The sequence below is a fragment of the Micromonospora sp. NPDC048830 genome (genome assembly GCF_043198215.1).
In the GTDB taxonomy this organism is placed as follows: domain Bacteria; phylum Actinomycetota; class Actinomycetes; order Mycobacteriales; family Micromonosporaceae; genus Micromonospora.
Genome location: NZ_JBICUP010000005.1, coordinates 204,936 through 253,752, shown reverse-complemented (window position 1 = coordinate 253,752; position 48,817 = coordinate 204,936). Strand labels below are relative to the sequence as shown.

At 75.7% G+C, this 48,817-nt stretch carries 42 protein-coding genes and 1 pseudogene (1 of these 43 running past the window's edge); 20 read left to right on the top strand and 23 right to left on the bottom strand.

The features are described from left to right. The first annotated feature begins 152 nt into the window (after window positions 1-152). A complete protein-coding gene (locus ACGFIZ_RS07675; RefSeq protein WP_393416839.1) occupies window positions 153-350 on the top strand; it encodes a GNAT family N-acetyltransferase in 198 nt (65 codons plus the stop codon). Between the two features lie 378 nt (window positions 351-728). Further along, the gene (locus ACGFIZ_RS07670; protein WP_393416837.1) at window positions 729-1,532 is read left to right on the top strand and encodes an SGNH/GDSL hydrolase family protein; all 804 of its coding nucleotides are present in this window, start codon (window positions 729-731) and stop codon (window positions 1,530-1,532) included. Window positions 1,533-1,643: 111 nt separating this feature from the next. On the opposite strand, the gene ACGFIZ_RS07665 is transcribed toward ACGFIZ_RS07670, so the two are convergent. Beyond that, window positions 1,644-2,132 carry a glutathione peroxidase gene (locus ACGFIZ_RS07665; RefSeq protein ID WP_393416836.1) on the bottom strand — a complete coding sequence of 163 codons (489 nt, stop codon included), beginning with the start codon at window positions 2,130-2,132 and terminating at the stop codon, window positions 1,644-1,646. 150 nt (window positions 2,133-2,282) lie between these two features. Here ACGFIZ_RS07665 and ACGFIZ_RS07660 point away from each other — a divergent pair, with 150 nt between their 5' ends. The 4 genes from ACGFIZ_RS07660 (at window position 2,283) to ACGFIZ_RS07645 (ending at window position 7,128) form a co-directional block, all read left to right on the top strand. Further along, a complete protein-coding gene (locus ACGFIZ_RS07660; RefSeq protein ID WP_393416834.1) occupies window positions 2,283-3,866 on the top strand; it encodes a glycosyl hydrolase family 18 protein in 1,584 nt (527 codons plus the stop codon). A 183-nt stretch (window positions 3,867-4,049) separates the two neighbouring features. Next, window positions 4,050-4,535: a hypothetical protein gene (locus tag ACGFIZ_RS07655; protein WP_393416832.1), complete on the top strand. Its 486-nt coding sequence runs from the start codon at window positions 4,050-4,052 to the stop codon at window positions 4,533-4,535. A gap of 107 nt (window positions 4,536-4,642) precedes the next feature. Continuing rightward, window positions 4,643-6,049 (top strand): class II 3-deoxy-7-phosphoheptulonate synthase, encoded by a 1,407-nt coding sequence (locus tag ACGFIZ_RS07650; protein WP_393416830.1) that lies wholly within the window; start codon window positions 4,643-4,645, stop codon window positions 6,047-6,049. Window positions 6,050-6,153: 104 nt separating this feature from the next. Continuing rightward, window positions 6,154-7,128: a threonine aldolase family protein gene (locus ACGFIZ_RS07645; RefSeq protein WP_393416876.1), complete on the top strand. Its 975-nt coding sequence runs from the start codon at window positions 6,154-6,156 to the stop codon at window positions 7,126-7,128. Window positions 7,129-7,278: 150 nt separating this feature from the next. Here the strand turns inward: ACGFIZ_RS07645 and ACGFIZ_RS07640 are convergent, their stop codons facing one another. Both ACGFIZ_RS07640 and pknB read right to left on the bottom strand, forming a co-directional pair. After that, a complete protein-coding gene (locus ACGFIZ_RS07640; protein WP_393416828.1) occupies window positions 7,279-8,151 on the bottom strand; it encodes a deoxyribonuclease IV in 873 nt (290 codons plus the stop codon). A 1-nt stretch (window position 8,152) separates the two neighbouring features. Continuing rightward, window positions 8,153-10,135 carry a Stk1 family PASTA domain-containing Ser/Thr kinase gene (gene pknB, locus ACGFIZ_RS07635; protein WP_393416826.1) on the bottom strand — a complete coding sequence of 661 codons (1,983 nt, stop codon included), beginning with the start codon at window positions 10,133-10,135 and terminating at the stop codon, window positions 8,153-8,155. A gap of 364 nt (window positions 10,136-10,499) precedes the next feature. Between pknB and ACGFIZ_RS07630 the strand changes: the two genes are divergently transcribed. Further along, complete coding sequence (locus tag ACGFIZ_RS07630) at window positions 10,500-10,844, top strand: Rv2175c family DNA-binding protein (protein WP_393416874.1); 345 nt, start codon at window positions 10,500-10,502, stop codon at window positions 10,842-10,844. Between the two features lie 253 nt (window positions 10,845-11,097). Here ACGFIZ_RS07630 and ACGFIZ_RS07625 read toward each other — a convergent pair whose 3' ends face one another. Both ACGFIZ_RS07625 and ACGFIZ_RS07620 read right to left on the bottom strand, forming a co-directional pair. After that, window positions 11,098-12,180 carry a polyprenyl synthetase family protein gene (locus ACGFIZ_RS07625; protein WP_393416824.1) on the bottom strand — a complete coding sequence of 361 codons (1,083 nt, stop codon included), beginning with the start codon at window positions 12,178-12,180 and terminating at the stop codon, window positions 11,098-11,100. A gap of 97 nt (window positions 12,181-12,277) precedes the next feature. Beyond that, window positions 12,278-13,630 (bottom strand): transcriptional regulator, encoded by a 1,353-nt coding sequence (locus tag ACGFIZ_RS07620; RefSeq protein WP_393416822.1) that lies wholly within the window; start codon window positions 13,628-13,630, stop codon window positions 12,278-12,280. A 595-nt stretch (window positions 13,631-14,225) separates the two neighbouring features. Here ACGFIZ_RS07620 and ACGFIZ_RS07615 point away from each other — a divergent pair. The 3 genes from ACGFIZ_RS07615 to ACGFIZ_RS07605 all read left to right on the top strand — a co-directional run bounded on the left by ACGFIZ_RS07615 (window position 14,226) and on the right by ACGFIZ_RS07605 (window position 16,819). Next, complete coding sequence (locus ACGFIZ_RS07615; RefSeq protein ID WP_393416820.1) at window positions 14,226-15,047, top strand: GntR family transcriptional regulator; 822 nt, start codon at window positions 14,226-14,228, stop codon at window positions 15,045-15,047. 122 nt (window positions 15,048-15,169) lie between these two features. Beyond that, window positions 15,170-16,087, top strand: a complete 918-nt coding sequence (gene metF / locus ACGFIZ_RS07610; RefSeq protein WP_393416818.1) for a methylenetetrahydrofolate reductase [NAD(P)H] — start codon at window positions 15,170-15,172, stop codon at window positions 16,085-16,087. Between the two features lie 42 nt (window positions 16,088-16,129). After that, entirely contained in the window at window positions 16,130-16,819 is a 690-nt protein-coding gene (locus ACGFIZ_RS07605) for a CDP-alcohol phosphatidyltransferase family protein (protein ID WP_393416816.1), read from the top strand. Window positions 16,820-16,965: 146 nt separating this feature from the next. Here the strand turns inward: ACGFIZ_RS07605 and ACGFIZ_RS07600 are convergent, their stop codons facing one another. From ACGFIZ_RS07600 to ACGFIZ_RS07550, 11 genes and pseudogenes are all read right to left on the bottom strand, one after another. Then, window positions 16,966-18,456 carry a phytoene desaturase family protein gene (locus tag ACGFIZ_RS07600; protein ID WP_393416814.1) on the bottom strand — a complete coding sequence of 497 codons (1,491 nt, stop codon included), beginning with the start codon at window positions 18,454-18,456 and terminating at the stop codon, window positions 16,966-16,968. A 12-nt stretch (window positions 18,457-18,468) separates the two neighbouring features. Beyond that, window positions 18,469-19,596 carry a glycosyltransferase gene (locus ACGFIZ_RS07595; protein WP_393416812.1) on the bottom strand — a complete coding sequence of 376 codons (1,128 nt, stop codon included), beginning with the start codon at window positions 19,594-19,596 and terminating at the stop codon, window positions 18,469-18,471. After that, window positions 19,593-20,378 (bottom strand): carotenoid biosynthesis protein, encoded by a 786-nt coding sequence (locus ACGFIZ_RS07590; RefSeq protein WP_393416810.1) that lies wholly within the window; start codon window positions 20,376-20,378, stop codon window positions 19,593-19,595. The genes ACGFIZ_RS07595 and ACGFIZ_RS07590 overlap by 4 nt, the downstream gene beginning before the upstream one ends. After that, a complete protein-coding gene (locus ACGFIZ_RS07585) occupies window positions 20,375-20,986 on the bottom strand; it encodes a GNAT family N-acetyltransferase (protein WP_393416808.1) in 612 nt (203 codons plus the stop codon). The genes ACGFIZ_RS07590 and ACGFIZ_RS07585 overlap by 4 nt, the downstream gene beginning before the upstream one ends. Before the next feature lie 89 nt (window positions 20,987-21,075). Then, window positions 21,076-21,780 (bottom strand): annotated as a pseudogene (locus ACGFIZ_RS07580) (monooxygenase); the annotation flags it as partial. Next, window positions 21,777-22,265 (bottom strand): YbaK/EbsC family protein, encoded by a 489-nt coding sequence (locus tag ACGFIZ_RS07575; protein ID WP_393416806.1) that lies wholly within the window; start codon window positions 22,263-22,265, stop codon window positions 21,777-21,779. The gene ACGFIZ_RS07575 and the pseudogene ACGFIZ_RS07580, both read right to left, overlap by 4 nt. 24 nt (window positions 22,266-22,289) lie before the next feature. Continuing rightward, on the bottom strand, window positions 22,290-22,811 hold the full coding sequence (locus ACGFIZ_RS07570; RefSeq protein WP_393416804.1) for an FAD:protein FMN transferase: 522 nt from the start codon (window positions 22,809-22,811) through the stop codon (window positions 22,290-22,292). A gap of 15 nt (window positions 22,812-22,826) precedes the next feature. Beyond that, window positions 22,827-23,159, bottom strand: a complete 333-nt coding sequence (locus tag ACGFIZ_RS07565) for an FMN-binding protein (RefSeq protein WP_393416802.1) — start codon at window positions 23,157-23,159, stop codon at window positions 22,827-22,829. A gap of 21 nt (window positions 23,160-23,180) precedes the next feature. Beyond that, window positions 23,181-24,305 carry a ferric reductase-like transmembrane domain-containing protein gene (locus tag ACGFIZ_RS07560; protein WP_393416800.1) on the bottom strand — a complete coding sequence of 375 codons (1,125 nt, stop codon included), beginning with the start codon at window positions 24,303-24,305 and terminating at the stop codon, window positions 23,181-23,183. A 453-nt stretch (window positions 24,306-24,758) separates the two neighbouring features. After that, on the bottom strand, window positions 24,759-25,193 hold the full coding sequence (locus tag ACGFIZ_RS07555) for an EamA family transporter (RefSeq protein ID WP_393416798.1): 435 nt from the start codon (window positions 25,191-25,193) through the stop codon (window positions 24,759-24,761). Window positions 25,194-25,213: 20 nt separating this feature from the next. Then, window positions 25,214-25,423 (bottom strand): hypothetical protein, encoded by a 210-nt coding sequence (locus ACGFIZ_RS07550; RefSeq protein WP_393416796.1) that lies wholly within the window; start codon window positions 25,421-25,423, stop codon window positions 25,214-25,216. Window positions 25,424-25,950: 527 nt separating this feature from the next. On the opposite strand from ACGFIZ_RS07550, the gene ACGFIZ_RS07545 reads away from it, so the two are divergent. The 9 genes from ACGFIZ_RS07545 (at window position 25,951) to ACGFIZ_RS07505 (ending at window position 36,798) form a co-directional block, all read left to right on the top strand. Continuing rightward, a complete protein-coding gene (locus tag ACGFIZ_RS07545; RefSeq protein WP_347666227.1) occupies window positions 25,951-26,400 on the top strand; it encodes an SAV_6107 family HEPN domain-containing protein in 450 nt (149 codons plus the stop codon). A gap of 141 nt (window positions 26,401-26,541) precedes the next feature. Next, window positions 26,542-27,342 carry a hypothetical protein gene (locus ACGFIZ_RS07540; protein WP_393416794.1) on the top strand — a complete coding sequence of 267 codons (801 nt, stop codon included), beginning with the start codon at window positions 26,542-26,544 and terminating at the stop codon, window positions 27,340-27,342. An 85-nt stretch (window positions 27,343-27,427) separates the two neighbouring features. Further along, window positions 27,428-29,176 carry a DNA polymerase Y family protein gene (locus tag ACGFIZ_RS07535; protein ID WP_393416792.1) on the top strand — a complete coding sequence of 583 codons (1,749 nt, stop codon included), beginning with the start codon at window positions 27,428-27,430 and terminating at the stop codon, window positions 29,174-29,176. Between the two features lie 96 nt (window positions 29,177-29,272). After that, a complete protein-coding gene (locus tag ACGFIZ_RS07530) occupies window positions 29,273-32,689 on the top strand; it encodes an error-prone DNA polymerase (RefSeq protein WP_393416790.1) in 3,417 nt (1,138 codons plus the stop codon). 91 nt (window positions 32,690-32,780) lie between these two features. Then, entirely contained in the window at window positions 32,781-32,951 is a 171-nt protein-coding gene (locus ACGFIZ_RS07525) for a hypothetical protein (RefSeq protein WP_393416788.1), read from the top strand. Window positions 32,952-33,010: 59 nt separating this feature from the next. After that, a complete protein-coding gene (locus tag ACGFIZ_RS07520; protein WP_393416786.1) occupies window positions 33,011-33,778 on the top strand; it encodes a class I SAM-dependent methyltransferase in 768 nt (255 codons plus the stop codon). Next, window positions 33,775-34,965, top strand: a complete 1,191-nt coding sequence (locus ACGFIZ_RS07515; protein WP_393416784.1) for an alkaline phosphatase family protein — start codon at window positions 33,775-33,777, stop codon at window positions 34,963-34,965. The genes ACGFIZ_RS07520 and ACGFIZ_RS07515 overlap by 4 nt, the downstream gene beginning before the upstream one ends. A gap of 64 nt (window positions 34,966-35,029) precedes the next feature. Then, window positions 35,030-36,289, top strand: coding sequence for a DNA polymerase IV (locus ACGFIZ_RS07510; protein WP_393416782.1), 1,260 nt, complete (start codon window positions 35,030-35,032; stop codon window positions 36,287-36,289). A 116-nt stretch (window positions 36,290-36,405) separates the two neighbouring features. After that, complete coding sequence (locus tag ACGFIZ_RS07505) at window positions 36,406-36,798, top strand: DUF3040 domain-containing protein (protein WP_347666235.1); 393 nt, start codon at window positions 36,406-36,408, stop codon at window positions 36,796-36,798. A gap of 562 nt (window positions 36,799-37,360) precedes the next feature. Here the strand turns inward: ACGFIZ_RS07505 and ACGFIZ_RS07500 are convergent. From ACGFIZ_RS07500 to ACGFIZ_RS07490, 3 genes are read right to left on the bottom strand one after another with little or no spacing between them, the layout of a single operon-like run. Beyond that, entirely contained in the window at window positions 37,361-39,823 is a 2,463-nt protein-coding gene (locus ACGFIZ_RS07500; RefSeq protein ID WP_393416780.1) for a transglutaminaseTgpA domain-containing protein, read from the bottom strand. A 40-nt stretch (window positions 39,824-39,863) separates the two neighbouring features. Continuing rightward, window positions 39,864-41,162 carry a DUF58 domain-containing protein gene (locus ACGFIZ_RS07495; RefSeq protein WP_393416872.1) on the bottom strand — a complete coding sequence of 433 codons (1,299 nt, stop codon included), beginning with the start codon at window positions 41,160-41,162 and terminating at the stop codon, window positions 39,864-39,866. Window positions 41,163-41,164: 2 nt separating this feature from the next. Continuing rightward, window positions 41,165-42,214 carry an AAA family ATPase gene (locus tag ACGFIZ_RS07490; protein ID WP_393416778.1) on the bottom strand — a complete coding sequence of 350 codons (1,050 nt, stop codon included), beginning with the start codon at window positions 42,212-42,214 and terminating at the stop codon, window positions 41,165-41,167. Window positions 42,215-42,849: 635 nt separating this feature from the next. Between ACGFIZ_RS07490 and leuS the strand changes: the two genes are divergently transcribed. Beyond that, window positions 42,850-45,687, top strand: a complete 2,838-nt coding sequence (leuS, locus tag ACGFIZ_RS07485) for a leucine--tRNA ligase (RefSeq protein ID WP_393416776.1) — start codon at window positions 42,850-42,852, stop codon at window positions 45,685-45,687. 270 nt (window positions 45,688-45,957) lie between these two features. On the opposite strand, the gene ACGFIZ_RS07480 is transcribed toward leuS, so the two are convergent. The 4 genes from ACGFIZ_RS07480 to ACGFIZ_RS07465 all read right to left on the bottom strand — a co-directional run. Then, window positions 45,958-46,701: a phosphotransferase gene (locus ACGFIZ_RS07480; RefSeq protein WP_393416774.1), complete on the bottom strand. Its 744-nt coding sequence runs from the start codon at window positions 46,699-46,701 to the stop codon at window positions 45,958-45,960. Between the two features lie 114 nt (window positions 46,702-46,815). Beyond that, a complete protein-coding gene (locus tag ACGFIZ_RS07475; RefSeq protein WP_393416772.1) occupies window positions 46,816-47,502 on the bottom strand; it encodes a TVP38/TMEM64 family protein in 687 nt (228 codons plus the stop codon). Further along, window positions 47,499-48,218, bottom strand: coding sequence for a type 1 glutamine amidotransferase (locus ACGFIZ_RS07470; protein ID WP_393416770.1), 720 nt, complete (start codon window positions 48,216-48,218; stop codon window positions 47,499-47,501). Before ACGFIZ_RS07470 ends, ACGFIZ_RS07475 begins: the two co-directional genes overlap by 4 nt. Beyond that, window positions 48,208-48,817, bottom strand: partial view of a MurT ligase domain-containing protein gene (locus ACGFIZ_RS07465; protein WP_393416870.1) — the final stretch only. Its footprint extends 638 nt past the window's final position; the window shows 610 of its 1,248 coding nt (coding positions 639-1,248); the start codon falls outside the window, past its right edge — the gene reads right to left on this strand; its stop codon occupies window positions 48,208-48,210. The genes ACGFIZ_RS07470 and ACGFIZ_RS07465 overlap by 11 nt, the downstream gene beginning before the upstream one ends.

The following is a 48,817-nucleotide window of genomic DNA, read 5'->3' as shown; positions in this document are numbered from 1 at the left end:
AACGCGGCCCTGAACATTCTCAACGCGGCCGGGCTTGGTCGTGTACGGACGTGGAGCCCGGCACCTGTGGGCTGCGAAGCGTCAACCACCCGGCGCGCCGCATGAGCGCCGCCAGGAACCTGCCCTCTTCAGGGGGCAGAGGAAGTCAAAACGTGGTCACCGAGGCGGGGTACCGGCGGCGGGGATACTCGCGGGCGTGCCTGGAGGCGCTGCTGGGCTGGTTCGCCGCGCGCGGGGTGCGGAAGATCGACCTGCGGGCGTCGGCGGAGGGGGAGCCGCTGTACCGGTCGCTCGGCTTCGTGGCCACCTCCGGCCCGACGATGCGCCTGACCCTTCCGCCGGCCGACTGACTCCGGCTCCAACGCGGCGGCGACCATCTCGACCGGTGTCACCCGTCGAACCTGACGAGCGACCCCCTGAAGGGCCACCACGGCCTGCGCTCCCCGTGCTACCGCCGGGACGGCGACGGGAAGCAGGTCGGCGCACTGGCGCACAGCCGCCGTCGCGTCGTACGTGGCGAGCTCCGCCGGCAGTGGGCGCGCATCCGGGGCAGCTCCACAGTGTCCCGTCACCACCCCCTCCTCAGGCGCCGTTCGCCTTCGTGACTCTGGACGGATAGGCGCCGATGCACCCGTATCCGCCCCTACCGAATATCGGTGATCTTCCATGGGGGACGTATGTAGTGATATCTATCTCGCACCAACACTTCCCACCCCCAGGAGTGCGACGTGCGGAAATCCCGTCTCGTTACCCTCGCCGTGAGCCTCGCGGCCTCCATCGGCGCCACGTTCACGCTGGCCGTTCCCGCCCAGGCGGCCGCCACCGACCGCTACGTCGCGCTTGGCGACTCGTACGCCTCCGGCGTCGGCGCCGACAACTACACCTCCGAGAGCGGCGCCTGTCAGCGCAGCAACAACGCGTACCCGGCGCTGTACAACACCAACATCAGGCCCGCCTCGTACCGCTCGGTCGCCTGCTCCGGCGCGACCACCACGGACGTGATCAACAACCAGCTCTCCGCCCTGTCGTCGACCACCACGCTGGTCAGCGTCACCGTCGGCGGCAACGACGTCGGCTTCGCCAACATCATGACCACCTGCGTCCTGTACGGCGAGACCGAGTGCGTCGCCGCGGTGCAGGCCGCGGAGAACAAGGCCCGCGCCGAGCTGCCCGGCAAGCTCGCCAACGTCTACAACGGAATCAAGAGCCGGGCCCCGTCCGCGCGCGTCGTCGTCGTCGGCTACCCGGTCTTCTACCAGCTCGGCACCTTCTGCGTCGGGCTCAGCGCCACCTCCCGCGCGAAGATCAACGAGGGCATCAACCTGGTGGACGACATCATCCGGACCGCCGCCACCTCGGCCGGCTTCACGTTCGCCGACGTCCGGTCGATCTTCGTCGGCCACCAGCTGTGCAGCTACGGCGAGAAGTGGCTGCACGCCCTGAACTACCTGAACATCGGCATCTCGTACCACCCGACCGCGGCCGGTCAGGCCGGCGGGTACTACCCGGTCTTCCGCTCCGTCGCGGGCTGACCGGGCCGGCCTCGCGCCGGTGACCTCCGGGGTCGCGCGCCCACCCGCCGGGTGGACGCGCGACCCCGTCGCGCGTGTTCCCAGGGCGCGGCCGGGGGCGCGCCGCCGGGCTCAGGCCGGCAGGGCCTTCTCGACCGCCGCGCGCAGCTCCGGGTCCTCCGGCGGTACGGGCGGGGCGAACCGGGCCGCCACCGTGCCGTCCGGGGCGACCAGGAACTTCTCGAAGTTCCACCGCACGTTGCCGGTGTGGCCCTCGGCGTCCGGGGTGGACACCAGCTCCACGTAGAGCGGGTGCCGGTTCGGGCCGTTGACGTCGACCTTCTCCGTCAGCGGGAAGGTCACACCGTAGTTGACCTGGCAGAACTCGCCGATCTCGGCGGGGGTGCCCGGCTCCTGGCCGGCGAACTGGTTGCACGGCACGCCGAGCACCACCAGGCCCCGGTCGGCGTACGCGTCGTGCAGGGCCTGGAGGCCGGCGTACTGCCGGGTGAGGACGCACCGGGAGGCCACGTTCACCACCAGCAGTGCCCTGCCCCGGTACGCGCCGAGGTCCGCCGGACCACCGGTCAGGGCGTCGATCTCGATGTCGAAGACGGTCATGGGCCGAGGCTACCCACCGGCGCCGGCCAGCGGCCGGATCCGAGCGTTCACAAAGATCGACGCATGTACATCTTGACGAAGTGGTGACGACGTGAGTAGCGTCTCAGCAATCCTTTTGGAAAGTTTCCTAACTATTGGGGGAGGTGCCACATGAAGAGATCGCTCCGCCGGGCCCTCTGGGCCGGCGCCGTGGTCGCCGTGACCGTCGCGGCGGTCCCGATGGCCTCGGCGTTCGGCGCCGGAAGTGTGACCGCCGCGTTCACCAAGGTGCAGGACTGGGGGACCGGCCACGAGACGCGGGTGACCGTCGCCAACGGCTCCAGCGCCAGCGTCGACACCTGGCGCATCGAGTTCGACCTGCCGGCCGGCACCACCATCGCCAGTTTCTGGGATGCCGACGTCACCAGCAGCGGCAACCACTACGTCGCGGTCAAGAAGAGCTGGGCCGGCCCGCTCGCCCCCGGGGCGACGTTCAGCTGGGGCTACAACGGCACCGGGGCGTACAAGGCGCCGCTGAACTGCACGATCAACGGCGCGCCGTGCGGCGGCGGCACCCCGCCGCCCACCACGACCCCGCCGCCCACGACCACCCCGCCCCCCACGAGCCCGCCGCCCAGCGGCGACAAGAAGGTCGTCGGCTACTTCGCCGAGTGGGGCGTCTACGCCCGCAACTACCACGTCAAGAACATCCACACCAGCGGCTCGGCGGCCAAGCTGACCCACATCATGTACGCCTTCGGCAACACCACGGGCGGCCGGTGCGCCATCGGCGACAGCTACGCGGACTACGAGAAGGCGTACACGGCGGCGGACAGCGTCGACGGCGTCGCGGACACCTGGGACCAGCCGCTGCGCGGCAGCTTCAACCAGCTGCGCAAGCTCAAGCGGATGTACCCGCACCTGAAGGTCGTCTGGTCCTTCGGCGGCTGGACCTGGTCCAGCGGCTTCACCCAGGCCGCGCAGAACCCGGCCGCGTTCGCCGACAGCTGCTACCGGCTGGTCGAGGACCCGCGCTGGGCGGACGTCTTCGACGGCATCGACATCGACTGGGAGTACCCCAACGCCTGCGGCCTGCAGTGCGACGGCAGCGGCCCGAACGCGTTCAAGAACGTTGTCAGCGCGCTGCGCTCCCGGTTCGGCTCCTCGGCGCTGGTCACCGCGGCGATCACCGCCGACGGCAGCAGCGGCGGCAAGATCGACGCCACCGACTACGCCGGCGCCGCGGCGAACCTGAACTGGTTCATGGTCATGGCGTACGACTACTTCGGCGCCTTCAACCCGCAGGGCCCGACCGCCCCGCACTCGCCGCTCACCTCGTACGCCGGCATCCCGCAGCAGGGCTTCTGGGCGGACGCGGCGATCCAGAAGCTCAAGGGCAAGGGCATCCCGGCGAGCAAGCTGCTGCTCGGCATCGGCTTCTACGGCCGGGGCTGGACCGGCGTGACCCAGACCGCACCGGGTGGCACCGCCACCGGCCCGGCCCCGGGCACCTACGAGGCCGGGATCGAGGACTACAAGGTGCTCAAGAACACGTGCCCGGCCACCGGCACCGTCGCCGGTACCGCGTACGCCAAGTGCGGCAGCAACTGGTGGAGCTACGACACCCCCGCCACCATCGGCGGCAAGATGACGTACGCGAAGAACCAGGGCCTCGGCGGCGCGTTCTTCTGGGAACTCTCCGGTGACACGAGCAACGGCGAGCTCATCGGCGCCATCAAGGGCGGCCTCGGCTGAGTCCTCGGGGCGCGGGGAGGGACCGGGGCGTGGTCCCTCCCCGCACCCTCGTGCGAGGAGGCCCTGTTGGCGCCGCCCCGACCCGCGCGGCGCACGGCCGGCCCGGGTGCGCGGCCCGGCCGGGGCGATGTGACAGACTCGCGGATCGGCACGTGATGCTGCCGGAGTCGAGGGGAGGGACCGATGGGCGTGACGCACTCCAGGACGGCGCTCGCCGCGACGCTCGCGATCCTGCCGTTCGCCCTGTTCGGCTGCGGGATCGTCGGCGGCGGCGAGGAGGAGATCCCGCCGGGACGGGCGCCCGCCGAGGAGGCCGCCGCGAAGTCCCGGGAGCGGGTGCAGGCGTACCTCGACGCGATGATCGCCAAGGACGTCGCCGCGGGGCGGAGCCAGCTCTGCGCCCCGCTGCAGGAGGCGTTCGACGCCGCCGCCACCGGCCCGAACGGCGACTTCGCCGACCACTTCACCGTGTCGGGCGCCACGATCACCGACGTCCGCCCCGGGCAGCGGGGGCAGGAGGTCAGCACCTCGATCACCGTCACCGCCGGCTCGCGCGAGGCAACCCGACCGCTGCTGTTCACCGTCACCCGCAGCGGCGCCGACTGGTGCGTCTCCGCGGAGGCGCCGGGCGGCCACACCCCCACCCCGGAGCCGTCGGTCACCCCCTGACGCGGGGTGGCCCGCCCGTGGCCGTGGTCACACCAGGTATCTCCCAACTGCCGGAACCGTCCCCCTCGCCGGTCGGGTCGGTCCGCTGTCGCCGTACGCTTTCTGTCATGCGCCAAGAGTGGCACCAGCTGAGCCATCCGGCGGTGGGCAGCCGCACGCTGCAGACCAGCCGGCCGACCGTCGACTCCGCCGAGGACGCCGCCCTCGGCCTGGACCGCTGGCGGGAGCTGCCCCGCGCGCAGACCCCGCCGTGGCCGGACCCGGCCGTCGTCGCCGAGGTCTGCAAGGTGCTCGACACCGTGCCGTCGGTGGTGGCCCCCTACGAGGTCGACCAGCTCCGCGAGCGGCTCGCGCTGGTCTGCGAGGGCAAGGCGTTCCTGCTCCAGGGCGGCGACTGCGCGGAGACCTTCGCCGACAACACCGAGAGTCACCTGCTCGCCAACGCCCGCACCCTGCTCCAGATGGCCATCGTGCTGACGTACGGCGCGTCCCTGCCGGTGGTCAAGGTCGCCCGGGTGGCCGGGCAGTACACCAAGCCCCGGTCGCTGCCGACCGACGCGCGCGGGCTGCCGGCCTACCGCGGCGACATGATCAATTCGCTGGAGGCCACGCCGGAGGCCCGGCTCGCCGACCCGCAGCGCATGATCCGCGCGTACGCCAACTCGGCCGCCGCGATGAACATGCTCCGGGCGTACCTGGCCGGTGGACTCGCCGACCTGCACGCGGTGCACGACTGGAACAAGGGCTTCGTCAAGAACTCCCCGGCCGGCGAGCGGTACGAGGCCATTGCTCGGGAGATCGACCGGGCGATGGCGTTCATCCGGGCCTGCGGCATGACCCAGGACGAGGCGCTGCGCACCGTCACCCTCTACTGCTCCCACGAGGCCCTCGCCCTGGAGTACGACCGGGCGCTCACCCGGGTCTCCGCCAACCGGGCGTACGGGCTGTCCGGGCACTTCCTCTGGATCGGCGAGCGGACCCGGCAGATCGACGGGGCGCACATCGACTTCATCTCCCGCATCGCCAACCCGATCGGGGTGAAGCTCGGCCCGACCACCACCCCGGACGAGGCGATCGAGCTGTGCGAGAAGCTCAACCCGGACAACGTCCCCGGCCGGCTCACCCTGATCAGCCGGATGGGCAACCACCGGGTCCGCGACACGTTGCCGCCGATCGTGGCCAAGGTCACCGCCGCCGGGGCGAAGGTGGTGTGGCAGTGCGACCCGATGCACGGCAACACCCACGAGTCCTCCAACGGCTACAAGACCCGGCACTTCGACCGGATCGTCGACGAGGTGCTCGGCTACTTCGAGGTGCACCGCGCGCTGGAGACCCACCCGGGCGGCCTGCACGTCGAGCTGACCGGTGAGGACGTCACCGAGTGCCTCGGCGGCGCCCAGGGCATCGAGGACCTGGACCTGCCCGACCGGTACGAGACCGCCTGCGACCCGCGGCTGAACACCCAGCAGTCGCTGGAGCTGGCCTTCCTGGTGGCGGAGATGCTCCGTGGCTGACGCGAGGAGTGAGCTTGCGAGCCCCGCAGTCGGCGGCCGAAGGGACAACTGTGGCTGAGTTCGTCGATCTTCGTTCGGACACCGTGACCAGGCCCACGGCCGGGATGCGCGAGGCGATGGCCACGGCCGAGGTCGGCGACGACGTCTACGGCGAGGACCCGACGGTCAACGCCCTCGAGGCCGAGGTCGCCGCGCTGTTCGGGCACGAGGCGGCGCTGTTCGCCCCGACCGGCTCGATGGCCAACCAGATCGCCCTGCAGCTGGTGGTGCCGCCCGGCGACGAGCTGCTCTGCGACGCCGACGCGCACGTCGTCACGTACGAGATCGGCGCGGCGGCGGCGTACGGCGGCATCTCGTCGCGGACGTGGCCGGCGGTCGGCGCGGACATCGACCCCGACGTGGTCGCCGGGATGATCCGCCCGGACGGCTACTTCGCGGTGCCCACCCGGGCGATCGCCGTCGAGCAGACCCACAACCGGGGCGGCGGCGGGGTGATCCCCCTGTCCACCCTCCGCGAGCTGCGGCGCGTCGCCGACGACGCCGGGCTGGCGGTGCACTGCGACGGCGCCCGGATCTGGCACGCGCACGTCGCCGACGGGGTGCCGCTGGCCGAGTACGGCCGGCTGTTCGACACCCTGTCGGTCTGCCTGTCCAAGGGTCTGGGCGCGCCGGTCGGGTCGCTCGTGGTGGGCAGCACGGAGAAGGTCGCCCGCGCGCGCATGATCCGCAAGCGGTTGGGCGGCGGGATGCGCCAGGCCGGTGTCCTCGCCGCCGCCGGCCGGTACGCCCTCGCGCACCACGTCGAGCGGCTCGCCGAGGACCACGCGAAGGCGGCCCGGCTGGCCGAGGCGGTCGCCCCGTACGGGGTGCTCGCCACCGTCGTGCGCACGAACGTGGTGCCGCTGGACCTGACCAAGTGCCCGCTGGACGCACGTGCCCTGGCCGCCGCCGCGCGGGAGGAGGGGGTGCTGATCTCGGTGCTCGGCCCGCGTACCGCCCGCCTGGTCACGCACATGGACGTCGAGGACGCGGCCGTGGACCGCGCGGCGACCGCCCTGGCCCGCATCCTGCGCGGCTGACCCCACCCGCCCGTTGGCGGCTGACCCCGCCCGCCCCCAGCTGCCGTTGACCAAGAGGTTTGCGTCACGATTCGCCGGCCGCGACGACGCAACTCTCTTGATCACCGGGGCTGGCCCGGCCCGGGGGCGCGGGGCAGGTGGGCAGCGGGGTCAGGGGCGCAGGCGGCGGAGGGTGGCGATGTCCTCGGCGTGACCCTCGTGCTTCTCCGTCGGCGTCTCCACGACGACCGGGACGCCCGCCGTGGCCGGGTGGGCCATCAGCTCGGCGAACGCGGGCTCCCCGATCAGGCCCTTGCCGATGTTCTCGTGCCGGTCCCGGGTCGAGCCGCACAGGTCCTTCGAGTCGTTGGCGTGCACCAGCCGCAGCCGGCCCTCGCCCACGGTGGCGACCAACGCGTCCAGGCAGGCCGTCATGCCGCCCTCGGCGGCGAGGTCGTGCCCGGCGGCCCAGGCGTGGCAGGTGTCGAAGCACACCCCGAGCCCCGGGTGGCGGTCCACGGCGTCCAGGTACGGGCCGAGGTGCTCCACCCTGGAGGCCAGCGACCGGCCGCCGCCCGCGCTCGGCTCCACCAGCAGCATCGGGCCGTCCGTCGCCGCGGCGCTGTCCAGCAGCGGCAGCAGGGTCTCGCGTACCTGACGCATGGCCGCCTCGGCGTGGCCGGCGTCGACGGCGCTGCCGGCGTGGAACACCACCCCCTGCGCGCCGATCGCCGCGCCCCGGCGCAGCGCGTGCGCCAGCGTCTGCGCCGACCGCTCGACCGTGGCGGGAGTGGGGGAGCCGAGGTTCACCAGCAGCGACGCGTGGATGAACACGGGCACCCCGCGCTCGGCGCAGCCGTCGCGGAACAGCAGGTCCTGCGCCGGGTCGCCGGGCGGCAGCGCCCAGCCGCGCGAGTTGGAGACGTAGACCTGGACCACCTCGGAGGCGGCGGCGTCGACGTACGGCAGGGCGGCCTTCGCCAGCCCACCCGAGGTGGGGGTGTGCGACCCGACGGGCCGGTGCTGCGGTGCGGAAACCGGCATGTCAGAGGCACCCGATGGTGACGGCGGTGCCCGGCGGCACCGAGGTGTTCTCCCCGGGGCTCTGGAACCGGACGATGCCGTTGGGGTTGAACTGCACGGTCACCGGGAAGCCCTGCGCCTCCAGTTGCTGCTTGGCCTGCGGGCACGGCAGGTCCACCACCCGGGGCACGACCACCTGCGGCGGGCCCTTGCTGACGTCCAGCTTGACCTGGGCGCCCTTCTCCACGCCGGCCCCGTCCGCCGGGCTCTGCGCGAGCACCTCGTCCTTCGGCTTGTCGGAGTCCTTGTACGTCTCCACCGGCACCAGGCCGAGTTGGCCCAGGATCGCCCGCGCCTCGTTGACGTTCCTGCCGACCAGGCTCGGCACGGTGATCGGGGCCTTGCCCTTGCTGAGGATGACCGTGACCTTCGTGCCCGGCCGTACCTCGGCCCCGGCCTTCGGGTCGGTGTCCACCACCACGCCCTCGGGCAGGTTGTCGTCGTAGCGCGGGCTGCCCTTGGCCACCACCAGCTTGAGGTCGACCAGATCGGCCTCGGCCAGCGCGAACTCCTTGCCGACCACGTCGGGCAGCGGGAACCGCTCGGGGCCGAGCGAGAGGGTGAGGGTGATCTCGCCGCCCTTGAGGATCCGGCCGGCGGGCTTCGGGTCCTGCGCCACCACGCCGTCGCGGGAGATCTTCTCGTCGTAGCGGGGCTCGGCGTACCGGAGGGTGAACCCGCCCCGGGTGGCCTGCGCCTGCGCCTCCGCCTTGGTCAGGGTGACCAGCTCCGGGGCGACGGTGTACCGGCCCACCCCGAACCACCAGCCGGCGAGCGCGACGACCAGGGCGAGGACCACCCCGGCGGCGATCACGCCCGTGCGGCCCTGCGTGCCCGCCGTGATCAGCGTACGCAGCGCGGCGAGCCGTTCGACGAGGTCGGCGCCCCGCGGCGCGGCCCGGCGGCGGTGCGGCTGCTGGCCCTGCTCGGGCAGCCGGGCCCAGGCGGGCCGCTCGGCCGGGCGGACCGCGGCGACCACCATGGTCGGCTGCGCCATCGGGGCGACCTCGTCGGCCACGGGGCGCAGCACGGCGGTGTGGGTGTTCTGGTTGCCCAGGTCGTCCCGGGCCACCTGCACCTCGGCCAGCAGGGCGCCGGCGTCGGTGGGCCGGGCGCCCGCGTCGCGCCGGGTGGCCCGGGCGACGAGGTCGTCGAGCATCCGGGGCAGCCCGGGCACCAGCGTCGAGGGGGCCGGCACGTCCCGGTCGACGTGCTGCCAGGCGATGTCCACCGGCCGGCCCTCGTCGTACGGGACCCGGCCCGTGAGCATCTCGAACAGCACGATGCCGGCCGAGTAGACGTCGCTGCGCGGGTCGGCGTGCCCGTCGGTGACCAGCTCCGGCGCGACGTACGCCACGGTGGCCATGAGCTGGTTGCCCGACTCGTCCTCGGCGCTCGCCTCCACCGCCCGGGCCAGCCCGAAGTCGGCCACCTTGACCACGCTGTCGACCAGGTTGGCGACGCCGCCGGTGGGCGCCTCGGCGACCAGCACGTTCTCCGGCTTGACATCCCGGTGCACCAGGCCGGACCGGTGCGCGGCGGCGATCGCGGCGAGCATCTGCTCGGCGATGGCCAGCGCCTCGTCCGGGTTCAGCCGGCGCCGCTCGGTCAGCACGTCGCGCAGCGTCCGGCCGCGCACGTACTCCATCACCAGGTACGGCAGGCCCGCGTGCGTGCCCTGGTCGTAGACCGTTACCACGTTCGGGTGGGTCAGCCGGGCGATCGTCTTCGCCTCGTCGGTGAACCGCTCCAGGAACCCGGCCGTCCGGGCCTGCGCCTCCGGCGCCTGGGTCGGATGAATGATCTTGACCGCGACGGTGCGCTCCAGGCGCTCGTCGGTGGCGGTGTACACGGTCGCCATGCCGCCGCGGGCCACGCGACCGCGAATGCGGTAGCGCCCGTCGATCAGCGAGCCCAGCAACGTGTCGGCGACCTGTGTGTCCATCGGCAGGCAGTCTATGTGTCGGTAGGGTGAGGGTTGAACAGGATGCTACAGGCGCGGCTCCGGCAGCCCTGACACCGCGCTCCGCCGGGGTCCCGGCGTGCCGACGCCGAGCCGGGACGGGGCGCCGCCGGGCGGGCGTGCCGGCGCCGAGTCGGGGGCGCCGCCGGGCGGGCGTACGGGGCGAGCAGGGACGCCGCGCCGGCGCTCACCGCCGGGGGTGCGGTCGCCGTTCCCGTCGGCGGCGTGGCAGGGTGATCGGGTGACCGAATCCGTACCCGATCAGGCCGCCTCCGGCGCCGAGTCACCCTCCCAGGCCGCCTCCGGCGCCGAGACACCCTCCGACCCGGCCGCCTCCGGCCCCGCGCTGCCCGGTCCGGCCGACCCCGCCGGTTGGCTGACCCTGCCGGACGTCGCCGAGCGCCTCGACCTGTCGATCAGCAAGGTCCACCAGATGATCCGGGACCGCGAGCTGCTCGCCGTCCGGCGCGACGGCGTCCGCCGGATCCCCGCCGACCTGGTGGCCAACCGCACCGTGCTCAAGCACCTGCCCGGCGTGCTCAACCTGCTCGCCGACGCCGGCTACGACGACGAGGCCGCGCTGCGCTGGCTCTACGAGCCGGACGACACCCTGCCGGGCACCCCGGCCGCCGCGCTCGGCGGCGACCAGGCCCGCGAGGTCAAGCGCCGCGCCCAGGCCCTCGGCTTCTGACACCCACCCCTCCACCCCCTCCACCCCACCCACCCGCCCACTCCACCAACCCGCGCGCCCGCCCCGCCGGCCTGACCCGCGCCCCCGCCAGGCCGCGGTGATCATGGAGTTGGCGGTGCGACATGCCGTGGCGGGCGCCGCCAACCCCATGATCACTGCGGCAGAGCGGGGAGGCGCCCGGTGCGGCAGAGCGGGGAGGCGCCCGGGGAGGCGGGGCAGGGTGGGGAGGCGCCCGGTGGGGTGCGCCTGGGGGTCAGTCCGTGCGGCGGGTGGCGGCGATGGCGAGGTCGACCAGGGCTTGGCGGGCCTCGGTCTCCAGGTCCACGGCGGCCAGGGCGGCCAGCGCCGTGTCGGTCAGCGTGGCGATCCGCTCCTCGGTACGGGCCAGCGCCCCGGTCGAGGCGATCAGCTCCCGCAGCCGGGTCACCCCGTCCTCGTCCAGCCCCTGGTCGCCGAGCCGCCCCAGCAGCAGTTCCCGGCCCGCGTCGTCGCTCGCCTCCACGGCCGCCGCGACCAGGTACGTCCGCTTCCCCTCGCGCAGGTCGTCACCGGCCGGCTTGCCGGTCTGGGCCGGGTCGCCGAACACCCCCAGCACGTCGTCCCGCAGCTGGAACGCCTCGCCCAGCGGCAGCCCGTACGCCGAGTAGGCGGCCCGGATCTCCAGGGGCGCGTCGGCCAGCGCCGCGCCGAGCAGCAGCGGGCGCTCGACGGTGTACTTGGCCGACTTGTAGCGGGCCACCTTGCCGGCGCGCTCGACCGAGGTGTCGCCGGTGACCTGGGTGAGCACGTCGAGGTACTGCCCGACGGTGACCTCGGTGCGCATCTCGTCGAAGACCGGCCGGGCCCGCGCCACGGTGCGCGGGTCCAGCCCGGTCGAGTGCAGCAGCTCGTCGGACCAGACCAGGCAGAGGTCGCCGAGCAGGATCGCCGCCGCGTCCCCGAACCCGTCGGCGTCACCGCACCAGCCGGCCCCCCGGTGCCGGGCGGCGAACCGCCGGTGCACCGCCGGCGCGCCCCGCCGGGTGTCCGAGCGGTCCATCAGGTCGTCGTGCATCAGCGCGCTGGCCTGCACGAACTCCAGCGCGGCGAGGGCGCTGACCACCTGGTCCGAGTCGATCCCGCCCGCGCCCCGGTATCCCCAGTACGCGAAGGCCGGCCGCAGCCGCTTGCCGCCCCGCAGCACGAACGCCTCGATGGCCTCCGCCACGGGCACCAGCGCGTCGTCGACGTCCGCCATCCAGGTTCGCTGGCCGGCCAGGAAGTCGGTGAGGGCCTTGTCGACCCGCTGCCGGAGGCCGGCACGGTCGACGGGGGATACGGGAGCAGCGTGGGTCACGCCACGACGCTAGCGAATCGCCGGTGGGGGCGGCAGCAGCGGTCCCGGGCGTGCCGTCGCCCCGCCCGCCCGAGGGGGCCCTGGGCGCGACCGCTGGTCAGTGCGTGGCCGGGGGCGGTGAACGGCGGGTCGTCCGGTGGCGGGCGGGACGCGTCGGGCGGGGCGTTCCGGCGGGCCGGGGCAGGTAGCGGGCCGCGGCGGCGGCCAGGGCGGCGTGCCGGCGTACCGCGGGCTCGTCGGCGTGCCGGGCCAGCCGGCGGCGTACCTCGGCGAGCTGGCCGGCGGCCCGGGGCGAGCCGGCGCGGACCGCGTCCAGCAGCGCGGCCTCGGCCACCGCGCACGCCTGTTCCACGTCCCCGAGCTGAAGGTGGCCGCGGGCCAGCCAGGCGCCGTAGAGCGCGGCGCCGCGCGGCCGGCCGGGCCGGCGGGCGGCGGCCAGCAGCGGCTCGGCCGCCCGGGGTCGGCCCAGCGCGACCAGCGTCCGCCCGGTCATCGCGGCCAGCTCCGGCCTGTCGAGCCAGTACAGCCAGGACGGCTCCCGGGCCGGCTCGACGGCCTCGGCGACCCGGTCGGCCGCGGCCAGCGCCCGCCCGGCCGCCTCGGCGCGGCCGTCGAGGGCCGCCGCCAGCGCCACCCGGTGCAGCAGCAGCGCCCGCAGGCCGGGGCTGGCCGTCCGGCGGGCGCCGGCGTAGCCGGTCCGGGCCAGCACCAGGGCGCCGTACGGGTCGCCCGCGCCGGCCAGCAGATGACTCGCCGTGCCGAGGACGTGCGCGCCGAACGCCGGGTCGCCCGCCGCCGCCGCGGCCCGCAACCCCAGCCGGTACGCGTCGAGGCCGCCTGCCGGGTGACCGGCGTCGGCGGCCAGCCAGCCCGCCAGCTGGGCCGACTCGGCCAGCACCGGCAGCAGCCGGCGGCGGGCGGACGGGCCGGCCCCGGACAGCTCCCGCACCGCCCGCCCCAGCCGGTACGCCCCGTACCCGACCAGGTCGGCGCCCCCGGTCAGGTCGTCGAGCCGGCGCAGCTCCGCCAGCGTGGGCGCGGCCCCGGTCGGGCCGGCCGACTCATCCGGCGGCTGTCCGTCCGACGGCGGGACGATCAGCAGCGACCCGCGCGGGTCGGCCAGCCAGCGCCGCGCCAGGGCGAGCAGCGCCGAGCGGGATCGCGAGCCGGGACGGACGACCGGCGGGGACTCCCGGCGGCCGCGCGCGGCGGCCCCGGACAGCAGCTCGGCCGGCACGTCGAGGACGACGGCCAGCCAGCCCAGCCAGAAGTCGCCGGGCACCCGGAGCTGCCGCTCCCAGCGGGAGACCTCGTGCCGGGTGAGGGTGGGCACGCCGGACGCGGCGCACAGCCGCGCGGCGAGGCGCTGCTGGCTCCAGCCGAGCGCCAGCCGGAGCCGGGCCAGCAACGGCCCGAGCGGCTGCGGGCCGGGTGGCGGGGACGGGGTCATCGCTCCTCCGACGGGATTCGGGCGGTGGCGGCGCCGCCCGCCCGACGGGCGGACCGGTGCGCCGCCGGTCGGTGCTGACCCCCGCGCGTGCCCCCGGGGACCGGCTCGGCCGGCCCCACCCGCGCTGACACCTGTCTACCCCGGGGGTACGACGTCATCGGTAGGGTGAAATGGCAATCTCCGTTCGGCCGATCTTGTCTGCGGAATTCCTACCTCGCAGCCGAACACTTGCGACCAGAAGTTCACGAGGGTTCTGACGCTGCCTGAATGGATCACGCTGCGCGCGTCCGCCTTCACGATCCAGGCGGACCCGTCTGGGAATACGAACGCCCATCCGACCAACTCGGGGCCGTTCGCCAAGACCAGGGCGACGGGAACCTCATCGACTGGAATCACCGGCAGGTCTGCTATCTCTGAGATCATCGGTAGCGCTCCGGTCGCGGGTTGAGGCACTTCATCGCCCGGCTTGACCGCCACAGCCCGGCCCGGGTCATCAGTGGTCGGTCCTGCGGTAGAGGCCGCGTAGGCGCGTTCCATTCCGGCTGACCATCCCTGTTGTGGTAGCGGGTGGCCGGCCCTACCCGGTCGAGCGTGCATGGGAATCAGGAGCATCAGGAAGATCGGGAGTAGCGTGGCCGACGTGCCTACCCCGCACTCAGGAGCAGTCCGCTACAGGCAGGTTGCAGAAGAGCTACGTCGTCGGATCATGTCCGGCGTGATTCCAGCTGGTTCCCTGCTGCCCAGCGAATCGGCGCTGATGGCCGAGTTCTCCGTCGCCAGGGGCACCGTGCGCGAAGCCCTGGCACTGCTGCGGGCAGAGGGCCTGATCGCCTCCGAGAAGGGAAGGGGCAGCTACGTCCGTCCGGTGATGCCCGTACGGCGGCTTGCTTCGGACCGGTACCGGGCAGAGCTTGAGCAGGTCCGCAGCGGTGAGCTGAGTACGTCGTTCACCACCGATCAGCAGGTGCCGTGGAGCGCCTACAGCCTCGACAAGGAATTCAGGGAAGCTCCGGCCGTGGACGCACTGGCCGAGTTGTTCGGTGTAACGCCGGGCACGATGCTGCTGGAACGGCGGTTCGTCTTCCGCACACACAACGTGCCGCAGCAGATGTCCGTCTCATACCTGCTGCTGGACATGGTCGCTGGCACGCCGGTGGCCGACCCTGCCAACGAGCCCTGGCCCGGAGGTAACACCTCGCAGCTGCACTCGCTCGGCTACACCATCACCGGCGTACGCGAGCAGGTGCGGGCACGGATGCCGGTACCCGAGGAGGTGACGACTCTGCATGTGCCCGGCGGCGTTCCCGTTGTGGTCATCACCCGGCAGACGTTCGTCGGAGATCGGGTGGTGGAGGTAGCCGACATCGTCATTCCGGCCGACAGGGTGAGTCTGGACTACATGATCGACCTGACCTGAACTTCAACCCGCGGTTGGGCGACCTATGGGAATCCACGACCAACCGTGGGGGCGGTGGAGAGGCGGTCGCGACAGGTGGGAAGGTTCTGGGTATGGGGCCCGCCGGCCGCTAGAGTTCTTCCGTGGCGCTCGGTCTTCCCTCGGTCCTCCCCAACTCGCAGCCCGCGATCGGGGAGCTGGTGCGCGACCGCCAGCCGACCTTCTCGTTCGAGTTCTTCCCCCCGAAGACGCCCCAGGGCGAGCGGCTGCTCTGGCAGTCGATCCGCGAGTTGGAGCCGCTGCGCCCGTCGTTCGTCTCGATCACCTACGGCGCCGGCGGGTCGACCCGGGACACCACGGTCGCGGTGACCGAGCGGGTCGCCACCGAGACGACGCTGCTGCCCATGGCGCACCTCACCGCGGTCAACCACTCCGTCGCCGAGCTGCGCAACGTCATCGGCCGGCTGGCCGGCGTCGGGGTGCGCAACGTGCTGGCGGTGCGCGGCGACCCTCCGGGCGACCCGGGCGGGGAGTGGGTCCGCCATCCCGAGGGCGTGCTCCACGCCGACGAGTTGGTCCGGCTGGTCCGCGAGGCCGGTGACTTCAGCGTCGGGGTGGCCGCCTTCCCGTACAAGCACCCGCGTTCGCCCGACGTGGCCAGCGACACGGCGCACTTCGTCCGCAAGTGCCGGGCGGGCGCCGACTTCGCGATCACCCAGATGTTCTTCGACGCCGACGACTACCTGCGGCTGCGGGACCGGGTGGCGGCCGCCGGCTGCGACACCCCGATCCTGGCCGGCGTCATGCCGGTGACGCAGCTGGGCACCATCGAGCGGTCCGTGCAGCTGTCCGGGGCGCCCTTCCCGCCGGCCCTGGCCGCGCGGTTCGAGGCGGTCGCCGACGACCCGGAGGCCGTCCGCCGGCTCGGCATCGAGCAGGCCGCCCAGATGTGCCGACGGCTGCTGGACGAGGGCGTGCCCGGGATCCACTTCATCACCCTCAACCGGTCCACCGCCACCCGCGAGGTCTGGCAGCAGCTGGAGGTCGGCGTGCGGGTGTGACCCCCCGGCGCGACACCTGCCGGCCGGTGCGACGGTTGATCCGTGGTGGGCACTCAGCTGAACTGGGACCAGTACGCGGCGGTGTGGGCGCGACTGCACGGGGGCTTCGATCCCCGGGCGGCGGCCCCCGTGGTGCGCGCCTGGCTGCGCTTCGCCTACCACGTCGGGTACGTGCTGGGCCGGCTGCGGGTCACCCCCACGGCGGTCACCGTGGCGGGCGTGCTGCTCTGCCTCTGCGTGCCGCTGTTCGCCGTGCGGCCGGGAAACGGGCCGGTGATCGCGGCGCTGTTCGTGCTGGTCGCCGCGGTGGCCGACAGCGTCGACGGGGCGCTGGCGGTGGCCACCAACCGCACCACGCGGCTCGGCTACGTCTACGACTCCCTGGCGGACCGGCTCGGCGAGGCCGCCTGGCTGGTCGCGTTCTGGCTGGTGGGCGCGCCGGGCGCGCTGGTCGCCGCCGCGGGCGGGCTGTCCTGGCTGCACGAGTACGTCCGGGCCCGGGCGGTGTCGGCGGGGATGCGGGAGATCGGGGCGGTGACCGTGGGGGAGCGCCCGACCCGGGTCTGCGTGGCCCTGGTCGGGCTGCTGCTGGCGGGGCTGACCGGGCTGATCAACCCGGACCTGGCCGCCGGCACCATCACCATGGCCACCGCCGTGTGGGTGCTGCTGGCCGGCTTCGGCCTGGGGCAGCTCCTCTCCGCCGTCCGCCGCGCCCTGCTCGCCGCCGGCTGACCCCGTCGCCAACGCGTCGCTGCCGGCTGGCCCGCCGCCAAGGCACCGCTGCCGGCTGGCCCCGCCGCCAACGCGCCGCCGTCGGCTGGCCCCGCCGCCAACGCGCCGCCGCCAGATGCGCCCGACGGCCCGGGCCCTGACTGCCCTTACTCCCAGGCCGGGCCGATCTCGTCGGCGACGATCTGGGCCGACAGGGCGACCATCGGCAGGCCGCCGCCCGGGTGGGTGGACCCGCCGACCAGCCACAGCCCCGCCGCCGGCCCCCGGTTGGCGGGGCGGAGCAGGCCGCCCGCCGTGCCGTGGATCGCCCCGCCGGGCGCGCCGGCGTCGGCGTGCAGGTCGGCCGGCGTACGGACCTCGCGGAACAGCAGCCGGTCCCGCACGTCCACGCCCCGCTCGGCGAGCACGTCGAGGATCCGGTCGGCGTACGCCTCCGCCAGCCCCGGCCGGCGCCAGTCCACCGCCCCGGCGGCGGTGCCGTGGCGGGCGGCGTTGACCAGCACGAACCACGCCTCGTGCCCGTCGGGGCGGACCGCCGGGTCGTCGGCGACGGTGACGAACACGGTCGGGTCGGCCGCCGGGCGGGCCCGCACCCCGCGCCCCGGGTCGCCGAAGACCGCGTCGAACTCGGCGTCGGTGCCGCCCGGGAAGAACACGTTGTGGTGGGCCAGCCCGGAGTCGCCGGACACGCCGAGCAGCAGCACGAAGCCGGCGAGGCTGCGGTCGGTGAGCGCGGCCAGCCGGCGCGGGCTGGGCAGCAGGTCCCGGTAGACGGTCAGCGCGTCCGCGTTGGCCACCACCACGTCGGCGGGGACGGGCGCGGCGGCGCCGGCGAGGCGTACCCCGTGGACCCGGCCGCCCGCGGCGTCGATCCGCGTCACCTCGGCGCCGGTCCGCACGACCACGCCCAGGTCGAGGCAGCGGGTCAGCAACGCGTCGGCGAGGGTGCCCAGCCCGCCGCGCAGGTACCAGCCGCCGAAGGCCAGCTCGGCGTACGGGACGGCGACCAGCGCGGCGGGGGCGCGGCGCGGATCGGCGCCGGTGTACGTGGCGTACCGGTCCAGCAGCATCCGCAGCCGGGGGTCGGACAGGTGCCGGCGGCCCACCCCGCGCAGCGTCCGGCCGGGGGCGATCGCGGCCAGGTCGCCCAGCCGCCAGGCCAGCGCGGCCAGGTCCAGCGGGGAGCCGACGGGGCGGCGCAGCACGTCGGAGTGGGAGGCGTCCCAGACCCGGGCGGCGCGGCGCCACAGCCGCTGCCAGTCCGCCGCCGCGCGGTCGCCGAACGCGGCGCCGATCCGGGCGGCGAACTCGGCCGGATCGGCGCAGGAGTCCAGGGCGGGGCCGCCGCCGGGGAAGACGTGCCGGACGATCGGGTCCAGCGGCGCCAGGTCGAGGTACTCGTCGAGCTTCGCCCCGGTGGCCTCGAACAGCTCGTGGAAGACCTCGGGCAGGGTGAGCAGGCTCGGCCCGGTGTCGAACCGGAACGTCCCGGCGGGGGTGTCGCGTTCGTACCGGCCGAGCTTGCCGCCGACGGTGTCGGCCCGCTCGAAGACGGTCACCTCGTGCCCGGTGGCGGCCAACCGGGCGGCGGCGGCCAGGCCACCCACCCCGGCGCCGACGACCACGATCCGCGCCATTGCCCGCCCCTCCTAGCCGACCGGACGGCCCCGCCAGGACAGGCGGTGCCGCTTCCGCAGATGGTACGACCGCAGGGTCAACCAGCCGAGGACCGCGACCGACACGGGGTGGGCGAGCGCGTCGGGCCACCACCGGCCGCCGGTCGCCCGGGCGGTGACGACCCGCCCGGCCACCCCGAGCAGGTAGCCGCCGCACGCCGTCGCGGCCACCGCCGGGGCGCCGGCCAGCAGGGCGACCGTGGCCAGCAGCGGGGGAGCGGCGTACAGCAGGAGCAGCAGCGCCACCACGGCCGCCGCCGCGCCCGGGTGGCCGAAGGTCGCCCACAGCGACTTCGCGTAGCCGTCGCGCAGCGCCGGCCAGTCCGCGTACATCCGGCAGGCGGCCAGCCGCGAGGCGTCGGCCAGGGCGATCCGGCCGCCCGCTCGCTTGACGGCCCGGGCCAGCTCGACGTCCTCCAGGATCCTCCCGCGCACGGCCGCGTGCCCGCCCGCCGCGGCGTAGCCGGCCCGGTCCGCCACCAGGAACTGCCCGCCCGCCGCGGCCAGCGACGGCCGCCGCGAGCGCTCCATCGCCCGCAGCGGGAGGAAGGTCAGCCACAGCCACTGCAGCAGCGGCTGCACCAGCCGCTCGGCCGCCGTCGCCACCACGATCCTGGGGTACGGCGACAGCAGCGCCACCCGCGCGGCGCGCAGCTCGGCCACCGCCGCCGCCACCGCGTACGGGGCGAGCACCACGTCGGCGTCGACGAACACCAGCGCGGTCGCCGCCGGGTCGGCCCGGGCGGCGAGCTGGTGGCAGGCGTACGGCTTGCCCAGCCAGCCCGGCGGCGGGGCGGCCCCGGTGAACAGGGTGACCCGGGGGTCGTCGCCGGCCACCGCGCGGACCACGGCGGCGGTGCCGTCGGTCGAGCCGTCGTCGAGCACCACGATCCGCAGCCGCCGCACGCCCCGCTGGGCGAGCAGCGCCCGCAGGCACGGGGTGACCCGGGCGGCCTCGTCGCGCAGCGGCAGCAGCACCGCGACGGCCTCGGCGACCTCGACCGGGCCGGCGGCCGGCCGGCGCAGCCACCGGGTGGCGTTGACCCAGGTGTGGGCGGTGAGCGCGGCGACCGCCGCCAGCAGGAACAGGACCCCGGTCATGCCGTGGCGTCGGCCGGGCGCCGCCGCTGCCGCCCGCGGCCCAGGGACAGGGCCAGCGGCACGGCGGCCACGGCCATGCCGGCCGCGCCCCAGGCCGCCGAGGCGGGCAGGTCGAGGAAGACCGCGTGGGCCAGCACGCTGGAGGCGTACGTCCACAGGTAGAGCGCGAACATCGGGGCGTCCCGCCCGTCGGCGCGGTCGACGGCCGGCCCCGCGAGGGGGCGCAGCGCCGCCGCCAGCAGCACCGCGAACAGCAGCCAGCCCAGGTAGTTGCTGACCGGGACGCCGGGCAGCCCGGGCAGCGCCGGGGTGGCGTCCCGCCAGGCCCAGTAGCCCTCGGCGACCATCTGCGGGTCGAGGAAGAGGTCCCAGGCGGCCAGCCCGACCGCGGCCAGCGCCACCCGGTGCGGCCCGGGCGGGGCGAGCCGGGCCGCGACGAGCCACGCCGGCCAGGCCATCCACGTCCAGGCCAGGGGGATGGCCAGCGGTACCCCGGCGAGCTTCGGTCCCAGCTCGCCGGAGTAGTCGTAGCCGCCGAACGGGAAGCCGCTGGCCACCCCGAGCGCCTCGATCGCGAAGCCGCCGCCGGTGGCCACCGCGACCAGCGCCCCGGCCGGCCGTACGCCCCGGGTCAGCAGCGCGTGGCCCACCGACAGCACGTACCCCAGCAGCACGGTGGCCACGGTCAGCCGGGCCCGGGTGGCGCCGGCGGTGAGCGGGTAGCAGATCTGGGCGAGGACCAGCACGCCCAGCAGCGCCCAGGGCAGCCCGCGCCGGATCACGGCGCCCCCGGCGGCCCGCCCGGTGCCAGGCCGGGCCGGTGCCCCGCAGCGGACGCCGCCGGGGTGGCCGGGGCGAGCGGCAGGTCCCGGCCGAGGATGCCGAAGGGGCGCTCGTCGCCGGGGAAGTGGAAGTGGCGCAGCACGTCGACGAAGCCGAACCGGCGGTACAGCCGCCAGGCGCGGGACCGCTGCTCGTCGGCCTCGGGCGTGGACAGCAGGGTGGTGCTGCCCGGCGCCATGGTGAGCAGGGCGGTGAGCTGCCGGGTGCCCAGGCCGTGCCCCTGCGCGGGCGGCCGGACGTGCAGCTCGACCACCTCGAAGCAGTCGGTCAGCCAGCGCCGCCGGGCCTCGCCGTCCAGCGCCCGGTGCACCTGGTCGTGCCACCACTGCCCCGGGGTGCCCAGGTAGCCGTACCCGAAGCCGGCCAGGTGGCCCTCGGTGGTGAGGGCGGCGACGGCGCGGAAGCCGGGGCGGCGGACGTGGGTGGCGATGTAGCCGCGGCGGGCGTCCAGCAGGTCCGTGCGGTAGTTCATCGCCTCGCCGTAGACGGCCACCACGTCATCCAGCCGCCGGACCAGGTCGTCCGGCGTCCAGCGCACCAACCTCATCCCCGTCCACCCTTCGCCGTTCCCGCGTCGCCGTCGGCGACCGAATCGAGCCCCGCGTCGCCGTCGGCGACCGAATCGAGCCCCGCGTCGCCGTCGGCGACCCAGTCGAGCACCGACCGGTCGCCGGCCACCCCGCGCACCTCGAACCGTGCGAAGAGTTCCTCCGCGTACCACCGCTCGGTGGGGGTGCGCGCGATCGCGGCCCGGTGCTCGGGGTGACGGTACGCGAACGCGACGAGGTCCGCGGGGTCCCGCCACACGCTGACCGTGCCCTGCCAGCCCAGCGGGGCCTCCCCGACGCCGAACCGGGCGAGCAGGCCGGGTGCGGTGGGCAGGGCGGCGGCCACCGGCGGGACGGCCCGCCAGAAGGTCACCGCCCGGCGGGCGCGCAGCCGGGCCCGGGTCAGCGCCAGCACCGGCCCGGCGACCCGGCCGCCGGACGGCTCGCCGAACGGGCGCCGCCCGGACCACTCGCCCCGGCTGGCCAGCGGCCGCAGGTCCATGCGGACGGACGAGCGGGCGATCCGGGCCCAGGAGCGGCCCACCGGCGACGCGGCGAAGCCGGCGGCGGCGGCCGGGGACTCCCAGACGACCAGCGCCGCCCAGCGGGTCAGGTCGGCGTCGCCGGGGCCGAAGCCGGTCCCCGTCCCGGTGCCGAGCAGCTTGCCGAACCGGACCCCGGGCGTGCGGCGCAGCCGCGCCGGGTGCGTCGCCATCCGGGCCAGCGCCCGGGGCAGGGCGGCCCGGGGGATCCGCCAGGCGTGCAGGGTGACCAGCTCGGGTACGCCGGTCACGCCACGTCGGCCGGGGCGCCGGCGGTGATCCGGAGCAGCTCCGCGTACGTGCTGGGGAAGACCGCCTGCGGCACCCCGCCGGCCGCCCACACCTCGTCGTACTCGTCGAGGGCGGTGTCGACGACGGTGCGCAGCGGCCGCGGGTGGCCCAGCGGGGCGACCCCGCCGATCACCTGACCGGTGTGCGCGCGGACGAACTCCGGGGTGGCCCGGCGCAGCCGGGTGACCCCGAGGGACGCGGCCAGGCCGGCGGTGTCCACCCGGTGCGCGCCGGAGGTGAGCACCAGCAGCGGCGCGTCGTCGGCGGCGAAGACGAGCGAGTTCGCGATGGCGCCGACGGGCACGCCGAGCGCCGCGGCCGCCGCGGCGGCGGTGTGCACCGCCTCGGGCAGCAGGCGGACCTCGGCGGGCCGGCCGGAGCCGTCCCGCGCGCCCGCGGCGGCGAGGGCCTCCTGCACCGCCCGTACGTTCGGGTGTGGCTGCATGCCGCCATTCTGGCCGCTCCCGAATCACCGGCCGGCGCCGACCCGCCCGCGGTGGCGGGTTCCGGGCCAGCCCGCGGTGGCCCGGACCCGGCCGGCGGCGTCCACCAGCAGGGCGGCGTACCCGTCGAGGGCGGCCAGCCAGTCGAGCGCGTCCGCGCCCCGGGCGACCGCCGCGGTGGCGTACACGTCGGCCCAGAGCAGCTCGGGGCCGACCACGGTGACCGACCGGACGGCCTCGGCGGGCCGCCGGGCGTACGGGTCCACGATGTGCGCGCCGCGCCGGGCGGTGCCCGAGGTGGCCACCGCGCCGTCGACGCGCTCCAGCACGTCGAGCAACTCGCCCGGGCGGCCCGGGTTTTCCACCCCGACCCGCCAGGCGGGCCGGCCCGGGGCGGCCCGCAGCAGCACGTCCCCGCCGGCGTTGAGGCAGACGTCGTGCTCGGCCAGGCCGGTCAGCCGCCGCGCGGCCCGCTCGACCGCCCAGCCCATCACCTGCACCACCCAGGCCCGCCGGTCCAGCTCGCCGGTCGGCGTCGTCATGCTCATCGTGCCCACCTCCGCTCAGCCCAGGTGCGCCGCGTCGATGGCGGCCTGGAGGGACTCCCGGTAGCCGTCGCTGGTGACGGTGGCCCCGGAGACGGTGTCGATCCGGGCGCTCTGCGCCGCGAGGGCCTGCTGCCGCAGGATCGGCACCGCGTACCCGTTGATCTGCTGGTCCCGGACGTTGCCGTCCGGCACCTGGACGGCGGTGACCTCGGTGATTCCGCCGCCGGAGCCCGTCCCGGCGGCGAACGTGCCGGCCCCGCCGCCCGCCCCCATCGTGCTGGTCCGGTAGCCGAACAGCAGCACCAGCGCCGCCACGGTGGACAGCAGCCAGAGCGTGATGCGTCGCATCCGTACTCCTCCTCGCACCTGTTACCAGGCGAAACGTTCGTGGTGGATGTGCTCGTCGGGCACCCCGGCGGCCCGGGTCGCGGCCTGCGCCGCGTCGACCCAGCCGTCCGGGCCGCAGAGGAAGACGTCGTGCCCGGCGATGTCGGGCGAGAGCCGGCGCAGGGCCTCGACGTCGGTCAGCCCGGCGGCGTGCCGGGGCAGCCAGGACGACCGGTCGGCCCGGGGGCCGACCAGGTGGTGCACGACCACCCCGCGCTCGGCCGCGAGCCGGTCCAGTTCCGCGCGGAAGGCCAGCTCCTGCGGGGTACGCGCGCGGTAGAGCAGCACCGCCCGGCCCGGGGCGTACGGCAGCTCCCAGAGCAGGGCCAGCAGCGGGGTGATCCCGACCCCGCAGGCGAGCATGGTCACCCCGCCGCCGCGCCAGTGCTCCCCGGTCAGCCGCCCGTACGGCCCCTCGATCAGGACCCGGGTGCCGGGGCGCAGGGCGGCCACCCGCGCGCTGCCGTCCCCGAGGTCCTTCACGGTGATCCGCATCAGGTCCTCCGACGGCGGCGCGGACAGCGAGTACGGGTGGGCCCGGGACCAGCCGGGGCCGTCCAGGAACCGCCAGAGGAAGAACTGTCCCGCCCGCGCCGGCAGCCGGTGCAGGTGCCGGCCGCGCAGCCAGACGGAGGTCACCCCGGGCGCCTCGGGCACCACCGCGGCCACCTCGACCCGGTGCCGCAGGCTGCGCCAGGCCGGCAGCCCCAGCCGGAACGCCAGCACGCTGCCCAGCGCCAGCAGGTACACGGTCCACCAGTACGCCCGGGCGGCGGGCGAGGAGACGAAGTCGATGCCCGTCCAGAGCTGGTGCGGCAGCGCGAGCCCGACGCCCAGGTACGCGTACAGGTGCAGCAGGTGCCACGACTCGTAGCGCAGCCGGCGGCGGGCCGCCCGGATCGAGGTGACCACCACCAGCGTCAGCAGCGCCAGCGCGGCGGTGGCCAGCAGCATCCCCGGGTACCCGCTGACCAGCAGCCAGAACTGGGCGACGACGCCCTCCCGGGCCGTGCCGGCGTACCCGAGGGTGGTCAGCGTGACGTGGGCGAGCAGCAGGTGGAACGAGGCGAAGCCGACCAGCCGGTGCCAGCGGCCGCGTCGGCCCACCAGCCGGGGGCCACGGGAAGGGCGCGCGGGGCGGGCCGTCGCCCGGCGGCGACGGCGGTCATCCGACGGTCCTGTCGGTACGGCTCTCGGTCATGCCCCTCACCCTCCGGCGGGGACCTCTGCGGCGCCTATTGCGAAGCTGTGACCGTGCTGAGAATCCCGTCGGAGGGCTGGCGCGGCGGGTCGGTGGCCCGGTGACCAGGGCGTGGGCACCGGTAGATCGGCCAGGTGCTCGCCTTCGCCGGTGGGCTTGCCGCCGGTCCCCTGCACGCGGTGCGGTGCGGCTCCTGTGGAGCTGCCCCGCCCACGCTACCGGCCGCCCGGGGCCGGGGCCGGGCCCGGACGCGGGGTGGGAGCGACAGCAGGGACGGGGCAGCTCCACAGCGGCGGCGGAGACACTCGCCTGCCGGGCCGGACCCGGACGAACCGGCGTCACGCCGGGGTGCCGCCGGGTCAGCGCGGGGCGGCCACCGGCGCGGGCGCGGTGTCGGGCGCGGGCGGCGCGGTCGTACCGGGGGTGGCCACCCGGGCCGTCTCGGCCAGCGCCACGCCGAGCAGCACCAGCGCCCCGCCGCCGAACTGGGCCGGGTTGAGCGCCTCCCCGTCGCCGATGACCAGCCAGGCGACCGCCGCGGCGAGCACCGGCTCCACCATGCCGACGATCCCGACGCTGGTCGCCGGGAGGTGCCGCATCGCGGCCGCCACCAGCAGGTACGGCACGATCGAGCCCAGCCCGGCCAGGCTCAGCGCCAGGCCCGCCCAGAGCCGGGGGCGCACCCGGTGCCGCTGGCCGAACCGCGCCCAGAGGGCGACCAGCAGCGGGGCGGAGTACTCGAACAGCAGGCCGATCCCGACCGGCAGCCGGGAGATGGCCACGAAGTAGAGCACCGGCACCAGGAAGAAGCCGGTCAGGCCGTACGCGACCAGCAGCGGCAGCTGCCGGGGGTGACCCGCAGCCGGCGGACGCCCGGGCGCAGCACCAGGCTCAGCAGGAGCAGGCCGGCGACGGCGCCGAGCGCGCGTAGCAGGGTCAGCTGCTGGGCGTTCAGGCCGGCCCGGAGCACCAGCTTGGAGACCGTGCCGTTGACGGCGAAGAGGACCCCCGAGCCGAGCACCATGGCGACACCGAGGGCGGGGCGGGGGTCGTCACGAGCAGAGATCAGTGCCGCCGTCGTCAGGGGCGCCGGGCGGGGCGCTCGTTACCCACCGGTGTCGCCGCACCACGCCGTACGCCACACGTTGCGTTTTCGTCGGTGGGAGGGTGTACTGTCAGGGGCGTTAGAACGGATGTTCGATTCTATCGAACGTCCGTTCCAACCAACCCGGGCCGGTGTTTCGCGGCTCCGGTCCCGGGTGGTGCGGCTCCGCGGGCCGCACCTGGGTGCCGGGCAGTCGCGAGCCCGGGTCCCGTCAGGCAGGAGCGCCGCCCGCCGCCCACGACCCCCGGGCGGCGGGCGGCGAACCCGCCGGTACGCCGGCCGGGTGTGGTGTGGGGAAGCGTCCACACCCGGCCGGCCCCACCCGGTGCGCCTTCCTCCGCACCACCCGACCGGCCTGCGCCGGCGACACCCCACGGCTCGGCCCCGCCGGCCGAGCCGCACCGGTCGCCGCGCCCGGCCCCCGGCCACGTGGAGGAGACAGCCCCATGCCGACCAACCCGGCCCAGGCACCGACGGTGCCGGCGCACGTGCTGCCGCACCGCACCCCGGCCCAGCTCCTCACGGTGGCCCGTCGCGGGCTGGTCGAGGCCGCCCAGACCCGCCCCGACGGCCTGCGCTACGCCGCCGCCCACCTGGCCGCGCTCCGCGCCGCCGCCGCCCTGCTCGCCGCCCGCGCGCGCCCCGCCCCGGCCCGGCGCAACCGGGTCACCAGCGCCTGGGTCCTGCTCCGCGCCGTGGCCCCCGAGTTCGACGAGTGGGCGGCGTTCTTCGCGGCCGCCGCCGGCAAGCGCGCCGCAGCCGAGGCCGGCATCCCCCGGGTGGTCACCGCCCGCGAGGCCGACGACCTGCTCCGGGCCGCCGAGCAGTTCGTGACGGTGGTGGAGACCACCCTCGGGCTGGCCCACCAGCCGACGCTCGACGGCCGCGCCGCCTGAGCCCCTGCGGCGCCACGAACGGGCCCGCGCCGGCCGCCCCGGCGACGCGCCCGTCCCATACGCACTGCATTCACTGCACGCACTGCATTCACTGCACGCACGATCCCAGCACGACACGAGGCGCGACGGGGGGTAGGTCCGATGGCGGGCCGCATGGTGGTCGGTTCCGCCGCGCTGGCCGGTCTGGTGCGCCCGGCCAGCGCACCGGACCCGGCCGGCGGTCACCGGGTGCTGCCGGTCGCCCCCGAGCTGACCGGCCTGCTGCCCAACCGGGGGCTGCGCCGGGGCAGCACGATCGCCGTCGCCACCGGCCAGCCCCGGCGCAGCGGCGGCACCTCCCTGGTGCTGGCGCTGCTCGCGGAGGCGTCCCGGGCCGGCTCGTGGTGCGCCGTGGTGGGGTTGCCCACCTTCGGCGCGGGCGCGGCCGCCGAGGCCGGGATCGCCCTGGACCGGCTCGCCCTGGTGCCGCAGCCCGGGCCGGACTGGCCCACCGTCGTCGCCGCGCTGATCGACGGGGTGGACGTGGTGGTCGCCGCCGTGCCGGCCACCGTCTCCGCCTCGGTCGCCAACCGGCTGGCCGCCCGCGCCCGCCAGCGCGGGAGCGTGCTCGTCCCGTACGGCCGCTGGGACGGCGCGGACGTCACGTTGCAGGTGATCAAGGGCGTCTGGGAGGGGCTGGGGCAGGGTCGGGGTCGGCTGCGGCGCCGCGAGGTCACCGTCTCCGCCCGGGGCCGGGGCGCGGCCGCCCGTCCCAAGGAGATCAAGGTCTGGCTCCCCGGCGACGGGCTCACCCGGGTCATTCCCCGCCCGGCCGCCGTCCCCGTCGCCTCCGTCACCGGCCGTGCCGCCGCCGGCCGGCTCCGGCCGGTGCCCCCGGCCGGCCTGCCCGCCCTCGCCGCCGTGCCCCGCCGCAGCGGGCTCGCCCTGTCGGGGCCGGTGTGACCGGCACGGGAGGGGCCTGCCCGGGCCGGCGCGCTCGCCCCGGCCGGTCCGGCCCGATCGGCGGGCTCGCCCGGGTCGGTCCCGCGTGACCGGGGCACCGGTGCGCACGCTGCTGCTCTGGTGCCCGGACTGGCCGGTGCTCGCCGCCGAGATCGTCGAGGGGGTGCCCGCCACCGGTCCGGTGGCCGTGCTGCACGCCAACCGGGTGGTCGCCTGCTCCGAGCGGGCCCGCGCTGAGGGGGTCCGCCGGGGCCTGCGCAAGCGGGAGGCGCAGGGGCGCTGCCCGCGGCTGACCGTCGTCGACCACGATCCGGGGCGGGACGCCCGGGCGTTCGAGCCGGTGGTCGCCGCCGTCGAGGAACTGGCCGCCGGGGTCGAGGTGGTCCGTCCCGGCGCCTGCGCGCTGGCCGCCCGGGGCCCGAGCCGCTACTTCGGCGGGGAGGAGGCCGCCGCCGAGCGGATCATCGAGCACGTCGCCCAGAACTGCGCGGTGGAGAGCCAGGCCGGCATCGCCGACGGGGTGTTCGCCGCCGGTCTGGCCGCCCGCGCGGGACGGGTGGTGCCCCCCGGCGGCACGCCGGCGTTCCTGGCGGCCCTGCCGGTGGAGGCGCTGGGCCGCCCGGCCCTGACCGACCTGCTGCGCCGGCTCGGCGTACGCACCCTGGGGGACTTCGCCGCGCTGCCGGCCGGGGACGTACTGGCCCGGTTCGGCTTCGACGGGGCACTGGCCCACCGGCTCGCCGCCGGCCGGGACCACCGGGCGCTGGCCGTCCGCCGGCCCCCGGCCGACCTGGCGGTGACCGCCGAGCACGACGAGCCGATCGACCGGGTCGACGCCGCCGCGTTCGCCGCCCGCGCGCTGGCCGAACGACTGCACGAGCGGCTGGCCGCGCACGGGCTGGCCTGCACCCGGCTCGGCATCGAGGCGGTCACCGCGCACGGCCAGGAGCTGCACCGGGTCTGGCGGCACGACGGGCTGCTCACCGCCGCGGCCATCGCCGACCGGGTGCGCTGGCAGTTGGACGGCTGGCTCTCCGGCGGCACCGGCCGCTCCGACGCCCGCCCGGCCCGCCCGACGTCCGGGATCATCCGGCTGCGGCTCGTACCCGACGGGGTGCTCGCCCGGGCCGGCCTGCAACCCGGGCTGTGGGGGGAGACGGGCGAGGAACGGGAGCGGGCGCACCGGGCGTTGAGCCGGGTCCAGGGCATCCTCGGCCCCGAGGCGGTGGTCACCGCGGTACTCGGCGGCGGGCGGTCCCCGGCCGACCAGGTGCGGCTGGTGCCCTGGGGCGACGAGCGGCTGCCGGCGCGACCCGGCGGGCCACCTCTGCCGGCGCGTCCCGGCGAGCCACCTCTGCCGGCGCGTCCCGGCGAGCCACCTCTGCCGGCGCGTCCCGGCGAGCCACCCCTGCCGGCGCGTCCCGGCGAGCCAACCCTGTCGGCCGGCCCGGCCGGCGGGCCGGTGCGGTCGGGCCGGGCGGCGCGGTCGGGCCGGGCGGCGCCGATGCCACCGTGGCCGGGGCGGCTGCCGCCGCCCGCCCCTGCCGTGGTGCTACCCAGCCCGCTCGCCGCGGCCGTGCACGACGCCGCCGGCGAGCCGGTCGTGGTCAGCGCGCGGCTTCAGGTGAGCGCCCCACCCGTCCGGCTGGCCGTCGGTACGGCCCGACCCGTGGAGATCGTCGGCTGGGCCGGCCCGTGGCCGGTCGACGAACGCTGGTGGGCGCCGGCCGAGGCGCGCCGTCGGGCGCGGTTCCAGGTCTGCCTCGCCGACGGCGCCGCCCTGCTGCTGGCGGTCGAGGCCGGTCAGTGGCTGGTGGAGGCCATCTATGACTGACCACGCGGTCCGGGCCTGCGCGGATCTTGGTAGGTTTCGACCCCTCCAGGGGCCGAAACCTACCAAGATCTCCAGCGGAGCGGGAGTCGGTGCCCGGTGAGCTTCCACAATCCGAGGCTGCCGTGGGGGGAGCTGGAACGGGTGCTCTCCGGGCGGGCCGACGGCCGCCCCGGCTCGACCGGGGACGGCGGGGACGGCTTCGGCGGCGGGCGGCACCTGCACGTGGTGGACCCGCTCGCCGTCGACGGCGACGGGGGCGACGCCCCGGCCTGGGCGCACCGGCGGGAGCCGTACCGGCCGCCCGAGCTGTCCCGCCCCGACGACGCGGTGCCCTACGCGGAACTGCACACGCACAGCAACTTCAGCTTCCTCGACGGGGCCAGCCACCCGGAGGAGTTGGCCGAGGAGGCCGCCCGGCTGGGGCTCACCGCGCTCGCCGTCACCGACCACGACGGTTTCTACGGCGTGGTGCGCTTCGCCGAGGCGGCCCGTGGGCTGGGGCTGCCCACCGTGGTCGGCGCGGAGCTGTCGCTGGGCCTGCCCGGGCCCCCGGGGAAACGCGGAGCACTTCCCCGGGGCGGCGAGCCCGACCCGCGCGGCGCCCACCTGCTCGCCCTGGCCCACGGCCCCGAGGGGTACGCCCGGCTGGCCCGGACCATCGCCCGCGCCCAGCTGCGCGGCGGCGAGAAGGGCCGCCCGGACTACGGCGGGCTGGAGGAGGTCGCGGAGGAACTGCGCGACCACGTGCTGATCCTCACCGGCTGCCGCAAGGGCCACGTGCCGGCCGCGCTGCTCACCGAGGGGGTGGACGCGGCGGCCCGGGAGCTGGACCGGCTGACCGACCTGTTCGGCGCCGAGACGGTGGCGGTGGAGCTGACCGACCACGGGCACCCGGTCGACGCCGACCGCAACGACGCCCTCGCCGAGCTGGCCGCCGCCGCCGGGCTGCCCACGGTGGCCACCAACAACGTGCACTACGCCACCCCGGGGCGGCGCCGGCTGGCCACCACGCTGGCCGCGGTCCGGGCCCGGCGCAGCCTCGACGAGATCGACGGCTGGCTGCCCGCCGCCGCCACCGCCCACCTGCGCGGCGGCGCGGAGATGGCCGCCCGGTTCGCCGCGTACCCGGGAGCGGTGGCCCGGGCCGCCGAGTTCGGCGCGGAGCTGGCGTTCGACCTGCAACTGGTGGCGCCGAAGCTGCCGGCGTACCCGGTGCCGCCGGGGCACACCGAGATGAGCTGGCTGCGCGAGCTCACCATGGACGGCGCGCGGGAGCGCTACGGGCCGCCCGAGGCGCACCCGGAGGCGTACGCGCAGCTCGACCACGAGCTGCGGATGATCGAGGAGCTGGGCTTCCCCGGCTACTTCCTGGTGGTGTACGACATCGTCGCGTTCTGCCGGCAGCAGGACATCTACTGCCAGGGGCGGGGCTCGGCGGCGAACTCGGCGGTCTGCTACGCGCTGCGGATCACCAACGTGGACGCCGTCCGGCACCGGCTGCTGTTCGAGCGCTTCCTCGCCCCCGAACGCGACGGCCCGCCGGACATCGACGTCGACATCGAGTCCGACCGCCGGGAGGAGGTCATCCAGCACGTCTACGCCCGGTACGGCCGGGAGCACACCGCTCAGGTCGCCAACGTCATCTCGTACCGGCCCCGGTCGGCGGTGCGGGACGTGGCCCGGGCGTTCGGCTTCTCGCCGGGGCAGCAGGACGCCTGGAGCAAGCAGATCGACCGCTGGGGTGCGGTCGCGGCCGTGGACGTCGAGGACATCCCCGAGCAGGTGGTCGCGTACGCCAACGAGCTGCAGACGTTCCCCCGGCACCTGGGCATCCACTCCGGCGGCATGGTGATCTGCGACCGCCCGGTGATCGAGGTCTGCCCGGTGGAGTGGGGGCGGATGCCCGGGCGCAGCGTGCTCCAGTGGGACAAGGACGACTGCGCCGCCGTCGGCCTGGTCAAGTTCGACCTGCTCGGCCTCGGCATGCTCTCCGCCCTGCACTACGGCTACGACATGATCGGCATGAGCCTGGACCTGGGCGACATGGGCCTGGACGACCCCGAGGTCTACGACATGCTCTGCCGGGCCGACTCGGTCGGGGTGTTCCAGGTGGAGAGCCGCGCCCAGATGGCCACCCTGCCCCGGCTCAAGCCCGACTGCTTCTACGACCTGGTGGTCGAGGTGGCGCTGATCCGGCCCGGCCCGATCCAGGGCGGCTCGGTGCACCCGTACATCCGGCGCAAGAGCGGCCAGGAGCCGGTGACCTTCCCGCACCCGTTGATGCGCAACGCGCTGGAGAAGACCCTCGGGGTGCCGCTGTTCCAGGAGCAGCTGATGCAGCTCGCCATCGACCTGGCCGGCTTCGACGCGGCCGGCGCCGACCAGCTGCGCCGGGCGATGGGGTCGAAGCGGTCGGCGGAGCGGATGGCGCAGATCGCCGACCGGCTCTACGCGGGGATGGCCGAGCGGGGCATCACCGGCGAGCTGGCCGACGACGTCTACCGCAAGCTCTCCGCGTTCGCCAGCTACGGCTTCCCGGAGAGCCACGCGATGAGCTTCGCGTACCTGGTGTACGCCAGCTCCTGGCTCAAGCGCTACCACCCGGGCCCGTTCCTGGCGGCCCTGCTCAACGCCCAGCCGATGGGCTTCTACTCGCCGCAGACCCTGGTCGACGACGCCCGCCGGCACGGCGTCGAGGTGCGCCGGCCGGACGTCAACGCCAGCGGCGCCAGGGCGGTGCTGGAGTCGACCCCGGCCACCCGGTGGGGCAGCGAGCCGGGCGAGCCGCCGCACGCCTGGGGGCTGGGCGGGCCGGCGGTCCGGCTCGGGCTGGGCGGCGTGCGTACCCTCGGCGAGGGCGTGGCCGAGCGGATCGAGGCCGAGCGGGCGGCGTACGGGCCGTACCGGGACATGCCGGACCTGGCCCGGCGGGTCGGCCTCACCGCCGCGCAGCTGGAGGCGCTGGCCACCGCGGACGCCTTCGCCTGCTTCGGGCTGACCCGGCGGCAGGCCCTCTGGGCCGCCGGGGCGGCGGCCCAGGACCGGCCGGACCGGTTGCCCGGGACGGTGACCGGCGCGACCGCGCCGATGCTGCCCGGCATGGAGGCGGTGGACCGCCTCGTCGCCGACGTCTGGGCCACCGGCCTGTCCCCGGAGAGCCACCCGGTGCGGTTCCTCCGCGACCGGCTCGACGCGCTCGGGGCGGTGCCGATCGCCCGGCTCGGCGCGGTGGAGCCGGGTCGGCGGATCCGGGTCGGCGGGCTCGTCACCCACCGGCAGCGGCCGGGCACCGCCGGCGGCGTCACCTTCCTCAACCTGGAGGACGAGACCGGCATGCTCAACGTCACCTGTTCGCCGGGGCTGTGGCAGCGGTACCGGCGGGTGGCCCGGACCAGCGCCGCCCTGGTGGTCCGGGGGCGGCTGGAGCGGCACGAGGGGGTGGTCAACCTCGCCGCCGACCGGCTGGACGCCATCGAGCCGCCGGTCAGCCCGCCCTCCCGCGACTTCCGGTGATCATTGTCACTGCTCGTCCGTGGGGCGTGCGGGAAAGATGGAGAGGGGCGGGCAGAGCGGCCCGCCCGTGGCGAGGGGGAATGAACCAGTGATGGGACACGGCGCGCACATCGGTGTGGCGAACGCCCGACGCACCCGGCTCGGCGCGAACTGGGTGGCGGCGCACCCGGAGGCCCGGGAGTATCCGGTGACCGACGGGCCGGTGGCCAACAGCCACCGGTCCCGCGCCGAGGAGGACCCCGCGGGCGGCGGGGAGTCCTGACCAGCGCCGGTGGGTCCGGCTTCCTTCCGGTCACCGGACCCGCCGGGCGACTGGACCGGGTGACTAGGCTCGACGGGGTGGAGCAGACCCGAGGCCGGCTCGCCGGCCCGCCGTTGACCCCCCGCACCGCCGTCATCTGGTCGGTGCTGCGGACCGAGCTGGAGCGCCGCGACGGCGACGAGCTGACCGTGCTCGACGTCGGCGGCGGCACCGGCGGCTTCGCCGTCCCCCTCGCCCAGGCCGGCCACCGGGTCACCGTGGTCGACGCCAGCCCCGACGCGCTCGCCGCGCTGACCCGCCGGGCCGCCGAGGCCGGCGTCGCCGCCCGGGTACGCGCGCTGCAGGGCGACGGGGACGCGCTCGCCGGGCTGGTCGAGCCGGCCGGCGTCGACCTGGTGCTCTGCCACTCCGTGCTGGAGGTGGTGGACGACCCCGCGCCGGTGGTGGCCGCCCTGGCCGCGGCGCTGCGCCCGGGCGGCGCGGCGAGCGTCCTGGTCGCCGGGCAGGCCGCCGCCGTGCTCGCCCGGGCGGTGAACGGCCACCTGGACCAGGCGGCCGCCCTGGCCGCCGACCCGGCCGGCGCCGCCGGCCCCCGGGACACCCTGCGCCGGCGGTACGACGCCGGCCGCGCGGCGGCCCTGCTCACCGCCGCCGGCCTGGTGGTGGAGGAGACCCACGGGGTACGCGTGCTCGCCGACCTGCTCCCCGCCGCCGTCGCGGACGGCCAGCCGGCCGCGCTGGTCGAGCTGGAACTGGCCCTGGCCGCCCGGCCGCCCTACCGGGACCTCGCCGCCCAGCTGCACCTGTTCGCCCGCCGGCCGGCATGACCGGTCCCGTCCCGCCCCCGGCCGGCCCGGGCGCGCTCCCGGGGCCGTTGACGCCGGTCGCGCCGCGCTACGGCGGCGGGAGCCTGGCCGACGTGCTGCCCAGCGCACTGGCGGTGCTCGGGGTGCCCGGTGCCGCCGACCTGCTCCGGCTCGCCCCCGCGCTGGCCGGGGTACGGCGGATCGCCGTGCTGCTCGTCGACGGGCTCGGCTGGTACCAGATCCCCACCGCCGCCCCGTACGCCCCCACGCTGGCCGGGCTGACCGCGGCCGTCGGCCGCCCGCTGACCTCCGGGTTCCCGTCCACCACGCCGACCAGCCTGGTCACCCTCGGCACGGGCGCGGCGCCCGGCGCGCACGGGGTGCTGGGCTTCAAGGTGCGGGTGCCCGGCACCGACCGGGTGCTCGCTCACATCCAGTGGGCCGGCGACCCCGACCCGCTGCGCTGGCAGCCCGTCCCCACCCAGCTGGAGCGGGCCCGGGCCGCCGGGGTCGCGGTGACCGTGGTGAGCCGCCCCGAGTACGGCGGCAGCGGGCTGACCCTGGCCGCCAACCGGGGCGGCGACTACCGGGGCGCCGTCGACGCCGACGCGCTGGCCGCCATGATGCTCGCGGCGCTCGCCGCCGGCGACGGGCCGACCCTGGTCTCCGGCTACCACCCCGACCTCGACCGGCACGGCCACCTCAGCGGCGTCGACTCCGACCCGTGGCGGCTCGCCGCGGCCGTGGTGGACGGGCTGCTCGCCCGGCTGGTCGACGGGCTGCCCCCGGACGCCGCGCTGCTGGTCACCGCCGACCACGGCCAGCTCGACGTGCCGCAGGCGGACCGGCTCGACTTCGACGCCGACCCCCGGCTGCGGGCCGGGGTGCGGGTGCTCGCCGGCGAGCCGCGGGTCCGTTACCTGCACGTCGCGCCCGGCGCCGCCGACGACGTGGTGGCCGCCTGGTCGGCGGTGCTCGGCGACGCCGCCCGGGTGCTGCACCGGGACGAGGCGGTGGCCACCGGCTGGTTCGGCCCGGTGCCGGAGGAGCACCTGTGCCGGGTCGGCGACGTGGTGGTCGTCTGCCGGGGCACGTCCGCCGTGGTCGCCACCCGCTCCGAGAAGCCGATCGAGTCGCAGCTGGTCGCGTACCACGGGGCCGACACGGCCGCCGAGATGACCGTCCCCCTGCTGGTCGTGCGCGGCTGACCCCGCCACCCCGAGCGGCCCGGCACCCGGCGGGACTGTCGGACCGGCCGACTAACCTGCGGGAATGGGCCGCAGTCAGTCGTTGCCGCGCGGTGGCGACCCGCGCTTCGGGCCGGACGCCGACGACAGCGGCTCGCCGATCCTGCACGTGGACATGGACGCCTTCTACGCCTCGGTCGAGGTGCGCCGCCGCCCCGAGCTGCGCGGCCGGGCCGTCGTGGTCGGCGGGGTCGGCCCGCGCGGCGTGGTCAGCTCCGCCAGCTACGAGGCCCGACGGTACGGCGTGCGCAGCGCCATGCCGACCGCGCGGGCCCGGGCGCTCTGCCCGCACGCGGTCTTCCTGCCGACCGACCCCGCGGAGTACTCGGCCGCCTCCCGGGCGGTGATGCGGATCTTCCGGGACGTCACCCCGCTGGTCGAGCCGCTCTCGCTCGACGAGGCGTTCCTCGACGTGTCCGGCGCCCGCCGGCTGTTCGGCCCCCCGGCCGAGATCGCGCGGCGTATCCGCGCCCGGGTCGCGCGGGAGCAGGGGCTGACCTGCTCGGTCGGGGTCGCGCCGAGCAAGTTCGTGGCCAAGCTCGGGTCCACCCGCGCCAAGCCCGACGGGCTGCTCGTGGTGCCCGCCGGCCGTGTCCTCGACTTCCTGCACCCGCTGCCGGTCGCCGCGCTGTGGGGGGTGGGGGACCGGTCCGCCGAGACGCTGCGCCGTCTCGGCCTGGCGACCGTCGGCGACGTGGCCGAGGCGCCGTTCGGCATGCTCCGCAAGGCGCTCGGGGAGGCCGCCGCCAGGCACCTGCACGCGCTGGCCCGGGGGGTGGATCCGCGCCGGGTCACCCCGGAGCACGCGGAGAAGTCGATCGGCGCCGAGGTGACGTTCGACGTCGACGTCGCCGACCCGCTGGAGATCCGCCGGGCCCTGCTCGCCCTCGCCGAGAAGGTCGGCGTCCGGCTGCGCCGGGCCGGCCAGGTGGGGCGGACGGTGTCGATCAAGGTGCGCATGGCCGACTTCCGCACCGTCAGCCGCTCCCGCACCCTCGGTGTCCCCACCGACACGGCGCGGGAGATGTTCGACACGGCGTGGGCCCTCTACACCGCGCTGGATCCGGGCGAGCGGATCCGCCTGGTCGGGGTGCGGATGGAGGGGCTGGCCCCGACGGGGGAGACCCCGCAGCAGCTCACGCTGGGCGCTCCCGAGCGCGGCTGGCGGGAGGCGGAGGCGGCCGTGGACGCCGCCGCGGCCCGATTCGGGCGGTCCATCATAGGTCCCGCGAGCCTGCTCGGCCGTCGGGATGGGCAGCGAGACGAAAATCCGCCCCGCCCGTAGGTCGTCCCGCTTTCCGACGCGCGACCCCCCTCGTAGACTTGACGGTAAGCAGCCGGTTGGCTGTCACGGTCTGTCGGTCCGTCCGGGCCGACCAAGCGTGACCGGGGAGGAGTGCCGTGCCGCTCTCGGAGCACGAGCAGCGGCTGTTCGAGCAGATCGAGCGGTCGCTTGCCGAGGACCCCAAATTCGCCTCGGCCGTGCGCGCCAGCGATCCGCGTTTCCACGCGCGGCGTCGCCTGCTCGTCGCTGCCGGCGCGATCATCGTTGGGCTGGCCCTGCTGGTCTACGGTGCGGTGATCAAGACGCCACCGCTGGCGGTGGCGGGTTTCGTGGTCATGCTGGGTTCGGCGGCGTACGCGGTGCAGTCGCACCGCCGGGCGCAGTCACCCGACCTGCACGTCGTCGGCGGGACGACCAGCCGGCGCCCCCGCGGGCGGTCGGGCCGCAGGTCGTCGTTCCTCGACCGCATGGAGGAGCGGTGGCGGCAGCGCCCGGAGGGGCACCGCTGACCGGGCCCCGCCGCTGATCTCCGGTTCCCGTCGCCTGGCGGGACAGCGTCGGTCCCGCTGCTGATCGCCGGTCCCCCGCCTGCCGGGGTCGCCTCGGTCCCGCTGCTGGCCCCCGGTCCCGTCGCCTGGCGGGCCCACGTCTGTCCCGGCCCGTCCGGCGGCGGGCCCTTTGCCGCGCCGCCCGGCTTGTCATGCCGTCCGGCGGCGGGCCCTTTGCCGCGCCGTCCGGCGCCCCGCCTGCCGCGCCGTCCGGCGCCCCGCCTGCCGCGCCGTCCGGCGCCCCGCCTGCCGCGCCGTCCGGCGCCCCGCCTGCCGCGCCGCCCGGCGCCAACGCCCTCCCCGCCGATCGCCGCCGTGCCGGCGGTGTCCGCATGCCCCGCATATCGCCGTGTCGCCGACATGGGGGTGTCCTAGGCCGTGGATACCGCCATGTCGCCGACATTGCGGTGTCCGCATGCCCCGGATACCGCCGTGTCGCCGGCATGGCGGTGTCCCCTTCGCCTGAGGTGGAGCGGGCGGGGCGCCCGGGATCCCTCCCGGTCGCCCCGCCCTTGCGACCGGATCAGCGGCCGGTGCGGGCGGCCAGCAGCCGGCGCGGGTCCCAGCGCAGCAGCCGGTACCGCACGTCGCTGGTGCGGGCCACCACCCGCGACGACGTGTCGGTGACCGCCGCGCGCCAGCGCAGCAGCACCGACGGCGGCAGCACGGCCGCCAGCACCCGGGTCCGCCGGCCAGCCCGCGTGGCGAGCGCGGCGCGCACGTCGCGCAGAGCCGGGTGCAGCCGCTCGCCGGTGAGCGGGGCGCGGGCGTAGCGGGCCCGCTCCTCGGCCCGGCCGAGTAGCCGGACCGCAGCGACGGCGGCGGCGTCCTCGGTGAGCGCGTCGGCGACCAGGCGCTCCGCGGTCGCCCTCGGCGTCTCCGTCCGGTCCACCCGGACCCGGTAGTCCACCAGCGTGTCGAGCAACTCGTCCCAGGCGGCGTGCGCGTCCGCCCGCGCCCGGTCGGCGCCCGGCCCGACGACCACCGCCCGCCCCGGAGCGGCCGGGCCGGCGTCGCCGTCCACGATGGCCGGCGCGGTAGGGGCCACCCGGGAGCCGCGCCGGCGGCGCAGGGCGGCCCGCCGCAGGGCCGGCACGGCCAGCAGGAGCAGCAGCGCCAGCACCCCTGCGCTCCACCACGGCCAGGTCGGGGCCTGTCGGGTCGGGGTGTCACCCCCGAGGGCCAGGCCCTGGTCGGTCTCCCGGTCGGCGACGTCCGGCCCCTCCGGTCCGGCGGACGGGTCGGCCCCGCCCGCCGTGGCCGGGTTGCCCGGCTCGGGGGCGGACGGCTCGGGCGCGTCCGTGTCCGGGGCCCACGCCGACCGGGTCGAGCCCTGCACCCCGTACGCCGGGGTGGCGTCGAAGGGCACCCAGCCCATCCCGTCGAGGTAGACCTCCGTCCAGGCGTGCAGGTTCCGGTTGGTCAGCACGTACGTGCCGTCCGTCGGGCCGCTGCCGTTGCTGAAGCCGAACGCCACCCGGGCCGGGATGCCGGCGGCCCGGACCAGCCAGGCCATCGCGGCGGCGTACTGCTGGCAGAAGCCGGCCTTGTTGGTGAGGAAGTCGACGATGTCCTGGCCGCTCGTGCCGCCCTTGGTGGTCAGGCTGTAGGTGAAGCCGTTGTCCGCGGAGAAGTGGTCGTAGATGGCGCGCACCTTGTCGTAGTCGGTGCGCCTGCCGCGGACGAGGTCGGCGACCAGGGCGTCCACCTCGGCCACCCGCGGGGTGTCCGTCTGCTGGACCCGCAGTGGGTGGTCCGCCGGCAACGTCCGGGCCGCGCGCAGCACGTCCGGCGTGTACGTCGACCGGACGTAGTCGAACGAGTAGCGCGCGCTGCGGGAACTCTCCCGGTTGGAGAACACCACCTGCAGGTTCCGGTCGTAGAGCCAGTTGCCGTCGAGGCCCTCGGTGCGGATCGGCTCGGCGTACACCGGCAGCAGCCGCATGGTGAGGTTCTTCGTGACCTCCACGGTGGCCCGGTACTGCCGCTGCTCGACGCCCGGCAGGGGCCTGGCCTGGGGCAGGCCCCGGGACACCGGCTGGCCGGTCGGGTTGCGCACCCGGAAACCGTCCGAGCGCAGCTCGTCCGCGACGCCGAAGCGCAGGTAGAACGGGGCCTGCTCCGTGGTGGTGACCCGCACGAAGTCGGTCACCTCGGACTGGGTGAGCTGACCGCTCAGCGCGGCGAACAGGTCGATCCGCCCCGTGCTGCCGCCCTGGCCGGGGCGGCCGTTGCCGTTGCCCGTCCCGCCGGCGAGCGCGTCGAGCATGCCGCCGGTCATCCCGGGTACGGCCAGCGGCAGGGCCACGGCCAGCACCACCCCGACCACGGCCAGCCGGCGGCCGGCGGCGGCCAGCGGGGACGATTCCCACACGTCGACGTCCCGGCCGTCGCCGGTGAACCGGCGGCCGAACCGGCGTACCCGGTCGACGTTGTCGGTGACCAGCAGCCAGAGGTAGCCGGCGGCGCCGACCACGAACGGGACGGCGGGGACGCTGTCGACGTAGACCGCGACCGGCACCGAGTAGATGGCGAGCATCGGCAGTCCGGCCAGCGCCGGGCGACGCAGCCCGACGGCGAGGACGTCGACCACGACGGCCACCCCGGCGACGCCGAGCACGGCGACGAACAGCAGCGGGTCGGTGTCGTCGACCTTGACGGTCTGGGTGCGCATGTCCTGCACGGACGCGCCGAGCAGCTCGCCGAAGTGGGTGAACGTGCTCGGGCTGGGCAGGAACGGCACGAGCTCGGTGCCGCCCGGGAAGAGCCAGGTCAGGGCGAGCAGCAGCCCGCCGACCATGCCCAGCGCCTGCCCCCACAGCGGCGCGCGGACCAGCCGGGTCAGCGCGGCCACCCCGGCCATCACCGCGACCGCGATGGCGGCCTGCACGAGCCAGGTCCAGCGCTCGAAGATGGCCGACAGCGGGGCCGCGGCCAACAGGGTCGAGGCGGCGGCCACGAACCCGAGGTTGCGTGTCGCGGTCACGGGACCACCCTTCCGGTCACGTCACGCCGCCCGCCACGGCTCATTTCACGCCGCCCGCGACGGTCTCGGCCAGCGCCGCCCGTACGGCGAACCCCTGTGAGCCCCGGCCGGCCTGCGGCCACAGCGCCGGCAGTCGGGCGCCGTGCTCCACGCCGATCACCCGCCAGCCGTTCTGCACCAGCGCGAGCGCGGCGGCGCCGTGCGCGTGCTCGGCCTCGGCGCGGGCCCGGGCCGGGAGGTTCAGCCAGGTGGAACTGTCCAGCAGGAAACCGACGCAGGTCGCGCCGTTGCCCCGCAGCCCGGCCAGCAGCTCCGCCTCGGCCGTGCCCAGGGTGCCGAACAGGCCGATGATCAGGCCGCCGTCGGCGCGCTGCCGGACCCGTTGGACCAGCGTGGTGATCTCGCCACGCGGGTCCAGCCGCACCTCGGCGAGGTGGTCGAGCAGCAGCCCGTCCCCGGCGCCCTCGGTCGCGTCGACGTCGGCGCCGTTCCCGGTGACCAGGCGCAGCTTGTACCCGGCCTGGCGCAGGTGCACGGCGATGCTCGCCGCCGCGCAGACCGCCCACTCGAAACTGGCGGTCGGGCCGTCGCCGCGGTGGCCGTACGCGCGGGTGTCCAGCACCACCGTGGCCCGGGCCTCCCAGGGCTGCTCCTCGCGGCGGACCATCAGCTCGCCGGTGCGCGCCGTGGACTTCCAGTGCACCCGGCGCAGGTCGTCGCCCACCCGGTACTCCCGGGTCGCCGCGTCGTCCTCGCCGTGCACCGCCACCGAACGGGCCCGGCTGTCGCCGCTGCCCGCGTACTCGCCGGGGAGCCGGACCGATGGCAGGGGGGTGACCTGCGGGATCACCGTGAGGTGGTCGACGCTCGGGAAGGCCCGGGTCAGCTCGCACAGCCCGAACGGGTCGGTCAGCCGGACCACCAGCGGCCCGACGTCGTACCGGCCGCGCACGTCGGCGCGCACCGTGTACGCCACCGAGCTGGCCTGGTGCGCGCCGAGCCGCTCCAGCACCACCCGGGGCCGGCTGCCCAGCGCGTACGGCAGCCGATCCTCCAGCAGCAGGGTGCCGGTGGGCAGCCGGGACAGGTTCTGCAACCGCAGCACCACCCGGGAGCTGGCCCCGACCGGAACCCGGTGCGGCTCCAGCGAGCGGGTGCAGGCCAGCTTGTACCGGCTGCGGCCGACGTACGCGGCGGCGAGCAGCGGCAGGACGGCGAGCAGCACGGCCACCCGCAGCAGGTCCTTCTCGCCGAGGATGGCGGCGGAGACGGCCGCGGCCACCGCCGCCGCCAGGAACGAGCGGCCGCGGGTGGTCAGGCCCCGGAGCCCGTCGCGCACGGTCATCGCCTCCGCGGCTCGTACGGGGCGCGGCCGTTGTCGTCGGGCCGGGTGTCGTAGGGGGAGCGCTTGCGGTCGTGCGGCAGCGGCAGCCGGTGCACCAGGTCGGAGACGATCGCGTCGGTGGTGCGCCGGGCGAGCTGGGCGTCGGCGGTCGGGATGATCCGGTGGGCGAGCACCGGCACCGCGAGCACCTGGAGGTCGTCGGGCAGGACGTAGTCGCGCCCCTCCAGGGCGGCGACCGCCCGGGCGGTGCGCAGCAGTTGCAGGGTCGCCCGCGGGGACGCGCCCAACCGCAGGTCGGGGGCCTCGCGGGTGGCGGTGACCAGGTCGACGGCGTACTGCTTGACCGCGTCGGCGACGTGCACCTCGCGGACCGTGGCGATCAGCCGGCGGACCACGTCGGCGTCGGAGACCGGCTGCAGCTCCTGCAGCGGGTCGGCCGCGCCGTGCCCGTCCAACATGGCCAGTTCGGCCCCGGCGTCCGGGTAGCCCATCGCGATCCGGGCGGTGAACCGGTCGCGCTGCGCCTCCGGCAGCGGGTACGTCCCCTCCATCTCGATCGGGTTCTGGGTGGCGATCACCATGAACGGCGTCTGGAGCTGGTAGGTGACCCCGTCGACCGTGACCTGCCGCTCCTCCATGCACTCCAGCAGGGCGGACTGGGTCTTCGGCGACGCCCGGTTGATCTCGTCGCCGACCACCAGGTTGGCGAAGACCGCGCCGGGGCGGAACTCGAAGTCGTGCGTCTCCTGGTTGTAGACGCTGACGCCGGTGACGTCGCTGGGCAGCAGGTCGGGGGTGAACTGGATGCGGCGCACCGAACAGTCGATGGACCGGGCCAGTGCCTTGGCCAGCTTGGTCTTGCCGACCCCCGGGACGTCCTCGATGAGCAGGTGGCCCTCGGCGAGCAGGACGGCGAGAGCGAGGCGCACGGTCGCGGTCTTGCCCTCGATGACCTGCTCGATGTTGGCCACGATGGCCTCGCTGGCGGCGCGGAACTCGTCGTGCGGCAGCAGACCGCCCACCTCGTCCCAGGTCTGTTGTGTCACGGGCCTCCTCCTCGTCGCCGTAACGGCAGCTCTGTCTAGAGCACCTGGCCCCGTCCTTGGTTCGCGACGGGAGAGCCTCGTCTGCCGCAGATTTCTCACTGGCCTCTCAGGCTAACCATGTTTGCCGGTGCCGCCGACCCGCGCAGGCAGTCGGTCGGTTACGCCCGGAATATCTGCCGGACGGGGGAGCCGGGCCGGGGCGGTACGGGGGAGAACGGCGGGCGGGCGTCCCACCTGGCGGTGGTGGGCGACGTGCCGGCGCGGCGGGCGGGGTACACTCCCGACATGGCTGGAGTCTTCCTGCTTCTTACCGGGCCGTGCTGATGCGCTGACGCGCGACAGCACGGCGGCCCCTCCTGCGCGAGGGGCTTTTTTGTGCCCTCCGCCGGGCGGCGGCACCGCGTGCCGGCGTCAGGCGGCGGGCACCGCGTCCTCCGTCAGGCGGCGGGCACCGCGTTCGCCGTCAGGCGGCGGGCACCGCGTTCGCCGCTCCGGCGGCGGCAGCGCCCGCCGTGGGGCGGCGGCGACGCGGCGAGCGGATCCACTCCCCATACCGACATGACCGCGCCGAGCGAGGTCAGCATCCAGCCCGGCCGTGGCGTGGCCGGCGGCGACGAGCGAAGCGAGGAGACGCCATGAGTGAGGCAGCAGCGGCGGGGGACACCCCCCCGTTCCGGTACACCGCGGCCCTGGCCGACGAGATCGAGAACCGCTGGCAGGACCACTGGGAGCGGGAGGGGACGTTCCACGCCCCCAACCCGACCGGCCCGCTGGCCGACGCGGACCACCCGCGCGCGGGCGCGGAGAAGCTGTACGTGCTGGACATGTTCCCGTACCCGTCCGGGGCGGGCCTGCACGTCGGGCACCCGCTGGGGTACATCGGCACCGACTGTTTCGCCCGCTACCAGCGGATGGCCGGGCGCAACGTGCTGCACGCGATGGGCTTCGACGCGTTCGGCCTGCCCGCCGAGCAGTACGCGGTGCAGACCGGCACCCACCCGCGCACCACGACCGAGGCGAACATCGAGCGGTACAAGGCGCAGCTGCGCCGGCTGGGGCTGGCCCACGACGAGCGCCGTTCGGTGGCGACCATCGACACCGGGTTCTACCGCTGGACCCAGTGGATCTTCCTGCAGATCTTCAACTCCTGGTACGACCGCGCGGCGCGCAGAGCCCGCCCGATCGCGGAGCTGATCGCCGAGTTCGAGGGGGGCAACCGCCCCACCCCGGACGGCCGCCCCTGGGCGGAGCTGTCCGTGGCCGAGCGGCGCGCGATCGTCGACGACCACCGGCTGGCGTACGTCTCGGAGGCCCCGGTCAACTGGTGCCCCGGGCTGGGCACCGTGCTGGCCAACGAGGAGGTCACCGCCGACGGCCGCTCCGACCGGGGCAACTTCCCGGTGTTCAAGCGGAACCTGAAGCAGTGGATGATGCGGATCACCGCGTACGGCGACCGGCTGCTGGAGGACCTGGACACCCTGGACTGGCCCGAGCCGATCAAGCTGATGCAGCGCAACTGGATCGGCCGCTCCACCGGCGCGCACATCGACTTCCCCACCGACCGCGAGCCGATCCGGGTGTTCACGACCCGCCCGGACACCGTCTTCGGCGCCACGTACATGGTGCTGGCCCCCGAGCACGAGCTGGTCGACGCGCTGGTGCCGGCCGCCTGGCCCGAGGGCACGAAGGACGCCTGGACGGGCGGGCACGCCAGCCCGCGCGCGGCCGTCGAGGCGTACCGGAAGGCGGCGGCGGCCAAGACGGACATGGAGCGGCAGGCGGAGGCCCGGGAGAAGACCGGCGTCTTCGTCGGCGCGTACGCGACCAACCCGGTCACCGGCGGGCGCATCCCGATCTTCATCGCCGACTACGTCCTGGCCGGCTACGGCACCGGCGCGATCATGGCGGTGCCGGCCCAGGACGAGCGGGACTGGGACTTCGCCGAGGTCTTCGACCTGCCGATCGTGCGGACCGTGCAGCCCAGCGAGGGCTTCGCCGGCAAGGCGTACACCGGGGACGGCCCGGCGATCAACAGCGCCGCGCCCGAGCGGGGCGTGGACCTGAACGGCCTGGGGGTCGCCGACGCCAAGGCCCGGATCGTCGAGTGGCTGGAGGCCAACGGGCACGGCTCCGGCGCGGTGACGTACCGGCTGCGGGACTGGCTGTTCAGCCGGCAGCGCTACTGGGGCGAGCCCTTCCCCATCGTGTACGACTCCTCCGGCGCGGCCATCGCGCTGCCGGAGGAGATGCTGCCGGTCGAGCTGCCCGAGGTGGACGACTTCTCCCCGCGCACGTTCGACCCGGACGACGCCGACACCGACCCGGAGACCCCGCTGTCGCGCCGGCGCGACTGGGTCGAGGTGGAGCTGGACCTGGGCGACGGCCCGAAGCGGTACACCCGCGAGACGAACGTGATGCCGCAGTGGGCCGGCTCCTGCTGGTACGAGCTGCGCTACCTGGACCCGACCAACGCCGACCGGTTCGTCGACGCCGACAACGAGCGGTACTGGATGGGCCCGCGCGGCGAGGGCGACTGCGGGGGCACCGACCTGTACGTCGGCGGCGCCGAGCACGCCGTGCTGCACCTGCTGTACGCCCGGTTCTGGCACAAGGTGCTGTACGACCTGGGCCACGTCTCGTCGTTCGAGCCGTTCCGCAAGCTGTTCAACCAGGGCATGATCCAGGCGTACGCGTACACCGACGCCCGGGGCTCCTACGTGCAGGCCGAGGAGGTCGTCGAGCAGGACGGCCGCTGGTTCCTGGGCGAGGAGGAGGTGCGCCGCGAGTACGGCAAGATGGGCAAGTCGCTGAAGAACGTGGTCACCCCCGACGACATGTGCGCCGCGTACGGCGCCGACACCTTCCGGGTGTACGAGATGTCGATGGGCCCGCTGGAGGTGTCCCGCCCGTGGGAGACCCGGGCGGTCGTCGGGTCGTACCGGTTCCTGCAGCGGGTCTGGCGGGCGGTCGTCGACGAGCAGACCGGCGAGCTGCGGGTCGCCGACGAGCCGGCCGACGAGGCGACCCGGCGGCTGCTGCACCGGGTGATCGACGGGGTCCGCTCCGACATGGAGGGGATGCGGTTCAACACGGCGATCGCCAAGCTGATCGAGCTGACCAACGCGCTGACCCGGCTGCCGGCCACGCCGCGCGAGGTCGCCGAGCCGCTGGTGCTGATGCTGGCGCCGTTCGCCCCGCACATCGCCGAGGAGCTGTGGCGGCGGCTGGGCCACGACGCCTCGCTGGCGTATGCGGGCTTCCCGGCGGCCGACCCGGCGCTGCTGGTGGCGGAGACGGTGACGTACCCGGTGCAGGTCAACGGCAAGGTCCGGGGCCGCATCGAGGTGCCCGCGGACGCGTCCGAGGAGGCGGTGCGCGCGGCGGCCCTGGAGGCGGTCGCGGCCAGCCTGGCGGGCAAGGAGCCCCGCAAGGTCATCGTGGTCCAGGGCCGCATGGTCTCGATCGTGGCCTGACGCGGCTCCCGGCGGTGCGGGCCCCACCCGCCCCGCCCGCCCCGCCCCGCCCGCCCGCCCCCGCCCCCGCCCCGCCCCCGCCCCGCCCCGCCCCGCCCCCGCCCCGCCCGCCCCGCCCGCCCGCCCGCCCCGTGGCGACAACTTCAGGGAAGTTGTTCCCATTCCGCGCCGGGAGGGGACTGTTTCCCCGAAGTTGCGCGGATCTTGCGAGCACGTCGCGAGCACGTCGCGGGCACGTCGCGGGCACGTCGCGGGCAGGGCGGGGGTGGGCTAGGGGGTCAGGAGGGCGGTCAGGGTCGTGTGGTGGGTCTGGAGCCAGGCGTGCCAGCCCTGGACCGCCTCCACCACGCCGGCGTCGCGCAGGCGGCGCATGCCCGGGGCGTCCCGCTCGGCGCCTTCGGCGATGCCCCGCCGGGTCCCGTCGACCTGGGCCAGCATCACGTCGAGCAACTCGTCGGCGCCCGGCAGCGGCCCGTACGCGTCGCGGACCACCCGGCAGCGGCGGGCCAGCTCCTGCGGGTCCGCGCCCGGGCCCAGCTCGGCCCAGTGCCAGCAGACGAAGGCCACGTCCTCGACCCGCCGGCCAGGGCCGGCCAGGTCCCAGTCCAGGAAGGCCACCGGCAGCGGCCCCTGCCCCGCGTCCCGGTAGACGGTGTTCTTGGGGGAAAGGTCGTGGTGGCAGACCGTCTCCGCGTCGCCCGCCAGCGGGGTGCCGGCGCACGCGTCGTGCAGCGCCCGGACCAGCCGGGCCACCCCCGCGAGCGCGGCGTCGGAGAAGTACGCCGACTCCTCCCGATCCCGGCACGGCACCCGCCCGTCGAGGTAGCCCAGCACCTGCCGGCCCCGCTCGTCGACGCCCAGGTACGCCGGCGCCACGGGGCAGCCCACCCGCTCCAGGTGCCGCAGCAGGTCGGCGACGTACGCGGCGTTGGCCGGCGGGGTACGCCGCACGGTGTCCCCGACGCGGGCGACCTCCGAGATCCACCCGCCCGGCAGCAGCTCCTCCGCGCTCACCGGAGGCTCCCTTCGTTCGCGACTGCGGGGCTCCGCTTCGCTGCACTCCTCGCGCTCACGGGAGCCTTCTTTCGTTCGCGGCTGCGGGGCTCCGCTTCGCTGCACTCCTCGCGCTCACCGGGCCGCCTCCGCACGGCGCCGGCGTTCCGCCCGCCACCAGCGGTACGCGAGCACGGCGCTCGCGACGAGGCCCAGGGCGGCCGGCGCGGCGGCGTACCAGTTGACGGGGCCGGGCGAGGTGACCGCCGCGCCGATCGCGGCGTAGCCGAACGCGGTCGGGACGGAGGCGACGACGCTGCCGACCAGGAACGGCAGCACGCGCGCCCCGGTGGTGCCGTAGCCGTAGCTGACCAGGCCGAAGCCGGCGATCGGCAGCAGCCGGACGGTGACCACCCCGAGCACGCTCTGCCGGGCGAACCAGCCGTCCAGCCGGGCGAGCCGGCCGCGTACCCGTTCGGCGACGAACTCGCGGCCCAGCGTCCGGCCGACGGCGAAGCCGATCGCCGCGGCCAGCAGCGCGGCGCCGAGGGCGTACGCGGCGCCCTCGACCGGGCCGAAGGCCGCCCCCGACGCGAGCGTGACGAAGGTGCGGGGCACCAGGGCGACCAGCAGCAACGCGCCGCCGAACACGGCCGCGACCGGGGCGTACGGGCCGAGGGAGTCGGCGAGCCGCGGCAGCTGCGCCACCTCGGGCCGGGTCAGCACCGGCAGCACCGCGGCGAGCGCCGCGAGCAGGAGCAGCAGCAGGGCGAACCGGCGCGCCGACGGTTGCCGCAGGAGCCGCCGGACGGCGCCGATCATGCCCGGGCGGCGGCCACCGCGGCGCGGCGCTCGGCGCGGAGCCGGTCGGCCCAGGTGTCGTCCAGGGGCGAGAGCTGGTGCGCGCCGGTCGCCCAGCGCAGCAGCAGGTCGGCCAGGGCGGGGTTGCGGGCCAGGGCCGGACCGTGCGAGTACGTGCCGAGCAGCTTGCCCCGCCACGCCCCCTCGGTGGTGCCGTCGTTACCGACGCCCGCCGTGACCCGGGCCAGCGGGGAGACGCTGGGGCCGAGGCGGGTGCGGCCGCCGTGGTTCTCGAAGCCGGTCAGCGCCGGCAGGCCGAGCCGGGCGTCGACGTCGCCGGCCAGCTCGCCCACCGCCCGCGTGGGGCCCCGGTCGGAGGAGAGGTCCAGCAGCTCCAGCCCCCGGTACTGCGTGCCCTTGGCGAAGAACGAGGTGCCGAGGAGTTGGTAGCCGGCGCACACCCCGAACACCACGGAGCCCTGGGCGACGGCCCGGTGCAGGCCGCCGTCGGCGATCAGCCGCTGTGCGCCCAGCGCCTGCGGGCCGTCCTCGCCGCCGCCGATCAGGTAGATGTCGGCGGTGGAGGGCATCCGCTGGTCGGAGCGGACCTCCAGCACCTCCACCGGCATCCCGCGCAGCTGCGCCCGGCGGGCCAGGATCAGCACGTTGCCCCGGTCGCCGTAGGTGGACAGCAGGTCGGGGTAGATCCAGACGATACGCAGGCTCTCAGTTGACACGGTCCAGCTCCGCTCGGATGTCCTGGAAGGCGGTGTAGTTGGCGATGACCTCCAGACGGCCGGGCGGGACCGCCCGGACCGCCTCGGCGAACGTCCGGACGTGCTGGAACGGCACGTCGTTGACGTCGAGGCGGACGGCCAGGTCGAACGCCCGGTCGCCGGTGATCAGCACCGGCCGGCCGCGCAGCGGGGCGAAGTCGACGTCGAACAGCCAGGACGTGTCCAGCCCGTCCGGGTCCCGGGCGTTGATGGACAGCAGGGTCGGCGCCACGTCCGCCATGTCGAACGCCTCCAGCCAGCTGGCCGGGTTCTTCGCCAGCAGCAGCCGGATGTTGCGCCCGTCCCGCTCCACCTGCGCGTAGCGCCCGGCCACGGAGGTGACGGCGGCCAGCCGGGAGACCGCGTCGACCGGGCGGACGCCGAACTCGGCGGCGACGGCGAGCGCGGTGGCTGCGTTGCCCACGTTGACCCGGCCCGGGAGTTGCAGGCTCACCTTGTGCCACGCGCCGGTCGGGTCCAGCACGCCGTCGTCCTCGACGGTCCACTGCGGCTCGGGGCGGCGCAGCGGGCACCCGCTGCACCACCACTGCTCACCCGAG

What these genes read in the sequence shown, in the direction of transcription:
- ACGFIZ_RS07665 (WP_393416836.1), bottom strand. Translation starts at nt 2,132, where the DNA reads ATGACCGTCTTCGACATCGAGATCGACGCCCTGACCGGTGGTCCGGCG.
- ACGFIZ_RS07660 (WP_393416834.1), top strand. Translation starts at nt 2,283, where the DNA reads ATGAAGAGATCGCTCCGCCGGGCCCTCTGGGCCGGCGCCGTGGTCGCC.
- ACGFIZ_RS07655 (WP_393416832.1), top strand. Translation starts at nt 4,050, where the DNA reads ATGGGCGTGACGCACTCCAGGACGGCGCTCGCCGCGACGCTCGCGATC.
- ACGFIZ_RS07650 (WP_393416830.1), top strand. Translation starts at nt 4,643, where the DNA reads ATGCGCCAAGAGTGGCACCAGCTGAGCCATCCGGCGGTGGGCAGCCGC.
- ACGFIZ_RS07645 (WP_393416876.1), top strand. Translation starts at nt 6,154, where the DNA reads ATGCGCGAGGCGATGGCCACGGCCGAGGTCGGCGACGACGTCTACGGC.
- ACGFIZ_RS07640 (WP_393416828.1), bottom strand. Translation starts at nt 8,151, where the DNA reads ATGCCGGTTTCCGCACCGCAGCACCGGCCCGTCGGGTCGCACACCCCC.
- pknB (WP_393416826.1), bottom strand. Translation starts at nt 10,135, where the DNA reads ATGGACACACAGGTCGCCGACACGTTGCTGGGCTCGCTGATCGACGGG.
- ACGFIZ_RS07620 (WP_393416822.1), bottom strand. Translation starts at nt 13,630, where the DNA reads ATGACCCCGTCCCCGCCACCCGGCCCGCAGCCGCTCGGGCCGTTGCTG.
- ACGFIZ_RS07615 (WP_393416820.1), top strand. Translation starts at nt 14,226, where the DNA reads ATGGGAATCAGGAGCATCAGGAAGATCGGGAGTAGCGTGGCCGACGTG.
- ACGFIZ_RS07600 (WP_393416814.1), bottom strand. Translation starts at nt 18,456, where the DNA reads ATGGCGCGGATCGTGGTCGTCGGCGCCGGGGTGGGTGGCCTGGCCGCC.
- ACGFIZ_RS07595 (WP_393416812.1), bottom strand. Translation starts at nt 19,596, where the DNA reads ATGACCGGGGTCCTGTTCCTGCTGGCGGCGGTCGCCGCGCTCACCGCC.
- ACGFIZ_RS07585 (WP_393416808.1), bottom strand. Translation starts at nt 20,986, where the DNA reads ATGAGGTTGGTGCGCTGGACGCCGGACGACCTGGTCCGGCGGCTGGAT.
- ACGFIZ_RS07575 (WP_393416806.1), bottom strand. Translation starts at nt 22,265, where the DNA reads ATGCAGCCACACCCGAACGTACGGGCGGTGCAGGAGGCCCTCGCCGCC.
- ACGFIZ_RS07570 (WP_393416804.1), bottom strand. Translation starts at nt 22,811, where the DNA reads ATGAGCATGACGACGCCGACCGGCGAGCTGGACCGGCGGGCCTGGGTG.
- ACGFIZ_RS07565 (WP_393416802.1), bottom strand. Translation starts at nt 23,159, where the DNA reads ATGCGACGCATCACGCTCTGGCTGCTGTCCACCGTGGCGGCGCTGGTG.
- ACGFIZ_RS07550 (WP_393416796.1), bottom strand. Translation starts at nt 25,423, where the DNA reads ATGGTGCTCGGCTCGGGGGTCCTCTTCGCCGTCAACGGCACGGTCTCC.
- ACGFIZ_RS07545 (WP_347666227.1), top strand. Translation starts at nt 25,951, where the DNA reads ATGCCGACCAACCCGGCCCAGGCACCGACGGTGCCGGCGCACGTGCTG.
- ACGFIZ_RS07540 (WP_393416794.1), top strand. Translation starts at nt 26,542, where the DNA reads ATGGCGGGCCGCATGGTGGTCGGTTCCGCCGCGCTGGCCGGTCTGGTG.
- ACGFIZ_RS07525 (WP_393416788.1), top strand. Translation starts at nt 32,781, where the DNA reads ATGGGACACGGCGCGCACATCGGTGTGGCGAACGCCCGACGCACCCGG.
- ACGFIZ_RS07515 (WP_393416784.1), top strand. Translation starts at nt 33,775, where the DNA reads ATGACCGGTCCCGTCCCGCCCCCGGCCGGCCCGGGCGCGCTCCCGGGG.
- ACGFIZ_RS07510 (WP_393416782.1), top strand. Translation starts at nt 35,030, where the DNA reads ATGGGCCGCAGTCAGTCGTTGCCGCGCGGTGGCGACCCGCGCTTCGGG.
- leuS (WP_393416776.1), top strand. Translation starts at nt 42,850, where the DNA reads ATGAGTGAGGCAGCAGCGGCGGGGGACACCCCCCCGTTCCGGTACACC.
- ACGFIZ_RS07475 (WP_393416772.1), bottom strand. Translation starts at nt 47,502, where the DNA reads ATGATCGGCGCCGTCCGGCGGCTCCTGCGGCAACCGTCGGCGCGCCGG.